General features: G+C 63.7%; 47 protein-coding genes, 1 tRNA gene, 4 pseudogenes and 1 riboswitch (1 of these 53 running past the window's edge). Of the genes and pseudogenes, 16 read left to right on the top strand and 36 right to left on the bottom strand.

Going from position 1 to position 57,671, the window contains the following annotated elements:
* The first annotated feature begins 114 nt into the window (after positions 1-114).
* The 5 genes and pseudogenes from AC3WLC_RS02675 to AC3WLC_RS02655 all read left to right on the top strand — a co-directional run bounded on the left by AC3WLC_RS02675 (position 115) and on the right by AC3WLC_RS02655 (position 3,663).
* Positions 115-669, top strand: a complete 555-nt coding sequence (locus AC3WLC_RS02675; RefSeq protein ID WP_493682385.1) for a hypothetical protein — start codon at positions 115-117, stop codon at positions 667-669.
* Positions 609-908, top strand: coding sequence for an HNH endonuclease (locus AC3WLC_RS02670; RefSeq protein WP_493682384.1), 300 nt, complete (start codon positions 609-611; stop codon positions 906-908). The genes AC3WLC_RS02675 and AC3WLC_RS02670 overlap by 61 nt, the downstream gene beginning before the upstream one ends.
* A gap of 174 nt (positions 909-1,082) precedes the next feature.
* A complete protein-coding gene (dctP, locus tag AC3WLC_RS02665; protein WP_493682383.1) occupies positions 1,083-3,176 on the top strand; it encodes a TRAP transporter substrate-binding protein DctP in 2,094 nt (697 codons plus the stop codon).
* A gap of 105 nt (positions 3,177-3,281) precedes the next feature.
* Positions 3,282-3,407, top strand: a pseudogene (locus tag AC3WLC_RS02660) (hypothetical protein); the annotation flags it as partial.
* A 58-nt stretch (positions 3,408-3,465) separates the two neighbouring features.
* Complete coding sequence (locus AC3WLC_RS02655; protein ID WP_493682382.1) at positions 3,466-3,663, top strand: DUF2513 domain-containing protein; 198 nt, start codon at positions 3,466-3,468, stop codon at positions 3,661-3,663.
* A 51-nt stretch (positions 3,664-3,714) separates the two neighbouring features.
* Here AC3WLC_RS02655 and AC3WLC_RS02650 read toward each other — a convergent pair whose 3' ends face one another.
* From AC3WLC_RS02650 to AC3WLC_RS02625, 6 genes are all read right to left on the bottom strand, one after another.
* Entirely contained in the window at positions 3,715-4,263 is a 549-nt protein-coding gene (locus AC3WLC_RS02650) for a recombinase family protein (protein WP_493682381.1), read from the bottom strand.
* A 435-nt stretch (positions 4,264-4,698) separates the two neighbouring features.
* Complete coding sequence (locus AC3WLC_RS02645) at positions 4,699-5,214, bottom strand: hypothetical protein (protein WP_493682380.1); 516 nt, start codon at positions 5,212-5,214, stop codon at positions 4,699-4,701.
* Positions 5,214-6,476 carry a DNA methyltransferase gene (locus AC3WLC_RS02640; RefSeq protein ID WP_493682379.1) on the bottom strand — a complete coding sequence of 421 codons (1,263 nt, stop codon included), beginning with the start codon at positions 6,474-6,476 and terminating at the stop codon, positions 5,214-5,216. The genes AC3WLC_RS02645 and AC3WLC_RS02640 overlap by 1 nt, the downstream gene beginning before the upstream one ends.
* Positions 6,473-7,759 (bottom strand): HD domain-containing protein, encoded by a 1,287-nt coding sequence (locus AC3WLC_RS02635; protein WP_493682378.1) that lies wholly within the window; start codon positions 7,757-7,759, stop codon positions 6,473-6,475. The genes AC3WLC_RS02640 and AC3WLC_RS02635 overlap by 4 nt, the downstream gene beginning before the upstream one ends.
* Positions 7,746-8,654 carry a hypothetical protein gene (locus AC3WLC_RS02630; protein WP_493682377.1) on the bottom strand — a complete coding sequence of 303 codons (909 nt, stop codon included), beginning with the start codon at positions 8,652-8,654 and terminating at the stop codon, positions 7,746-7,748. The genes AC3WLC_RS02635 and AC3WLC_RS02630 overlap by 14 nt, the downstream gene beginning before the upstream one ends.
* Positions 8,655-8,948: 294 nt before the next feature.
* Entirely contained in the window at positions 8,949-10,634 is a 1,686-nt protein-coding gene (locus tag AC3WLC_RS02625; RefSeq protein ID WP_493682376.1) for a 5'-methylthioadenosine/S-adenosylhomocysteine nucleosidase family protein, read from the bottom strand.
* 771 nt (positions 10,635-11,405) lie between these two features.
* Between AC3WLC_RS02625 and AC3WLC_RS02620 the strand changes: the two genes are divergently transcribed.
* Positions 11,406-11,482, top strand: a tRNA-Arg gene (locus AC3WLC_RS02620).
* A gap of 371 nt (positions 11,483-11,853) precedes the next feature.
* Here AC3WLC_RS02620 and AC3WLC_RS02615 read toward each other — a convergent pair.
* From AC3WLC_RS02615 to AC3WLC_RS02600, 4 genes and pseudogenes are all read right to left on the bottom strand, one after another.
* A pseudogene (locus AC3WLC_RS02615) lies at positions 11,854-12,063 on the bottom strand (transposase); the annotation flags it as partial.
* A 171-nt stretch (positions 12,064-12,234) separates the two neighbouring features.
* The gene (locus AC3WLC_RS02610; RefSeq protein WP_493682375.1) at positions 12,235-13,755 is read right to left on the bottom strand and encodes a hypothetical protein; all 1,521 of its coding nucleotides are present in this window, start codon (positions 13,753-13,755) and stop codon (positions 12,235-12,237) included.
* A 13-nt stretch (positions 13,756-13,768) separates the two neighbouring features.
* The gene (locus tag AC3WLC_RS02605) at positions 13,769-14,518 is read right to left on the bottom strand and encodes an ABC transporter ATP-binding protein (protein WP_493682374.1); all 750 of its coding nucleotides are present in this window, start codon (positions 14,516-14,518) and stop codon (positions 13,769-13,771) included.
* A 305-nt stretch (positions 14,519-14,823) separates the two neighbouring features.
* Entirely contained in the window at positions 14,824-15,069 is a 246-nt protein-coding gene (locus AC3WLC_RS02600; protein WP_493682373.1) for a hypothetical protein, read from the bottom strand.
* Between the two features lie 108 nt (positions 15,070-15,177).
* Here AC3WLC_RS02600 and AC3WLC_RS02595 point away from each other — a divergent pair, with 108 nt between their 5' ends.
* The 4 genes from AC3WLC_RS02595 (at position 15,178) to AC3WLC_RS02580 (ending at position 19,496) form a co-directional block, all read left to right on the top strand.
* Positions 15,178-15,543 (top strand): DUF1127 domain-containing protein, encoded by a 366-nt coding sequence (locus AC3WLC_RS02595; protein ID WP_493682372.1) that lies wholly within the window; start codon positions 15,178-15,180, stop codon positions 15,541-15,543.
* 93 nt (positions 15,544-15,636) lie between these two features.
* Positions 15,637-16,479, top strand: a complete 843-nt coding sequence (locus AC3WLC_RS02590; RefSeq protein WP_493682371.1) for a class I SAM-dependent methyltransferase — start codon at positions 15,637-15,639, stop codon at positions 16,477-16,479.
* Between the two features lie 247 nt (positions 16,480-16,726).
* Entirely contained in the window at positions 16,727-17,737 is a 1,011-nt protein-coding gene (locus tag AC3WLC_RS02585; protein ID WP_493683120.1) for an ABC transporter substrate-binding protein, read from the top strand.
* Between the two features lie 34 nt (positions 17,738-17,771).
* Complete coding sequence (locus tag AC3WLC_RS02580) at positions 17,772-19,496, top strand: cache domain-containing protein (protein ID WP_493682370.1); 1,725 nt, start codon at positions 17,772-17,774, stop codon at positions 19,494-19,496.
* A 46-nt stretch (positions 19,497-19,542) separates the two neighbouring features.
* On the opposite strand, the gene AC3WLC_RS02575 is transcribed toward AC3WLC_RS02580, so the two are convergent.
* The 13 genes and pseudogenes from AC3WLC_RS02575 to AC3WLC_RS02515 form a co-directional block, all read right to left on the bottom strand.
* On the bottom strand, positions 19,543-20,226 hold the full coding sequence (locus AC3WLC_RS02575; protein ID WP_493682369.1) for a Crp/Fnr family transcriptional regulator: 684 nt from the start codon (positions 20,224-20,226) through the stop codon (positions 19,543-19,545).
* Between the two features lie 585 nt (positions 20,227-20,811).
* A complete protein-coding gene (locus tag AC3WLC_RS02570) occupies positions 20,812-21,294 on the bottom strand; it encodes an Hcp family type VI secretion system effector (RefSeq protein ID WP_493682368.1) in 483 nt (160 codons plus the stop codon).
* 155 nt (positions 21,295-21,449) lie between these two features.
* On the bottom strand, positions 21,450-22,469 hold the full coding sequence (locus AC3WLC_RS02565; protein WP_493682367.1) for an OmpA family protein: 1,020 nt from the start codon (positions 22,467-22,469) through the stop codon (positions 21,450-21,452).
* Between the two features lie 184 nt (positions 22,470-22,653).
* Complete coding sequence (locus tag AC3WLC_RS02560) at positions 22,654-23,076, bottom strand: GFA family protein (RefSeq protein WP_493682366.1); 423 nt, start codon at positions 23,074-23,076, stop codon at positions 22,654-22,656.
* 372 nt (positions 23,077-23,448) lie between these two features.
* A complete protein-coding gene (locus AC3WLC_RS02555) occupies positions 23,449-26,067 on the bottom strand; it encodes an ATP-binding protein (protein ID WP_493682365.1) in 2,619 nt (872 codons plus the stop codon).
* A 641-nt stretch (positions 26,068-26,708) separates the two neighbouring features.
* Positions 26,709-27,452, bottom strand: a complete 744-nt coding sequence (locus AC3WLC_RS02550; RefSeq protein WP_493682364.1) for an ABC transporter ATP-binding protein — start codon at positions 27,450-27,452, stop codon at positions 26,709-26,711.
* The gene (locus tag AC3WLC_RS02545) at positions 27,449-28,429 is read right to left on the bottom strand and encodes a FecCD family ABC transporter permease (protein WP_493682363.1); all 981 of its coding nucleotides are present in this window, start codon (positions 28,427-28,429) and stop codon (positions 27,449-27,451) included. Before AC3WLC_RS02545 ends, AC3WLC_RS02550 begins: the two co-directional genes overlap by 4 nt.
* Positions 28,426-29,313: an ABC transporter substrate-binding protein gene (locus AC3WLC_RS02540; RefSeq protein ID WP_493682362.1), complete on the bottom strand. Its 888-nt coding sequence runs from the start codon at positions 29,311-29,313 to the stop codon at positions 28,426-28,428. The genes AC3WLC_RS02545 and AC3WLC_RS02540 overlap by 4 nt, the downstream gene beginning before the upstream one ends.
* A gap of 7 nt (positions 29,314-29,320) precedes the next feature.
* Positions 29,321-31,486, bottom strand: coding sequence for a TonB-dependent receptor (locus AC3WLC_RS02535; protein WP_493682361.1), 2,166 nt, complete (start codon positions 31,484-31,486; stop codon positions 29,321-29,323).
* Positions 31,483-32,229, bottom strand: a complete 747-nt coding sequence (locus AC3WLC_RS02530; protein ID WP_493682360.1) for a hypothetical protein — start codon at positions 32,227-32,229, stop codon at positions 31,483-31,485. The genes AC3WLC_RS02535 and AC3WLC_RS02530 overlap by 4 nt, the downstream gene beginning before the upstream one ends.
* Before the next feature lie 232 nt (positions 32,230-32,461).
* Positions 32,462-32,664, bottom strand: a riboswitch (cobalamin riboswitch).
* 17 nt (positions 32,665-32,681) lie between these two features.
* Positions 32,682-33,494 (bottom strand): cobalamin-binding protein, encoded by an 813-nt coding sequence (locus tag AC3WLC_RS02525; protein WP_493682359.1) that lies wholly within the window; start codon positions 33,492-33,494, stop codon positions 32,682-32,684.
* Between the two features lie 24 nt (positions 33,495-33,518).
* Positions 33,519-34,301 carry a (2Fe-2S) ferredoxin domain-containing protein gene (locus AC3WLC_RS02520; protein ID WP_493682358.1) on the bottom strand — a complete coding sequence of 261 codons (783 nt, stop codon included), beginning with the start codon at positions 34,299-34,301 and terminating at the stop codon, positions 33,519-33,521.
* A 5-nt stretch (positions 34,302-34,306) separates the two neighbouring features.
* Positions 34,307-34,672 (bottom strand): annotated as a pseudogene (locus AC3WLC_RS02515) (ribonucleotide-diphosphate reductase subunit beta); the annotation flags it as partial.
* A gap of 2 nt (positions 34,673-34,674) precedes the next feature.
* Between AC3WLC_RS02515 and AC3WLC_RS02510 the strand changes: the two are divergent.
* Positions 34,675-35,385: pseudogene (locus AC3WLC_RS02510) on the top strand (5-methyltetrahydropteroyltriglutamate--homocysteine S-methyltransferase); the annotation flags it as partial.
* Positions 35,386-35,770: 385 nt separating this feature from the next.
* Here the strand turns inward: AC3WLC_RS02510 and AC3WLC_RS02505 are convergent.
* From AC3WLC_RS02505 to AC3WLC_RS02450, 12 genes are all read right to left on the bottom strand, one after another.
* The gene (locus AC3WLC_RS02505) at positions 35,771-36,334 is read right to left on the bottom strand and encodes a cysteine hydrolase family protein (protein WP_493682357.1); all 564 of its coding nucleotides are present in this window, start codon (positions 36,332-36,334) and stop codon (positions 35,771-35,773) included.
* A 64-nt stretch (positions 36,335-36,398) separates the two neighbouring features.
* The gene (locus AC3WLC_RS02500) at positions 36,399-37,349 is read right to left on the bottom strand and encodes a pyridoxal-phosphate dependent enzyme (protein WP_493682356.1); all 951 of its coding nucleotides are present in this window, start codon (positions 37,347-37,349) and stop codon (positions 36,399-36,401) included.
* A 12-nt stretch (positions 37,350-37,361) separates the two neighbouring features.
* Entirely contained in the window at positions 37,362-38,438 is a 1,077-nt protein-coding gene (locus tag AC3WLC_RS02495) for a LacI family DNA-binding transcriptional regulator (RefSeq protein ID WP_493682355.1), read from the bottom strand.
* Positions 38,431-39,642 carry an alanine racemase gene (gene alr, locus AC3WLC_RS02490; RefSeq protein ID WP_493682354.1) on the bottom strand — a complete coding sequence of 404 codons (1,212 nt, stop codon included), beginning with the start codon at positions 39,640-39,642 and terminating at the stop codon, positions 38,431-38,433. The genes AC3WLC_RS02495 and alr overlap by 8 nt, the downstream gene beginning before the upstream one ends.
* On the bottom strand, positions 39,639-41,483 hold the full coding sequence (locus AC3WLC_RS02485) for a hydantoinase B/oxoprolinase family protein (protein WP_493682353.1): 1,845 nt from the start codon (positions 41,481-41,483) through the stop codon (positions 39,639-39,641). The genes alr and AC3WLC_RS02485 overlap by 4 nt, the downstream gene beginning before the upstream one ends.
* 4 nt (positions 41,484-41,487) lie before the next feature.
* Entirely contained in the window at positions 41,488-43,596 is a 2,109-nt protein-coding gene (locus AC3WLC_RS02480) for a hydantoinase/oxoprolinase family protein (protein WP_493682352.1), read from the bottom strand.
* Positions 43,593-44,582, bottom strand: a complete 990-nt coding sequence (locus AC3WLC_RS02475; protein WP_493682351.1) for an ABC transporter ATP-binding protein — start codon at positions 44,580-44,582, stop codon at positions 43,593-43,595. Before AC3WLC_RS02475 ends, AC3WLC_RS02480 begins: the two co-directional genes overlap by 4 nt.
* A gap of 1 nt (position 44,583) precedes the next feature.
* Positions 44,584-45,534 carry an ABC transporter ATP-binding protein gene (locus AC3WLC_RS02470; RefSeq protein ID WP_493682350.1) on the bottom strand — a complete coding sequence of 317 codons (951 nt, stop codon included), beginning with the start codon at positions 45,532-45,534 and terminating at the stop codon, positions 44,584-44,586.
* Positions 45,531-46,496: an ABC transporter permease gene (locus tag AC3WLC_RS02465; protein ID WP_493682349.1), complete on the bottom strand. Its 966-nt coding sequence runs from the start codon at positions 46,494-46,496 to the stop codon at positions 45,531-45,533. The genes AC3WLC_RS02470 and AC3WLC_RS02465 overlap by 4 nt, the downstream gene beginning before the upstream one ends.
* Positions 46,489-47,424 carry an ABC transporter permease gene (locus AC3WLC_RS02460; RefSeq protein ID WP_493682348.1) on the bottom strand — a complete coding sequence of 312 codons (936 nt, stop codon included), beginning with the start codon at positions 47,422-47,424 and terminating at the stop codon, positions 46,489-46,491. Before AC3WLC_RS02460 ends, AC3WLC_RS02465 begins: the two co-directional genes overlap by 8 nt.
* 10 nt (positions 47,425-47,434) lie before the next feature.
* Complete coding sequence (locus tag AC3WLC_RS02455; RefSeq protein WP_493682347.1) at positions 47,435-49,003, bottom strand: ABC transporter substrate-binding protein; 1,569 nt, start codon at positions 49,001-49,003, stop codon at positions 47,435-47,437.
* A 273-nt stretch (positions 49,004-49,276) separates the two neighbouring features.
* The gene (locus AC3WLC_RS02450) at positions 49,277-49,510 is read right to left on the bottom strand and encodes a helix-turn-helix domain-containing protein (protein ID WP_493682346.1); all 234 of its coding nucleotides are present in this window, start codon (positions 49,508-49,510) and stop codon (positions 49,277-49,279) included.
* Positions 49,511-50,421: 911 nt separating this feature from the next.
* On the opposite strand from AC3WLC_RS02450, the gene AC3WLC_RS02445 reads away from it, so the two are divergent.
* From AC3WLC_RS02445 to AC3WLC_RS02435, 3 genes are all read left to right on the top strand, one after another.
* Positions 50,422-51,699, top strand: a complete 1,278-nt coding sequence (locus tag AC3WLC_RS02445) for an MFS transporter (RefSeq protein WP_493682345.1) — start codon at positions 50,422-50,424, stop codon at positions 51,697-51,699.
* 75 nt (positions 51,700-51,774) lie between these two features.
* The gene (locus tag AC3WLC_RS02440; RefSeq protein WP_493682344.1) at positions 51,775-52,899 is read left to right on the top strand and encodes a metallophosphoesterase family protein; all 1,125 of its coding nucleotides are present in this window, start codon (positions 51,775-51,777) and stop codon (positions 52,897-52,899) included.
* A complete protein-coding gene (locus AC3WLC_RS02435) occupies positions 52,896-55,526 on the top strand; it encodes an AAA family ATPase (RefSeq protein WP_493682343.1) in 2,631 nt (876 codons plus the stop codon). The genes AC3WLC_RS02440 and AC3WLC_RS02435 overlap by 4 nt, the downstream gene beginning before the upstream one ends.
* Positions 55,527-55,558: 32 nt before the next feature.
* On the opposite strand, the gene AC3WLC_RS02430 is transcribed toward AC3WLC_RS02435, so the two are convergent.
* Positions 55,559-56,155 (bottom strand): sterol desaturase family protein, encoded by a 597-nt coding sequence (locus AC3WLC_RS02430; RefSeq protein WP_493682342.1) that lies wholly within the window; start codon positions 56,153-56,155, stop codon positions 55,559-55,561.
* 185 nt (positions 56,156-56,340) lie between these two features.
* On the opposite strand from AC3WLC_RS02430, the gene AC3WLC_RS02425 reads away from it, so the two are divergent.
* Both AC3WLC_RS02425 and AC3WLC_RS02420 read left to right on the top strand, forming a co-directional pair.
* Positions 56,341-57,486, top strand: a complete 1,146-nt coding sequence (locus AC3WLC_RS02425) for an ABC transporter permease (protein ID WP_493682341.1) — start codon at positions 56,341-56,343, stop codon at positions 57,484-57,486.
* On the top strand, positions 57,483-57,671 hold the 5' end (the start) of the coding sequence (locus AC3WLC_RS02420) for an ABC transporter ATP-binding protein (protein ID WP_493682340.1). It continues 513 nt past the right edge of the window; only the first 189 of its 702 coding nucleotides appear in the window; the start codon lies at positions 57,483-57,485; the stop codon falls past the right edge of the window. The genes AC3WLC_RS02425 and AC3WLC_RS02420 overlap by 4 nt, the downstream gene beginning before the upstream one ends.

Raw genomic sequence — 57,671 nt, 5'->3', positions numbered from 1 at the left:
AATCCGGGTTCCTCGTGAAGCTACCGAGATCGCTCGATGAAAACTCTAATCAGCTGGCTTCATGCGAGACCACAATCGTGCGCACTTTGGTGAGCTTGCTTCCGCGGCGCGCCCATGCACGAGTTTCTGGTGCCGCTTTTTGAATCGCTACTCAGGCGCGGCGGCAAGGTATTTCGCGCGCAAGACGGCATGCCGTACGCTGTGCTGGAGAACGTAGGAGGCCAGCTCAAGAATCCTCTTCGCGGCGCCCAAGCGCGCAGCGGTATTACCGACGTCAGCCCCTACCGATCCGGATGCGGCCGACAACCGTTGGCTGAGAGAGGCATTCGAAGCCCAGGTGCCGATCATCTATTTTCTTTGGGGGGAGCGCCCGGCCGGGCCCAGGCGATGCTGCCGGCGTTCATTGCCGGATGGGATGCCGAGGCGCTGAAAGCGCGCGTCGCGTTCAGTGTTCAAGGGCGCGATGACCTGACGCCGCCGGCAAGCGCGATCGAGCGCCGCTACGCCCTGAGAACGGTCCAGCAGAGACTTCACAGGCTTCCTTCCGAGAAGCCGTTATCACTGCTTACGACGGTCGCTGCGTCCTTTCCGGTCTCCCTGAGCCGCTCTTGCTTGATGCCGCGCACATTGTCGCGGATGGCGACGAGCGGTTCGGGCAAGCCATGGTGACAAACGGGATCCCGCTCTCCAAAATCCATCACGCGGCGTTCGACGCTCACCTCATAGGAATAAACCCGGATTTCCGGCTGCACGTGTCCGAAAAGCTGATGGTTCAGAAAGATGGCCCCATGCTCGAGGCGTTGAAAGCGCTGAACGGTGGAACGCTGCACGGCCCTAAACGCCAACAGGATCGGCCAGATAGGGATCGGCTTGCGTTCAGATTCGAGCGGTTCCGCTCTGCCGCCTAGTACACGCCCTCGGATGGCGGCTTTGACGGATTGGGCGCGGCTAGCCGCGCTAGAGCAGTTCGAAGATCGGCTGCACGAACCCTTGCAGACGACTTAGGAATGCGTTTCTCTGACGTAAGGTCGTGGAGACTGGCGCATGTCTCATATCACCACAGAAACCTAGGGCGGATGTCAATGCTCAGGAAGCTGTTCCATTCCGCGTTCACAGTCGTCATTGCCCTCGGTGCAGAGCATCAAGCTGCAGTCGGGCAGGAAGCACAGCCGAAACTGATAAGGATCATCTCGACCGCTCCTCCGGGGGCGCCAGCGTCAATCGCCATCGACCGGTTAATTGCCGGCCTCAACGAACGGTTTGGCCCGAATTATCGGGCGTCTGCAATCGAACGTCGTGGCTCTCCCCAAGCCATGCTGGCGGAGTATGCCGCTGAAATCGCAGTTGTTCCGACCACCGATCTAAGTGAATCCACACGCTACGCCTTTACGCTCTTCGACTTGCCATTCCTGTTTCAGACGACAAAAGAGGTCGACGCTGTTCAGAAGACGTCCGTCGGCATTGCAGGCATGGCCGCTCTACAGAGAGGTGGCTATGTCGGCTTGGGATATCTCAATAATGGTCTAAATTCTCTGTTCACCAAGACAGTTCCCGCTAACCTGGACACCTTTAAAGGTCAGAAGATCCGCGTTGCTACACAATCTGGGGGATCGTCGGTTTCACAACTCGGTGCCAGACCGGTTGTGTTACCTTTCGCAGAACTCTCAGCAGCGCTCGAAATGGGCGCCGTCGATGGATTGGAGGTGTCCAATGCTTTCGCAGTCCAGTCAGGCGGCGCAGCCGGCATCGTGGCCAGGTGGTCAACAAGCGTAGCGGCCGCGACCCCGCTGCGGCCGAGCGTATCTGCACTTTTGATGAATGATGCGATGTGGCGGAGCCTGCCTTACCGCATTCAGTCGATCATAGTAGAAGAAAGCCAAAAAGCGTCGCTGGTCGCAACGGAGGTTGCCTCGCGCCAGGAGGCGGATCTGTCGAGGACGATCGCCGAGGCTCGTACGGTCACACAGGTCTCCGCCGAATCTTTGGCGAAAGCAATCCAGCCGGCTTGGCTGCGGGCACAAGGTATTAGCCCCGACGATCTGAAGGACACGGTGCTGCCAATTGTCGAGAGTATCCGAAGAGCGAACGTTCAAAGCCCGCCTTCCCCGGACCGGCGTGGAGCAGTGACCGATCCGCCCGTCGTTCCGGCCTCAGCGGTGGGAGCGCGCGGGCTAGGTCCCGGCGAGGTATTGTTTGCCACGGATCGGGCGTTCCTGCCGGAGGCAGAACCGCGTTATCGGCTGCAGGGCGTGCGCGGTCAGCTGATATTTGGGATAGCCAGCTTCTCAATTAATCCAAGTCGCAAACTTGGCGCTACAGACGATGCGCAATCTCGTATGGCCGATCTCAAGATTATGACAGATGTAGATTTTGAGAAAAGGCTTTCTGATGCGCTGAGTGCCGCACCCAAGAAAGAAGTAGTGATTTTTGTTCATGGATTTAATAACGCGTTCGATTCCGCGTCGCGGGCCATGGCCCTGATAAGCTCTGACATCCATTTCGGCGGCATTCCTGTACTGTACAGCTGGCCGTCGGACGGAGCGGCACCCCGCTATGGTAGCGATGAGGAGGAGGTTCGGGCGAGTCGCGACAACTTCCTGCGGTTTGTCGAGAAAATCGGACGGACCGCCGGCGTTCAGCGGTTGCACATTGCCGCACACAGTATGGGAAATCGTCTTATGCTCGAGGCGATCGATAAATTCGATGGCATATCTGACAAAAGCGTCAAGCTGTTCCATCACGCGATCATGGCTGCACCGGATGTTTATGTCGGGATTTTCTCGCCAACAGTCGATGCGTTTCTACGCAGAACCGGTCGATTGACATTATATGCGTCTGATAAAGATACCGCGCTCCTTTGTTCGCGCAAACTGCATGGCGGCAATCGGCGATTAGGCGAGGCTGGAACGGGGATATTCGTTGCGCAGGGGGTGGAGACGATCGACGCGACGGAAGCCGAACCCCCTCCCTCCTTCCTGTCTGCGGAATACTGGCCAGTGCTGAGCTGGGCTGCCAAGACCTGCGATGTTGGCCACGCGTACATGATGCGCAGCGTACGCGTCCAGGCCGACCTGCAGAACCTGATCCTCAGTGACCTCCCGCCTGTATCGCGGCCCGGTCTGGAGACAAAGGCGAAAGCAGGCATAAATTACTGGGCCTTTAGGCCTTCCGAATAGTCGTCCATTGGAACTAACAAGTGAAGATTACGAAGCGAATTCATACAGCCATATCTATAATATTGCCTTTTATTATATACTTTGGAGCTGTTGGTGAAGCGTGATATGGAGCTCGTTCGCGAGTTGCTTCTGAAGCTTGAATTACCCCCCATCAGGCCAAGGGCGGTCGCTCATCTTCAGCCTGGAGGGGAAGAACTTGACCTCGCAGCCCACGATCCAGAGGCAGTTGCCTACCATTGTGACCTAATCCGCGAAGCCGGTCTGATCGACGATGGTGGGGCTGCGACCCATGCAAGGAATTGGCTTTCGTCGCCTCACCTGGGACGGTCACGATTTTCTCGATACGATACGAGATCCCGAGGTTTGGGCAAAGACGAAACAGGGAGCCAATGCCGTCAAGAGTTGGAGTTTCGACACGCTTAAGGAGATCGGCAAGGGCCTAATCAAAAAGCAGATCGAAGATTTTACCGGGGTCAAAGTCGGATGACGGCGCTGATTTGCAATCTCTCATCGGAGAACAACTCAGAACTGCTTTTGGTCAAGATGCCCCGGTAAGGATGCGGTGCACCTGCATCCGGCTCACGCCAAGCACCTTGGCAATCTCGGTCGGACCCTTGCCCTCCGACCGCAGGTTCTTGACCTTCTCGGCGTCAATTCTGCGCTTACCCCCTTTGTAAACGCCTGCCTCCTTGGCCTTCGCGATCCCATCGCGCTGACGCGCCTTGATGAAGCCGCGCTCCATTTCCGCAACCATCCCGAGGACCGTGAGCACGATGCGGCCGGTATCTCCTTTGGTGGAGACGAAGGGTTCCAGAACCGTCAGGGATGCGCCACGTTGGTCGCACTCGTGCACGATGTTGAGCACGTCTCGTGTCGAGCGCCCGAGGCGGTCTAGCCGCGTCACCATCAATTCGTCTCCAGGCCGGAGGAAGTCCAGCACCGTGTCCAGCTCCGTGCGCCCCTCTCGGCTCGCCCCGCTGACCTTCTCCTTGCGGACGACAGTGCAACCCTCTGCCTGTAGCCGCTCAACCTGACCCTCGTAGTCCTGTCCGGTGGTCGAGACTCGAGCGTATCCGATCTTGCTCATAGCGACGCGCCTTGTCACATCAGAATTTTGACTTGAGATACTGCGCGTAACATTTCACTGAAGTCAACCCTGAAGTGACGCCTTGCGCGTAACGTCTCGCCGTTGCATCAGGGTATACCGTAATGAGACACCTAGTTTCGTCACACCTGCCGAATGGCCCTGCACAACGCGGCAGCAAACACTCGGAGGATCAGGTGAAAAATAGCGCATCTCGTCACAAGCCGGCATTGAGATCCGGTGGTAAGCGGACATTGGCGCTTTGGCTAGCTCTGAGCGAAGGACAAATAAAGTGCCGAGATATCATACTGGAGGGAAGCATGATTGCCGCCAGCATTGCGCGCGTTTCCTCGCACCCCTCCTCAGATCTTCAGAAGCTCAGCTATTGGCGGTTCAACGCGCGCCACTCAATTAGCTCCGCTTCGCGACACAACTCAATCACCGCGAAGCATTGCCCCTGATGATTTCGCTCACCTTGGCTAGGATCTCACTAGCATCGCCTGATATGACCACGTCACACTCTCGTACCCTTCGCCTAGCAACGTCGAGTTGTTCCGAGTTCATTAAACGGCCTTCGGAGCCCGCCACTCTCACGTACTGCTCCCTCACGTCATTCACGGTATCTAGACCGATCGTAATGGAACGGAAATCCTCCTTCCGACGAAACTCGTAAAAGACTTCAATCGATGTTGGTTCGAACACAGTCGCAGCATCGACATTCAATGCGCGCTCGACTTCACTGCGGCGCATCCCGTAGACCGCGCTGCCGTAGCTGATTGACCATGCATACTTCTTAGGGTCCCACAACTTAACGAAATCGTATTCCCGCTCGCCCTCGAATCGGGGAGGTCTGGTCGTCGAAGGCTGAAGCACAGCGACGAGGCTCTCGCGGCTTAAGTTATCAATAAGTGTAGTCTTTCCTGCGCCCCTGACGCCAGTAATAACGTAGAGCATCAAATCTTACCTTTCGCGAATATCAAAATTGTCTCTTTGGTAATCGAAGTCCATGATTGGCGCGTTCGAGACTGTCGAACCGATCGATCGGCGGTGAACCATAGCTTCCAGCCGCTTTCTGCGAGGACCTCTTTAAGGAGTATTACTCCAGCATCACGCCCATGGTCCTTATGTGGCATAACGAACGAGGCATATCCATCTTCGTCAAGAGACATCATCTGAACCTTGACCGCGTCAACAAGCTGTTGGGCCCAATCTGACACATGATTTGGTTTAAAGCGCTTCCTCCTAGCCCCGATCTCCATCGACACCATCCGAGTTAGGGCATCGTCAGAAAACCCCAATAGATATAAGGAAAGACGTTGCGCTAGGCCGTAGTCGATTGCGCCGCCATATGGTGGGGACGTCAGGAGGAGCGCCATCCCGACATCCGCTCCCGCTTCTCGATCCGTCGTCCAATCCGTCAACCGGAACTCGAAACTCCCGACAGAAAGCGTCGAAGGCGCAGCACGCCTGGCGTCAACCAACCGCTTCTTCGTCCGCCTTAACCAAGCCAAAGCAGCCCGCGGGACCTCCTTGTAGACGAACTCTTTCGGTAGCACATTGTCCGCCACATGCCCCCAACTGCGGGTCTCGGAAGACAAGCTGCGCGCTATGGCCGAGATCATCGTGAGGCCGACGGTCTTGGAGAATCGTGAAATGTTAGCATCTTCGAGGATGCGTATCAGGTCGATTAATCGTGACAGTGTTTCTGAGTGGTACCAAAGAGAAAGACGCTCAATGTTCGGTGAGAAGCTAATCGCGGAGAATATTTCCTGCATGGAGGCGCCACTATAGCGCCTGATTATGTCATCCGTTCTCGCATTTGACTTAAGCGATCGCGAGATGAGAAGCTCTTGAGCGTCGACCGCTTGGGTCAAATATTCTAACTCTTCAAATATATCGAAGAATTGACTCGGCTCTGAAACCAGCAATGCCAATAAGCCTGTCGTGGCAAAGCCTGACATCACTCCGATAAGGCTCAAGTCGCAAGAAAGTGAGTTGCGGCCGCGCAATAACGACGAAGCAGCGGTCGTCCCAATCCCACAGAATGGATCAAAAATCGTATCTCCCGGCTTTGACAACAAGTCAATCAAAACACCTGGCAGACCAGGAGCGAAGCTCCCCGGATACCAATGCATCGCGGACAAATTAAGATCATGATGCTCTATAAAATCCCAATCGACAATCCCAAGTTGCCGAAGCGTGTCTCTGTTCGTCATATCAGCTTCAATTGATCAGAAGGGCTATTAAATGGGTCAGAGAACGGATCTCTGATCTCTGACAATTCGCCGACATAACCCATCATCTTTCTATTGAATTCAAATTTCGCCCGCGCAGCGATATATTCAGGAACAGGACGCGATGAGAATAGGCCAATCAATATTTCTTGTGTGTCGAATCCCAATTCGGCCACCCTATCTTGGTCGCGCAATAATATTCTCAACTTGCGATCTGTCTTCGATTTATCCAGTATCACGTGAAACACACAAGGACTTTTTGTTACAGAAGCCATTTGCCTCTCTATATCTCTCTTATTGATCGGGTTGGATAAATCTTGATATTTATCGAGCTGCCTTCCTCGGAATATGGCTATGGGCGTGTAAAGCTGAGCCAATAAAAGCCTCTTTACTAAATAGCCGATCTCTTGATTGTCGCCAATTGCGGAGCTTATTAGATGTTGAATCAATCCATCGTCCGTAAAAATCCAACTGTCCGTCCCAATTAGGTCTGCCTCGGCTGCCAACTCGATCGCCTTCGTAAGCATCCCTTTTGCGGAGAACTCTGCCCAGTCGTGCAGTAGATAAGTATAGAGAACATGGCGCAACGACTGCCATCTTTGGATCAACGGCACCGAAGAACTCGTCACTGATAAACTGCCAGACTCGACTCGAAGGTCGCGCGCCAGCCTTACTGCCATCTCGCTGTCGCCGGCAGATGTTATGCCCATGTGGTATGCAAGTCGCACCACGTTGTCGATGTTGTCCAGATCGATTGATCCGCTGATCAACGGTCCCAGCGGGCCGTCTCCGGCGATCGTCTGCGCGACGAGCGGCCACAGAGGGCCGAGTTTTTCTTGTGCTGAGAAACGTGCTCCGAGATAGGATACGTTCGCCGGCGTCTTCTGGTAAAAAAAAGTCTCCGAATCTTGTCCCAATTGCTGGTGCTCCAGATCCAGCAGTCGCGGGTTGTCCTTTAGTGTGTATTCCAAGGAGTGGCCGAAAGGGCCCGTCTTTACGTCGTGGAGAAGAGCAGCCGCTATCAGGATTTCCGCCTGCTCCTTGGACGCCCCTGACGAGTCAACCCACTCTTTCGCTAGTCGCACGACTCCAAGGCTATGCTCGAAACGCGAAACCTCTGATGCGCCAGTCACGAGCAATGAGTTGATGTTGCACATCCGGATGTTGCGCAGCCGCTGGATTTCCGGAGCATATAGAAGCTCTACCTCGCGGGCATCGAGGCTGGTGCGGCCGTAGAGGGGATCGAGGATCCTACTTGTCAGCATCCGAGAGCATCTCATGCGCGGCAAGCCATCCTGAAACGCCGGCTTGTAGCAGACCTCTAGCATGCCCCGCCGCATCACCCGCGACATACAGACCGGGACGATCCGTTCGGTGGGAGCCCCCCACAGCGAAGGTGTCCCAATGCCAATCCAGCAATGGGAAGTGAACCCTATGAGGGCTGTCCCAATCAACAAGCTTCGAGGCGCCGAGCATCGTCGCGAACGCCTGAAGCTCGTCAGCGATGGCTTCCCCATATGCCGCGCGGATTGTCGGCAGCTTATCTTGAAAGGGAGAGCCGCGTACCACAGGCGCAAGCTCGTACTCAGGGGCTCGAAGTCCTTCGAGCCGACGCAGCACATCCTCGATCGTAGCCTGCTTAGGGGTGACACGAGTAAGGAGGCCGACATTGGCGCACGTCTGATCGCTATGCGCTACGACGCCACCCGGGATCGAAATACCGCGAAAAGGGTACCTGTAGATCGTGCCTGGGTGGTTGAGACAAAAGGTCCGCGTCCGCGCCATAAGAATCTTCGCGTCGGGCCCCTGATCTCGCAAACGCTGCAGCGCCTGACGGTCGAGAAACTCGACGCGCACGCCTAAATCAACCCCTTTCCCCTCCTGAGGGGTAGCCCCGGCATCACGAAGCAGCGACCCGCCAGTCCGTCCAGCAGCGAAGAGCACCGATCGAGCTCGGGCGATCTCTCCGTTCCTACCGAACGCCACCCAATCATCACCGTCGGGACGGAGTGCCGTCGCCTCTGAAGTGATAACCTTGGCGGATTCTCTGACATGCTCGGAGATGACTTCGATAGTTCGTGCGATCTCCAGAGGCGTTAGCACGATGGATCGGTAACGCCGGATGGCTCCAGAACCAGAAAGAGGCTCATCGGCGGACATATCCCCAGCGCCGCTGTCGACCCTCGATCTTAGATCGAGAAACTCCAGCACCTCCTCGATGGCCGCCCGCAGCCTCTCCAGCGATCCCGCTGCAGGAACGAGCCCTTGGCCAGCGGGCAACAGAGAAAACTTTGCGCCCGAAAACCCTGTAAAACCACCGAGCGCTCCATTCCCGTCAGGAAGGCTTCTGTCAAGAAGGGTGACTTCGCCCCCCCGACAGGAAAGTACGTGAGCCGCAATTAGTCCACTCAACCCACCGCCGATGACAATAAACTTGGGCCGGGGCGTCCTCACCTAAATCGCCCCCCCCGCGCCGGTCTCAACCTGTAACGCGCTGAACATGAACGACACGGCATTCTTCGCCGCGAGTTCTTGACGCTCCTTCTTCCTGTGAGACTTATTTCCATCCGCCCAATCGCAGATCGCTTTAACAATGACCCATCGGGTCGACGTTTCCGCGCAGGCTTGAATCAAGCCGGTTCCCTCCATCTCGCCACCGATCGCTTCTCCTCCGGAGAACGCACGTATCTGCTCGCGGAAATCCCGATTGTCTACGAGCTTATCACCGCTCAGTAGCAGTCCAGCCGTGACGCTTGCATCAGACCAGACGGCTCCCGTGGCTTGGAAGAGGCTTACTAGCGTCGGATCCGCGCTCGTTTTATCCCCTCGGCTTTTCATTACAGGCTCTCCGTCCGCGCCAGTTCCTACCCGTTGCAGATCGTAGCAAAGAACCTGCTTGGAGATTAGGACTTCCCCAATCGATTGCTTATTTCTGTCCACCCCGAACGCGATCCCGACCATCACAATGAAATTGGGAGAAAGGTGATTGATCATCCGAAGTGCCGTCGACGACGAACCGCCGACCGATGAGCTCCCCATCTCGGTCTTCACTAGAGCGATCCGCCTTCTATTGAGATAACCTAGATCATAGAACGCGCGCCCACCATCAAAGTATAGCGTCGGCTGATTTCCGTTCAGTTTGAATTTTTCAATAACGGCATTTAACTCTACATCGGTAGCAACCATTATCATGGCATCATAAGAGCTAGACATTTTCTGACCCAATCTGGCATCTGTTACGGCATCTCTGAATTCTGTATTATTTTCTAAATGAGATATAATAATTTTTGTTCTTTGTAGAATATTCAAAAATATATCTTGGTTAATTGCAACAACATCATTTGGAAAATATACTTTCAATTGGTCGAGAGTTTGCTTAATCTTAGTACGGAACGAAGGTATGTTGCTTGGCGGGCCTGCCTTATACAAAACAGATAAAGCAGAAAATAATATATTCGCCTCGGCCAGATATGCTTGAAATGAAATATCGGCTCCACCGATGTATAGAAATCGCTCCCAAAACTCTTGATTTAATTCCCAATTAGATTCTATAATATTGTTTATACCAAGCAATCGCGAGAAATTATGCAGTATCTGAATATCGTATCGTGGATATTCGCGCGACATATGATCAAAATGATCTAATCCATGCATGCCAGTAGCGATGTCGGAACTGAGAACGCTCATAAAATGGTCGGTGTAGTCGGTCGAAATACGTCTTCGTACAATGCTAATGGCGCGCGTCGGCTGAGCTGATGCGGCGCTTGCAGCAGCGAATATCGCGGCGGTAACAGCGCGATCCTCGCGTCGCAAGAGACTCTCAATCACAACTTTCTTGGCATCGCGTTCGCGATCGTTAGATTCTTCAATGTCGTGTCCCCATGCAGAAAGACTTCTTACGAGAGAACGCGTCGCACTTGAATTTTTTGATATAATGTTCGCGCGGCTTGGAATTTGCGGTATACTATCGAAGTACATTGGGTAGCGAGACTGATCATGCTCGTATAGTTGGGCTCGCGACTCCAAAAATTCGGCGATAGTAGGATGGCTGCTGAGTAGATCCAGCCAGCCGGACGACAGCAAAACTTGACAGAACCGAAAAAGACTAGGGGACGAATTGATCGCGGGACTTTCAAACAACAGTGAGGTCCCACAGTTCAATGACGCTCCTGCCACCAGGGTCAGAAGCTGCAGACTCCTCTGGACCTCCGCAGCGGTCGCCTGGTAACCGACGGACTCGCCCAGCTCTCGATCTAAGAAGTGCAGATAGGCTGACCGACCGTTGGCTGGCATTTCCGCTTTCTGACGTGCTGCGAGGAGGACCGAACGGCAGGCGTTTCGCTTAGTAGGCCGACCGGGCGAAGTAGCTAGTGTCTAGTGCGCGAGACCGATACGTGTTCGTCCTAAGTTCCTTGCTCGGGTGTGGTCCGTAAGCCTGCGTAGCTTGCAAGCTATCCGTGCACGTCACCTTCCATGCAATGTCCAATCTCGAATTTACAAGCCTTCTCCCACAAGATTTTCCGGGAGAGTTCCGGCAATGTTGCGCGCCCTGCCGTACCGAAATGGTGGACAACCATTGCCGTTTCCGCTTGGGGCTTGCTTCGGCAGCTCGATTGCCGACCTTGTGACACCGCTCGAATAGACGTTCCAAATGGTGGCTAAGAGCCAAATCTGGCTTCGGCTCCCCTCGTTAGTGCGCATCAGCAGCTTCCAAAAGGATGACCGCCAAAGCGAGCGGTCTATCCGTGTCACAATAGCTGTCACAGTCAGCACCAGATTCCGCCTACCCGCTCGTGAGAATTTGGGCTTGATTGCGCCACACGCACCGCTACGATGTATATCGTGATCAGCAAGGTTATGATCGGATTTTCAAGAGCTTAGGCCCTCTATCGACGGCTAGATCCACGGAAAGCGCCCGTAGCTCAGCTGGATAGAGCGTTGCCCTCCGAAGGCAAAGGTCACACGTTCGAATCGTGTCGGGCGCGCCATTTAACCTCCTACGATCATTGACGTTTCTCCAACCTTGGCACTTTGCGGCTGTTCCGCCTACTTTGTTAGTAGCACCGGATAGCCACAGCATAGCGTCCGGGCGTTCTGCTTTTAGCGAGCATGACCAAAGCGCATGTTCCTGCAGTCGGCCTTCACGAACTCGGTCGGCACTCGCTTCGGCGCATTGGGCCGCTGCTTAGGCGCGGGTGATAGAAGCCAGACAGAACCGTGGCTGGCGAAAAGAGCATGCGTCTTATCTCCCCCCGATTCGGTCAGAGCGTTTAAGCGAATGTTCAAGACAGCATTGCGCCAATAGCTGACATTGGGGCCTCACCTAGAAGCGGACATTCGCGACTTTGGCCAGCCAGGCAAGGTCTCCAACGACCAGCTTGATCTCCGCCCGCAGCTTCTCGCGCTTGCGGTTCTCGTCATCGAGCGCCCTCAGCCAACGAGTGTCCGATACCTCCATCCCGCCATAGCAATTGCGCCAGTTGTAGAAGGTCGCGTCGCTGATCCCGTGCTTCCGGCAGAGATCCACCACCGCAATCCCGGTTTGGTCCTTCTTCAGCACCGCAATAATCTGCTCCTCCCCGCCTTGAACCGCTCCGAGAGGGAGTGGAAGATGGCGCCCGGTGAGTGGGCCATGGCCAAGCCCCAAGTTCGCCGTCATCCTCGGCGAGCGCTTCACTAGGGTCATGGGGCCTGATGTTCACCCCGCCGCCCGCACACGGAAATCCTGACAGTCCCCTGCTCAGGCTGCTGCGCGTGGGCGCGCCGCATATAGCAGGCCCATCGTTGCCGCGGCCAGGAGCGCGCCCAGCATTGCCGCCAGGTAGTTGCCAGCCAGCAAGGGCCAGAGTCCGACCGCAACCATCGTCAAGGCCAGAAGCTCTATGAGCGTCACGGAGATGGGACTCTTCATGCGCCGCCTGATCATGCCGGTCCTCGCCAGTCTCGGTTGATGCCAGATGTTAACGAGGATGCCGCAGGCGATGGCGCATGCAACACCGAGCAGACTGACCAGACCGGCCCAGGCATCGAACATCAGTAAAAGCATCAACGGCGGTGCGGCGATCGTGACTGCAAGCCAGGATATGGCGCCAAAACGGGCGCGCTCGCGTAAGCTGGGGTCCATGGGGGCGGTCAAGGCAAGTTCGGCTGCTTCGTCTGCCGACATTGCGATCCAGGTCAGACCACCGGCAATCTGGCCACACAGAACGATCAGGACCGGCACGAGCGCCGAGGCGTCGTTAGCTCCACTCGCGACCCGATAGACTGTCACGACGGCGATCGGGATCAGAAAAATGCATTGCATCAGGATCTGCGACAACAGCCACGGATCACGTAGAATGATGCGCCGTTCCTTGAGCATCAGCACCCCCAATGGTGACGCTCCGAAGGATGCGCGACTACGCCTGGCGCGGGGTGGAACAGCAGACGCGGATCCTGCTGCCAGGACCGCATTGCGCACAAAGCTCTCGGCAAGGCCGGTGAACATCAGCACGGCCATCAGCGCCGCGCAGGCAACCACGGCTAAGAGGGCCACAGCATCGCCCGTCATGGCGCGGGCAGGCAGCATCGCCAATTGCCAAACAAGAGACCGAGGGTTGGCCAGATAGCCCGCGACAAGGGCGTCCTTTGGACCCGCCCCAAAAATCGCGTCCCACTGCACCATCACAAGCACCAGCAGACCGGCCAGCGCTGCCGCAATCTGCGCCGCGACGCGCGTGCTCCGGATACCGATAAGGCGAACCAGGCCCATTGCCAGTCCGATCGCGATGACCGTTGCGCTGAGTGCAAGGGCCAGGATCAGGGGCAGGCCAGCCAACCAATGAGGTCCGCGTTGCACCGCCAGCAGGATCAGCATCGGCGCGCCATAAAGACCGGCTTTTGCCAGCGTGAAACCAAGGACGTTGAGAGCCCTGACCAGCAGCACCGTTTGCGGAGGCAGGGGCGCGGAGAACATCAGATCATAGTCGCCGCGCGCGTAAAGCGCATAGGCGGCGGAATCGAGCGCGGCTGAGATCATGAGGACGAACAGGAAGGCAAGATTGATCGTCAATGTGATCTGAAGGCGCGGATCGGCAGGGTCCAGTTCGCCGGCCGTCATCAGCAGAAGCTGCGACACGCCGAAAATGATCGTGCAGACCACAGCCAACGCGCCCGCGATCCGCCAGGGACGCATTGCCGTTTTCGGGCCTGCCATGTCGGCAATGCCGCGTAATGCCAGGCGGGCTTCGAGGGCCAGCACGGCGCGGGTTGCACCGGACATAAGGGCCTGCATCTCAGGCTGCCTCTTCGCGCGCGACGACATCGAGGAAAACATCTTCGAGCGTAGAATCCTGGGAGGCGCCACCATTGAGCAGCTCGGCCATCGTGCCTTCGCGGACCAGCTTGCCACTGCGGATGATGCCGATGCGGTCACTGAGCCGTTCAGCGACTTCGAGGATATGCGTGGTGAGGATCACCGCCACGCCGGTTGCGACACGTTGCTGAAGCAGTTCCTTCACGTGGCGCGCCATCGACGCATCAAGGCCGGTCAGCGGCTCGTCAAGGATCAGCAACTCGGGTTCGTGAATCAACGCGCCAGCAAGGGCAACCTTTTGGCGCATACCTTTGGAAAAGCCCTCGCAGCGTTGGTCTGCCACGCGGGTCAGGTCGAGGGTCTCGAGCAGGGCGTCGCGGCGCAGCTTTGCCACCGGTGGCTCGACTTGCCAAAGGCCGGCGACAAAATCGAGATACTCGACAGGCGTGAGCTTGTCGTAAACCATCGGTTCATCTGGGAGCCACGCCACCACACGTTTTGCCGCAACCGGATCGCGCAGGCGGTTGATTCCGCAAATGCTGATCTCGCCCACGTCCGGAGAGAGCAGCCCCGCGACGATCCTGAGCGAAGTGGTCTTGCCCGCCCCGTTCGGACCCAGCAATGCGTAGAGCTCGCCGCGCCGTACATTGAGATCAAGGCCGTTGACAGCCGTGAAGCCGCCGAAGCGCTTCACCAAGCCGCGGACAACCAGCGCATCATGGTCACTCATTCGACCGCTCCCATCATACTGGGGTGCTATGCGGCAGCGCTGGTGACGTTCAGGTTAAACTGACATTTCCAGATAGAGTTGGCTCGGCTTGTCCGAACAGTTCGCGGGCTTGGCCTGCTGCCGGTCGCGGACACCGAGATCAGGAGCCTCACGAAGCCGGAGGTGCCTTCAGCCAAAGTCCGCGGCGGCGTAGCGCCATAAGCCGACGCTGGCATGCTGCCCGGAAGCGGACACCGGAACTCTGCTGATTGGAGTTCGCTCCAAGCTCAAAACTGCGCGGTGCTCGCAAAGGCCAGCGCGGCCGCTTAGCCCTCTGCCGTAGCTGCCCGGGCAAGTCGTAGCAGAGCCAGAGCGCCCACACCGGACAGCGCGACTAATACCGCCGCACTGACCGAAAGTCCGACACGTTCCATCATCACGGCGAATGCCAGCAGCGCTGGGGCACGAATGGCCAGCCCCGGCGCGAACAATTTGCCAAGCATGGCGCCATAGCCGGCCGGGCCGGAGAACTGAAGCGGTACCGTGCCGCAGACGATCGAGCTCAAGCCCATGCGTCGAATCGATTGTGTGCGGCACCTCACGGACGAGATGCCCCCCGAACCGCCACAACGCTGCAACACCGCCCGAGGAGGCGGCGGACAAAGCAATGGAGCGGTACAATGTATGCGCTGAGAAGCGACTTTCTTCACGACATCAACGACCTGGCCGACATGCTGCGGCCTCGCACCAAGTCGGTGCTCGATCGACTGGTCGGGCGCATGGCGGTCGGGCAGATCTTCGGCGATCAGTTCCTCTATGAGGTCCACGGCCCTTTCGTCCCGCCGCATCAAAAGCCTGCCCGGCGCCCGCTGACGACCAGGCTGATCGAGGCGCTGTCGGGACGGCTGCGCAGGATTGCCCTTGGGGTGCAGCTACGCCACGCGGCAAACGCATTGTCGGGGCTCGACGACAGGATGCTGAAGGATATCGGCATCAGCCGTTCGGAGATCGAGTTCAGCGTTCGGCGCGCCGATCCGCGGCCATGACCACTCACTGTACGGCGCGAGGCCCCCCGAAGCGCCATGCCCCCCACCCGTTTATCGAGCCTACCGAGCAAAACTCACCGGGAGACACATCCAATGTCCACTATGCTTCAAGCTGCCGCCCCGCAGAAGATCGACCACGAGGCGATCAAGCTCCGCCAGCATGGCGCCTGGTCGTCCGGCGACTACGCCATCGTCGGAACGACCCTGCAGATCGTCGGCGAACGTCTGTGCGAGGCGCTCGACTTGCGCAGCGGCCAGGCTGTGCTCGATGTCGCCGCCGGGAACGGCAATGCCAGTCTCGCCGCGGCTCGCCGCTGGTGCGACGTCACCAGCACGGACTATGTCGCGGCCTTGCTCGATCGTGGCCGCGAGCGCGCTGCGGCCGAGCGGCTAGACATCTCCTTCCGCGAAGCCGATGCCGAAGCCTTGCCGTTCGCGAATGGCCATTTCGACGCGGTCATGTCGACCTTCGGGGTGATGTTCACGCCCGATCAGGAGCGCGCGGCCGTAGAGCTTCTGCGCGTCTGCAGACATGGCGGCAAGATCGGCCTGGCCAACTGGACGCCGGACGGCTTCATCGGCCAGCTCTTCAAAACGATCGGGAAACATGTCCCACCGGCTCCTGGGCTGCGTTCTCCCGCGCTCTGGGGCACAGAGGAGCGCCTGGCCGAGCTGTTCGGGTCGCCCGGCGTGTCCATCCGGACGACGCGGCGCGACTTCGTCTTTCGCTATCGCTCGCCGGAGCACTGGCTCCAGGTCTTCAGCAGCTACTATGGACCAGTGCTCAAGGTCTTCGCGGCGCTGGACCAGCCTGCCAAGGCGGCGTTGGCGCTGGATCTGACGGCGCTTGTCGAACAGTTCAACCGATCGGGCGATGCAAGCGTGGTGGTGCCGAGCAGTTATCTCGAGGTCGTCGTCACGCGAGGGCTGAAATGAGTTCGGCCGCCTCGGTCCGCGCCTGCGCCCAGGCGGCTGCTCCAACCACACGCTAACGCGTCTTTCGCATCGACTAGGCCAGGCCGCTCGAACCGAGGATCCACGACCTTCGTGGCTCCTCGGATCGGCCCCCTGCGGACTGGTCCAACGACACGGCTCATCCGGCATGATATAAGGGCATCCGTGCAGGTTCGGCGCTTTCCGGCCTGCACAGATCTCGGTCGGAAGGGGAACGGCCGTGCGTTCTATGCCATGCACCTTGCGCCAGGCTGTTCCAGCGACGCGGCGCGAGACCATCGCGCTGCTCGGCGCGATGGCGGCATCCACGATCTCGACCCAGGCACAGCAGAAAACCACGCCGGTCATCGGCTATCTCGGCTCGGAATCGCCCGAGCCTTACGCCAGCCGCCTCGCCGCCTTTGCCGAGGGGCTGGCCGAAGCCGGATATGTCGACGGCCGCAATGTCGCGATCGATTTTCGCTGGGCTGAAGGCCAGTATGGCCGATTACCGGCACTCGCGGTGGATCTTGCCGATCGCCAGGTCAGCGTCATGGTCGCGCCGGGCGGTGCGGAGGTCGCGCTCGCCGCACGGTCGGCGACCAAGACGATCCCGATCGTCTTCGAGCTGGGGGGCGATCCTGTCGCGCTGGGGCTGGTCGCCAGCCTGTCCCGGCCGGGCGGCAATCTCACCGGCGTAAGCAGCCTCAGCGTGGAAGTCTCGCTGAAACGGCTGGAGTTCATGAGCGAGCTGTTTCCGGCCGCCAAGACCTTTGCCGTCGCCGTCAATCCGACGAGCCCGACCTCGGCTTCGCAATCGCGAAACCTGCAGGCCGCTGCGGGCAGCCTCGGATTGGGACTGCGCCTCCTCAATGCCAGCAGCGAGCCGGAACTGGAGGCTCTGTTCGCGGCCGTACCCCAGATGCAGCTGCCTGGGCTGGTCTTCACCTCCGATCCCTATTTCGCCTACCGAAGCCGGCGCCTCGCCGAGCTTGCCATGCGTTACAAAGTACCCGCCATTACCCAGGCGCGGGATTTCCCGAACGCCGGCGGCCTGATGAGCTATGGCGGCGACTTCAGGCAGTCACACCGCCATACCGGAATCTATGCCGGCCGGATCATCAAGGGTGAGAAACCCTCAGATCTGCCGGTCCAGCGCGTGACGAAGCTCGAGCTATTCGTCAATCTGAAGGCGGCCGAGCAGCTTGGACTGACCATGCCGCCTTCAATTTTGAGCAGCGCGGACGTAGTGATCGAATAGACTTGGCCGGAAAGCCGGCGCATGAGCTGTCACGGTGACTCAATCGCCATCCGCTCCACGGAGCTCGCTCTTCGCGAAGTATTTCATCGCGCTGTTCGCGGCAGTCGTCGTGCCCCTTCTCGTTGCCGGCGGTAGCGAAGCCTGGTTTGGTCATCGCGACCAGAAGGCAAGGCTGAACGACCTTCTCGAAGCAGAAGCCCGATCCGCTGCTGCGAAAATTCAGGATTTCCTGGACGGGATCCGCGATCAACTGGCGTGGACGGTCCAGCTGCCATGGTCCGACAGCGCTGACGAGAGACGCAGGCTCGACGCTTTTCGTCTGTTGCGTCAGGTCCCTGCCGTCGTCAGCCTGGCCCTTGTCGACGCCACCGGGCGAGAGCGCATATTTGTCTCGCGCTTGGGGCTCAACAAGGTCGAGGGCGGTGCAGACCACTCGGTCAGCCCTGCGCTCCAGAATGTCCGCCCGGGCGGTGTTTGGTACGGCCCCGTGACCTTCCATGGCGGCTCCGAGCCCTTCTTGACCATTGCCGTAGCCGGCACCCGTTCGGCCGTCGGCGTGGCGGTCGCCGAGGTCAATCTCAAGCTGATCTGGGACGTCATCTCGGCGATCCGGGTCGGCCGAACCGGAGCAGCATTCGTTCTCGACCAGCCGGGGCGCCTCATCGCTCATCCCGATATCAGCCTGGTTCTGCGCGCAGACCAGACCGCTATACAGCCGCTCCAGACTCTTCGAGCGAGCATTACGTCGCAACGTGGCGAGGCGACATCAGGACGCGACATCGGCGGACATACGGTGCTGGCCGCGATGGCGCCGATACCCGGCGTCGACTGGAGCGTCGTCGTCAAGCAACCAGTCGCCGAGGCCTTCGAGCCGATCTATGCCGCTCTGTGGCGTACCGGAGCAGTCCTCATTGTTGGTTCCGGCCTCGCGGCGGCGCTCGCCTACTGGCTCACCCAGCGCATGATCAAGCCGATCCGCATTCTGGAAGACGGCGTGGCGCAGATCGGCGCCGGGCAATTCAACCATCGGATCGACATCGCCACAGGCGACGAATTTGAGCGGCTGGCGACACGCTTCAACGAGATGGCGGGCGATCTGGCAGTGTCGCAGGAGCGCTCGGAGCGGATCGGCCGGCTGAAGCGATTTCTCGCGCCGCAGGTGGCCGAACTGGTCGACCGGTCTGGCGACGACAGCGTGCTCGACGGTCGGCGCATCGAGGTGGTCGTCGTTTTCGGCGATCTGCGCGGTTTCACGGCCTTCTCGGCGCGTGCCGAGCCTGAAATCGTCATGAGCTTCCTAAGCGAATACTACGATGCTCTGGACAGGGTGGTGATCGACCACGGGGCCACGCTGACGCATTTTTCCGGTGACGGGATGATGGTCCTGATCAATGCCCCGGTGTCCCGTGCGGACCCGGCCTTGTGCGCCGTCAATATGGCGCGGGACATGCAGAAGACCGTCCAGTCCCTTTTGTTCGATCGACGGAGCCTCGACCACCAACTTGGCTTCGGGATCGGGCTCGCGATGGGGCCTGCGACGGTGGGGCGTATCGGCTCCGAAGGCCGGCTCGAATACACTGCGATTGGAACCGTCGTGAATCTCGCCTCGCGCCTATGCGCAAGCGCTGGTAATGCCGAAGTCCTGATCGATGTGGTCGCCGCGGAGGCCATCGATGGGCGGGCGCCTCTGGTTGAACTGAATGCGCACATTCTGAAGGGGTTCGACCAACCCGTTCGGGTTTTTGCCGCTGACATATAGCGGCAGCTGGATAAGCGCTCGAGCTGCCGCAGTGTTGACGCCGCTGCTAGGCGGCATCGACTTTTGCCAGACGCCGCAAATCGTCGATATCCTTGATCACCAGTCGCCCTCGTCCCAAGGAAATGACGCCGGTGCGCTTCCAGGACTGGAGGTGGCGGTTGACTGTTTCGCGCGTCACGCCGGTGAGCGATGCCAGTTCCTCCTGAGACGCACGGACATCCGTGCCGTAATCGGCAGCGAGCACCAGAATGCGTCGTGCAAGCCGAATTGAGGAAGGCAGGAATCTCGTCTCCTCCATGCGGTCTATGACATCCCGCAGCCGGGCGCAGAGAAGGCCGATGACCTGCTGCGCGATAGAAGGCTCGCGAGCAAGCAGGCTCAAGAATTCGCGCCGCGGCAGAAAAAACATGTCGGTGTCATCCATCGCCACGGCATCGGCGGTCCGGGACTGGCCGTCGAGAAGCGCGATTTCACCGAAGACGTCGCCGCCGCCGAGGACGTTCATCGTCATCTGCTGGCCGAGATCATCCGTCGTTCCGATGCGGATCAGGCCGCGCCTGATGGCATAGAGTCCGTCGCTCGGGTCGCCCTTCAGAAACAGTATCTCCCGCGAAGCGAGGTGCCGCGGCCTGCAGGCCGCCGCGATCTTCTCGAGGGCGTCCTGTTCGAAGCCCGCAAAGAATGGGTTCGCGGACAAGATATTCACGACGCGATGAACGGCGTCGCTCATCGGTGGCCTCCAGAATTGGACCGCGACGGGGCCCTCCGCAGCCTCTGTGATCCGGCGCACAGAACGCTTGGTCGGAATTGTGCTGGAACCCAAGACAATCGGCTGCCGCGGCTGCGTTGAGGTCATATGCGGTCGATCCTGAGGAGAGTATCACACTGCCTAACGGCCCGAACCGTCATGCGTTCGCGCAACGATCAGGCCTTCGACCATTGCACGAGGCGCCCCCGCGGCACGCGGACTGGAATGCCCATTTCTGGCGAGAATCGCCAATATCTCGCCCAGCCCGGAAACTGCGTCTGAGGCTTGCCCAGGCTCTCCGAAGCCGATGCTCCCGATACGGTGCAGCGCCCCTCGACGACATGGCTCCGAATGACATCGTCTCGTCGCGCAAGGAGATCCGCTGCTTGGGGCCGCTATCATCCCGGAAGTGCCGCCCTGTCCTGCCAGGATCGTTTCGGTCCGGCTGCTGACGTGGCAACGACGGGGCTGCGCAAACGCCCAATGACGATGGTCCTCAAAAAACGGGAGGATGAACACCGGCGGCCCGGCCGAAATCCGCCCGCGCGGCGCCGGCCGGGGGGCATGTTACTCCTTGTTTGCCTTCAGGTCGTAGGTGCCGGTCACGGTCGAGCCGAGCGAGCCGTCCTTGTTCTGTGGCTTGTACTCGTACTTGATCTTGGCGAAGTTCAGCGAGAACTGATCGGTCGGCACCGGGTTGCCACCGGTGCTGTCGCCCGATCGATAGCTCGACACGAGCAGATCCTCGAGGGTGATCGTGTAGAACTCCTGCTGGCCCTTGCCCTGCTTGCGGACGTGCAGCACGGCCTTCTTGATGTGCTCGCCGGTGGCGCATTTCAGCATCAGCGTGGGCGACGCATTGCTGACATTGGCCGTGAATTGCAGATCCTGGAAACTGGCCTTGCCAGCGCCGCCGCCGCCGCCCGAGGCGTGGCTTCCGGAATTGCCGACGCCCCAGGAAAAGGACTCGATCTCGATCGTGTCCTTGTGCTTGGAATCCTGGCTCTCGCCTTTGATTCCATCGATCTCGAGCAGAAAGTCGCTGGACATTTTCATCTCCGGTGTTTGATCGTCGTGAAACGAGGTTCGGTGGTGGAAGCGCGTCGCTTGCCAGGTCGCGTCGGCATGCGCGAGGCAGACGGCTTTGATGGTCAGCTAGAGCACCGGCGGCACGCGGGAGCGCCGCCATCGGGCATCGGCAAGCCTCAAGGCCCGCTTTGCACGGCCTTGATCGCCTCCGCGCGATCGAGCTTGATGTCGACTCGCCTCTCGGCCGGCACCGCGCCCTTCTGCTCCGCTTCGCGGTTGCCTTTGGCCTGCCGAACGAAGCGAATGGCCCGGCTCTCGAATTTTCGCCTGATCTCGATTTCCAGCGAGGTGACGCGATCCAGGCTGATCTTGTCGTTGACCTTGATGGAGCCGGTCGTGCTCGCATAGCCGGAGAGCGAGATCGGCACCTTGCCGCCTTTGATCGCGCCCGTCAGGCTCGGGGCGTCCCGCTTCAAGCGGCTGATCCAATCGTCCAGCCGGGACAAGTGCGCATCGCTGATAACCCGCTCGTTCTCCACGAATCGAACGGAGAACGACAGAAGATCCTCGGGGATCGTGACCGGCTTTTCCTTGCTTGGACGATTGACCGCGTAAAGGAAGATCTTGAGCGGCACATCGAGCGAATAGGACGACTTCGAGGCGCCGATCCCGCTCACGCCGACGCCGTATAATCCGAAACTGAGCCCATCGCTCGAATCGCCCGCCTTCATCTTGATGAGAAGGGACACGAACGCGGCATCGGCCTCGTGCGAATTCTGGTTCTGAGTCAGTTCGACGGCTACGGCGACGCCCGACGATCCACCGTTCGAGCCCAAATCGACTGTGCCCTGCGGATCGAACGTCAGTCCGTCGTCGCCATAGTGCACAAGCCATGACGTCGAAAACTTGTAGTGCCCGGTTCCCGGTGCGTTGGGGTAATTTTGCTGAACTCGGGGATTTTGCATAATTTGCCCGATCGCAGCATTCGCCATATTGTCTTCATATAGAGCATAATCTATATTAATATTTAATTTTATTTCTGTTACTTTCTGCCATTTGATATGCCAGTATTTTGCCAAGAAAATTGCACTGAACCCAGTGAAATCCAATTCATGGGTGACATTCCCGATAATAGATACCTTTGCGTCGATATTTATGTTCCCTTTATATTTATGTGGATTGTAGATCTTCATCATCTTGCTTCCATGTTCAGGATGCGATTCTACGACGCAAGGTATGCGCCCTCGCGTGTCCCATTCATGTCGTTCGAGCTGGGGGCGCCAGCGCCCTGCTTTCGTCCGCTCGGCCTGCGCAAGCCAGCTGAACCGCCGGCGCACCCGGACCCACCGCCGGCCCGGATGCCTTCGACGATGTCGTGGACTACTCGGCGATTTCCTCACCGGACCCGCCGAACGCCGCCGGGAAGTCCTTCAACTTGGGCAGGCCGTCCCGCATCGGCAGCACGGTCTCGGCGTAGTTGACGTGGACGCCAGGGGCAAAGGGCAGCGTCGGGATCGTCGCGGCGAAGACGTCGACGAGCCCCAGGGGCGGATGGTTGGTCATCAGATGCCCGCCGCATTTCGAACAGTACTGACGCTGGCTCAGCGCGGTCTTCTGGAAGGTCGCGACATGCTCGACCCCGGATGTGACCCGCACCGCCTCCGGCTTCCACAGGGTAAACGCGTTCACCGGACCACCGGACCACGAGCGGCAGGAGCTGCAATGGCAATAGCCCATCGCCTCCGCTTCGCCGCTGACCTCAAGTTCGACTGCGCCGCAAAAGCATTTTCCAAAGTGCGTCATGGCGTCCCGTTTTCAGCTGATTGAACCCTGTCAACCTGATCAAGCTAGGCTCCGTGACGGGCGGCGGCATCGGGAAGGGCTCCCTATTTTGCGGCTTGGCCCTCCCTATTTTGTCGCCGCCACGATGAGGTCGATGCCCTGCCTCACCGGGCCGCTGAGTGGCTGCTCTTCGCATCGCGGTCTGGGCAGATGCGTCGGCCAACGGAAGCCGCTATGATCCTGAGGTGCCGGACACAGTCCGCGCAGCCGGGTACGACGGCCCGGCAAGAGCGTCTTCGATAGGCACAATCGCTTCCCGCCTCGATCCCGTTGGACTGCCCGACTCGATCAAGCCATGTGGCGTGGCGGGCGGGAGCAGCGGGAGCGCTTTTCCTATTTTGCGGCGCGCTCTCTGTTCTGCGGCAGCAATTTCTGCTCGCCGGCAATCCGGGCCGCCTCGGCACGCGTCCCGACCTCGAGCTTTCCGAGCACCGAGGAAACATGGTGATCGACGGTTTTCGGAGAGATGTGCAGCTGCGCGCCGATCCTGCCATTGCTCAAACCATCGGCGAGGCAGCCGAGAATCTCCATCTCGCGCCTGGTCAATGCGAACGGATTCTGGCGCGTGGACGCTCTTTGGCCGCGCGGAATCTTGAGCATTCCGTTGCCGCGCATCTTCTGCCGCAGGATCGCGGCTGCGGGCGCGGCACCGAGCCTGTCGAATATCTCGAGAGCGGCCAGCTGTGCCGGCGCGTCGCCATCCGTCAAAGCGCGAGCTTCCTCATAGGGACAGCCGAGGCGTCGCCATGCTTCGGCCGCGCCCTGCCAATTCCCCTCGATCTGCAAGAGGAAGGGTGGCGCGCTGTACTCCGGCGCGACGACAGGGTCGCCGGCCTTCCAGCGCCAGAACGTGAGCTCGCCGGCGTACCAGTTGTGCCGGCACCGGGTGGCAAGATCGTAGACCGCGATTGCCTCTGCCCTCGCGGTCTCATGGTCGCCAGCAAGCCAGGCGATCTCGGCGCGTGCCGCACGAACCGGCGCGAGGCGCTGCAGGGTGTTTGTCTGCAACGATAGCTCGAGCGCTTCGTCGAGAGCCGCGGTTGCGCCGGGATCGCCGCGTCTTGCGCGCACGCGGCCCAATGCAACCAAGGCCACGATCCGGCTTATGGCCGCGATGTTGCGGCATTCGACAACCGAGGTTGCGATGTCGAAGGCCTCATTCCAGCGTCCCTGATGGAGCCGCGTGATCGCAAGCCAGGCGCCCATGTAATGACTGGCACGATCCAGGTCGCGATCGGCTGCGTAGGCAATGCCCTCGACGAGATGTCGTTCAGCTTCGAAAAACTGATGCTGCTCACCATAGCACGACCCCAGATTGGTGTAGGCGTGGCCGATCAGGTCTTCGAGCCCGGCCTGGCGGGCGAAAGCGAGGCTTCTGTCCATATACGGACGGCCTCTCTCGTCTCCGGATACAAGCATCGCCGACCCCACGGTATTCTCCGCCGCGGCGATGATGGCCTTATCGTCGAAGCGGGAAGCGAGCTCGATCGCCTTCTTCCCCCAGCGCATGGCGATCAGGCATTCTCGATTCAGCATCCGCAGATGGGCCTGGACCTGGTAGGCAGCTGCCAGCTCGCGCGTGGGAGGCATCACCTCCAGTACCTCGATGGCGCGCCGGCTCGCCTCTTCTGCGGCGGCGTTCTGGCCGCTCCGGACGAGGGGCAAGGCGAGGGCCGCGAGACACTCGCCCTCCTTCAGGCGATCGCCCGCCTGCCGCCAGCATTCGGCTGCCTTGCGATGCGCCCCGCTGGCCTCGATCAGCTCATCGACGATGGCGCATTCCCTGGCGTAGGCCTCCAGGAGCCCCGCTCGTTCGGCGGGCGCTTGAGCGCCGGCGAAGTCGAGGACGCGGAGATACTGCGCGGCCGCGGCGCGATGAGCACCGGCAGCTGCGGCAGCGTGGGCCGCAGCGGGCCCGAATTCCAGGACGGCCTCGGTGTCGCCGGCACCCTCGGCGAAATGGGCCAACAGCGCCAGGTCGCCGCGCCCGCCTCCAAAGGCTTTCAATCCTTCGAGCGCCAACCGGTTGAGCTCACGACGCCGTCTTGGGTCGAGGTGGGTCAGGATCGCGTCGCGGACCAATTCGTGCCGGAACGCGATGCCAGATCCTGCGGCCTCGATCATTCCGTGCCTGACGCAATCCGCCAGGCCTTCAGCCGCGCCGCCAAGGACGTCTTCAAGCAGGCTGTACTCGACCCGGCTGCCAATCACGGCGGCGGCTTCCAGGACATTGCGGCCGGCCGCGCTCAGCTTCGCGGCCCGCGCCAGGACGGCGTCGCGTACCGTCGTCGGTATGCCGCGCCCGGCATTGGCCAGAACCTCAGTGATGAAGAAGGGATTGCCCGACGTCAGCCGGTGCAACGCGGCGGGATCGAGCAGCCGATCTGCCGCCAGGATGCGCACTGCCTCGATCGTCAACCGCCTCAACTCGATGCGGATGGCCGCTCTAGACGATGCCAGTTCACCTAGAAGGATCTGCAGCGGATGCTGTGCGCCAATCTCGTCGTCGCGATAGGTCACGACGATGAGAACGCTGGTTTGCGCGAGGCGACGGGTGAGAAATCGGATGAGATCGAGCGTCGCCTCATCGGCCCAGTGAATGTCCTCGATGAAGAGGAGCGTAGGCTGCGCGGGATCGCGGATCTGATCGAGCACGTTGGAGAAAAGGGCGGCACGCGGCGTATCGCTCTCCAGCTGCGCTAGCAGCCGCCCCCCCAACTGCGGAGCTATGTCGTAGAGCGGACCGAGCGGCGAAGGCGTAAAAAGCGCATCGCAATTGCCCTTCAGGACCCGCATCGCATGACCGCTTGTCGCGAGGAAGCGATCGACGAGGGACGTCTTCCCGATCCCTGCCTCGCCGCTGATCAACGCAATCCGCCCCTGACCGGCGATCGCCTCGCGGCGTGCGGCTTCCAGCGCTTCCAGGTCTGCCTCTCGTTCGAGCAGCTCCAATGGCGATCCCGGTGGGTAGCGGTGGATGCGTTGAATGTTCAATTGGCACCCAGATCCAGGCTCAACGCCCGGCCTTCCATGGGCAGGCCGCTCCAGGCGACGGATGATGCGGCTGCTTCGCTGAGAATCCGCCTTGTCCGAGAGAAGGCCATGGCTTCGCGGGCGACGCGCCTTGAGCGCCCGCCGCGGCCGCAATCTGTTCGGGGGCCCTTGATCGCATGGGCCACCATGTGATCGGCATCACGCACCTGTATGTGATCTACATCACACTTCTGCGGCTTTCGCCGCTTTGGCGATCGGCAGCCGCAGGTTGGAAGAATTGCCAATGCCGAAGCCGAAGCCGAGATGCGCCACGCCAAGAATAGGTCGTGGCGAGCAACCATGCTTGACAGCTCCGACTTTGGATAACCGGCCGAACCTCGACGTGGCCGGCTTGGACAATCGGCTTGGCCGGCTCTGAAGCTGTTTCGGCGTCGCCGAACATGAGTTCAGGGCTGCAAAGCGGATAAGCTGAACGTTAGCCAAGGGCCAGAACCGACGTTCCCCAAAAGCGGCCGATCTGCCCGGATCGCGCCATTTGCGGACATTGGATGGTCGCCCGCAAGCGGACCAAGCGCAATCGAAGAATCGAGCTAAGACCGCTACGCCTCCAGCCCGATCAGCCAATCGCTGTTGCGGTTGAGTGCCTGCCGCTGAAGCCGAATACCGAGGACACGTTCGAGCTCGGAATCATGGACTACCGTCGCCGCATCTGCATCGGCCATCACGCGCCCGGCATCGAGCAGCACGATGCGGTCGCAGAAGCGGGCCGCGAGGTCGAGGTCATGCATGATCACCACGACCACCGCCGTCTCGGCCAGCAACCGCAGCCGATGGGCCAGATCGAGCCTGTGACGGATGTCCAGGCTCGCGCCGGGCTCGTCGGCGAGGATGATGCCCGGGCGCGGCGCGACCGTCGCGGCAAGCATGGTGCGCGCCCTCTCTCCACCAGACAGCGCGTTCCAGCGGCGCCCCGCGAGATCCTTCAACCCATGCTCGCCGATGAGATCGGCAACTGGACGTGACCCGGCAGCGCGGCTCGCTCCCAGCGCCACGATCTCTTCGACCGAATAGTTCCAGGCGGGTTCGAGCTGCTGTGGGAGATAGCCGGCCGTCGCTCCGCGTTCGGCTGCCGACCATTCCGCCAGCTCCCGGCCCTGCCAGAGCACCTGCCCGGCATCCGGCCGGCGATAGCCGGCGAGCACGCGCAGTAGTGTCGACTTGCCGGCGCCGTTGGGGCCGACGAGGCCCGTCAGCGTGCCGCTCGCGAAACTCAGCGAGACGTCGTCGAGCAATCGCTTGCCACCAGCCTCGACACGGATCGAGCGGCATTCGATCCCTGTCATGCCCTGAGCCTCCGTGCCAGCAGCAAGAGGAAGAAGGGCCCGCCGAACAGCGCCGTGATCAGCCCGAGGGGGACTTCGGCCGGCGGAAGTACGGCGCGCGCGATCCCGTCGCACGCGCAGACGAGCGCGGCTCCGATCAGTGCACTCGCCGGCAGCATCGCAGCATGGCGCGGTCCGGCCCACCAGCGCGCCAGATGCGGCGCGATCAGGCCGACGAAGGCGACGAGCCCACCATAGGCGACAGCGGCAGCGACGATCCCTGCCCCGAACAATACTGCGATCCGGACGAAGCGGGCGGGATCGAGCCCGAAGGCGAAGGCCTGCTCTTCGCCGAGGCCAAGCAGATCGAGCCCACGTGCCAGCCGCAGTGATAGGGCGAGTGCGACAATGACCAAGCCGGTGAGCAACAGCAGCCCGGACTGATCCGGCGTCTGGATACCGCCCAGAGTCCAGCTCAGCACGACCTGAAGATTCACGGTGTCATCGGAGAGGGCCAGCATCAGGAAAGACCGTAGCGCCCCCAGCATCGCGGCGATCGCGACGCCGGCAAGCAACAGCCCCGCAGTGTCGGGTCGCCCGTGCAGGCCGGCGATGGCGAGGACCAGCCAGGTCGCGCCCCAGGCGCCGAGGAAGGACAGTCCGGCGAGGGCCGGCCCGGCCGGCAGGCCGAGCGGCACGAGGAGCGCGATGGTCGCGCCGATAGCAGCGCCACCGGCGGAGCCGAGCAGATAAGGCTCGGCCAGAGGGTTGCGGAACACGCCCTGGAAGATCGCGCCGCCAAGCCCCAGCAGCGCGCCGACCAGCGCCGCCGCCAAGACGCGTGGCAGCCGCCAGACCACCAGGAGCTGGCTTTGCAGCGAAGTATCGCCCGACAGGGCCGCGGCCAGTCTCGCAGGGCTTGCCCAGTCATGGCCCGCCATGGCGCCGAAGGCGAGTGCCAGCAGGACGGCGAGCATGAGAAGAGTGAGGCGTTTCATGGCTGGGCCGTCCGCCTCAGCAGCGCTGCAAGCTTCTCGATGCCGTCGACCGTGCGCGGCCCCGGGATCAAGAATTCGGCGCGCGCGACCAGATGGGCGTTGCCGCTGCGGACGGCGCGCAGCAGACGCCAACCGGGCTGGGCGACCAATGCGTCGAGCTCGTCCTTGCGGCCGGCCAAGAGCAGGATGTCGGGATCGGCAGCGATCACCGCCTCGGGCGAGACCTGCGCGACGATGGTCCGCTCCAGCGCATGGCGCCCACCGGCCTTGACCATGGCATCACCGGTATAGCTATCGGCGCGCGCGACCAGCACCAGCCCGTTGCCGAGGCGACCTGTGATCATCACCATGCTGGGGCGCTTCATAGGGGCGGCGGCTTCGACGATCGCGAGGCGCTGCTCAAGTGCCTTGGCGACGGCATCGCCCTGATCAGGTTGCCCTGTCGCCCGGCCGACCAGGCGCAGATTGGCCATCACCTCGGCGACGCTGCGGCTGAGCAGCACGATCACCGGAATGCCGAGCCGTCGCATCGGCTCGATCAGGAGGTGCATGGCCTGGCGCGAGGGTGTGACGATCAGCAATTCCGGCCGCTGCGCGACGATGGCATCGACCGAGAAGCCGAGCCGCCCGCCGACCTGAGGCCGGTCGAGCACCTCCGGCGGATAGCGCGTATAGGCCTCGATACCGACGACCCTGCCTGACAGGCCGAGCGCTGCCACAAGCTCGGTATTCGAGGCGAAGATCGGCACGATCCGCTGCGGTGCGCGGGCGATCTCCACCGCCCGCCCGAGCGCATCGGTCAGCCGAATGGGCTCGGCTGCCGCCGCAGAGCAGATTGCGGGGATCAGTGCCAGGACCAGGCCGAGCCAGCGCAAGCGCGTCATCCGACCGTCAGAACCTCGCCTGCAGGCCCGCCTGGACCTCCAGCCCCGGCATCGAGGTTCCGTAGCCGCCATTGGCGAAGCGGGAATCGAGTTTGTAGGGCCTCTTGTCGAGGCCGATGAAGATCGGATGCTCGTTCTTGTTGAAGAGGTTGTTGACCAGCGCGAACAGCTTCACGCCCTTGGCGATCTCGACCTCGCCACGCACGTTCCAGATCCAGAACGGGTTCTTGCGATGGATCCAGTCGCGGTACGGCTCCGCCGTGGCAACCAGATTTTCCTCGGTGTTGTACCACATCGGCCCGTAGAGCGTGCCCGAGACCTGAACCGACCAGGGATACTGCACGCCACTCTGGCCGAAGCGCGTGCCGATCGCCGCCTGGTATTGATACATCCGCTCCGGCTTGCGGCTGTTCGCGGTGACGGCGGCGCCCTTGTCCTCCATGTCGAAGTTCCAGGCACCGTTGCCGAACACGGACCAGCGCCAGGGCGTGTCGCCGTATCCCGCCAGTTTCAGGATGTCGGCATCGGCCTGCAATTCGACGCCGCGCACGACGACGTCGCCGGAGTTGTTCGCATAGTCGGAGGTGTTGGCCACGCCCGGCCGGGCGCGTGTGATGATGCGATCGGAAATGACGTTCTGGAAGATCGCCAGGTCCAGGCGCCAGCCTTCCCCCGCATAGGCGGCGCCGGCCTCGACCTGCTCGCTCGTTTCAGGCTTCACCGACGGGTTGCCGAAGATGCGCCCGCCGCCCAGCGTATTGAAGTCCGCGGCGAGCTCCGTCGCGGTCGGGGCGCGGAAGCCGGTGGCATAGCCGACGCGGAAGGTCAGCCGGTCGGTCGCCTTGAAGGTCGCGCCGGTCGAATAGGTCGTCGCCTGGTAGTCGACCTCGCGCGGGCGCTGGTCGGCGAGGTTCGGCGTGTATTCGAAGCTGGTCGTGCCGAAGGTGCGGCGCACGCCGGCGCGCAATGTGACGCGGTCGTCGAAGAGCTTCTGCGAATCCTCGACATAGAGCGCGTTGACCGTCTCGGACTGGTTATTGTCCTGCGGCGAGACTGGCGCCAGCGGGTTGCCGGGAACGCCGATGCGGTCCCGGATCGAACGCAGGGTACTGCGCTCCCAGTCCCAGCCGGCCAGCAGATCGTTGCCGGCCCAGAGCGTCATGCTCGGCTGGAAGCGCGTGCCGACGATGTTGAGTTCGCGCCTATTGTAGTCGGCCGAAGTGCCGGGCGCCGGCAAGCCGGTGCCGCCGCGGATGATCGGCGAAGCCCAGCGGAAATTATCGACGTCCTGCACGGCATAGCCCTGCAGCATCCAGCGATACTGTCCGCCGGGAAGCTGTCCCCGATAGGTGACGTCGAAGGAGTTGTTGTAGCGATCCTCCTGGCTGATCGTGTTGGCGCCGGAGCCGCGGAAGCCGACATCGTAGATGCCGTCGGTGCGCAGCGTCGTCTCGATGCGGTGGTCGGGATTGATCTGTAGGCCGAGCGCGCCGGCGACGCCCAAGCGCTTCCAGCCGGTGTTCTCCATCTTCGAACCGCCGCGGCCGGAGCGGTAATCGTCGCGGGAGCCGCCGGAGATGCCGGCGTAATAATCGATGCTGTCATAGAGCCCGCCGGTCTGGGCCTTGCCTTGCAAGAGCCCCCAGGAGCCCCCTGCCCCTTCGATCATCGTGCCCGGCGCGGTGCGGCCGGTCTTCAGGAGGATGTTGATGACGCCGCCGATGTTCTGGCTGCCATAGACGACCGAGGACGGGCCGCGGATGATCTCGATGCGTTCGACATCGGCCGTCGACAGCTTGGACAGGTTTGCCGTGCCGGCGCGCCGGCCGTTCATCAGCACCAGCACCTGGCTGCGGAAGTCCTTGCCCTGCCCGTCGGTGGTGCCGCCGCGGATGTTGATCGAGGTCTGACCGGGCGTCCACTGGCTGAAAAAGCCGACGGCATTCTCGGCCAGCAGGTCAGTCAGCGACTGCGACCGGCTGCGCTCGATCTGCGCGGAATCGATGACCTGGACAGTGCCGGGAATGCTGCTGCGCGGTTCGGGGCGTCCGGTCGCCGTCACGACGAGTTCGTCGAGCTTGATCTCGGTCTGGGCGAAGGCAGGGGCACTCGCTGCTGCCGTCAGGCAGGTCGCGGCAAGCAGGCAGGCTTTGCGGGCATTCGGGCGGATCATGTCAGGTCCCAGACGAGGATGGCCGAGCGGCGATGGCAGGAGAGGCGGAAGCCGGCCGGCGTCGGCGCGGCCTGCTTGTAGAGGTGGTCGAAAAGCTGGGGCCGGCGCGGGTCGTCAGGCGCCCAGCCCAACCGGTCGGCCTGGAACGCCGCGAAGGCGGCGAGGTCCGGCAGCTCGAGCGAAAAGGTCCAGTCCGTCACGTCGGAGCGGTCGGGCAGGTCTGAGCCGAGCCGCGGCAGCACCAGATCGATGCCCGGCGTCTCGTCCTCGCGATGCCATTCGCGCGGCAGGCAGGCGGCAAGGATGAGCCCTTTCGGAGCAGCCTGTGCTGGCACGACCCAGACGATCTGACGGCGTGCCCAGCGCCGGCAGCGCCCGAGGAAGGCGAGCGGATCATGGAAATAGCCCGGCATCGTCGCCGCGAGGACCGTGTCGGCGGGCTCGCAGACAATGCGCTCATCATCCCAGCCGAGCGGGATGATCTGGGGCCGCTCGGCTCGGAGCGCGAGACGCCCCTGCATCACCGGTGACGGCTCGATCACCGTCCAATGGCTCGCGCGACCGAGCAAGGCTGCACCGAGCTGGCCGCCGCCCGCACCGACATCGACGAGATCGCCGATATCCGAGGTCAAGCGGCGGATGAGCGGCGCCACGCGCGACGCATAATCGGAACTGTCGATCGCGCTGGCATAAAGCGCGAGAGGGTCGAGCGAACCGGCATTCACCCACGTGGAAAGAGGCATAGCAGCATGCATGTCGCGGCTATGAATGATATGTTATATCATTACAAGTCATCTTGTCGGCCACAAGCGTCGCCGGCTTCGCCTGGCGCCAATGGCGGCAGCGCAGTCCCAGGTGCATGGTCATCGTCGTCAGCCCCTCGCTGTGCGGAACAGGGCTGCTCGGAAGCGCGGCAGATACGGCGGCAATCGCGGCCGGACATGCTGCGATCCGCCGGACACCCCGCCCGCGCGACATCAATACGCCGTCGGGGCAGGTCTCCTGGCTCGCGGATCAACGCTTTCGACCGTCTTCCCAGCGCTTGGCGCCAGTGACATCAGGGACGAAAACTCACCGCTTACAGTTGCGGGGGCAGCTCCGGATTGGGCGATCAATGCCGCACCGGATTCCCTCTTAGCTTCGGATCGCTCCGAAGACCTCGACGCGCGTCAACCTATATGGCGGGATTGTGGCGTCAACCCGCTACGTCGGCAGCGCCACCTAGGCTGTGGATGGCGCGGACGATCGCATCGAGCCCATCGGTCAGCGCGGCCGGGCCGGGCTGGAGGATGAGCGGCGATTTGATCTCGACGATCCGGCCATCGGCGACAGCAGGAATCGCCGACCAGCCGGGACGATCCATGATGCGCTGCGGCACGACCTTCTTGCCGCACCAGGAGGCAAGGATGAGATCCGGCGCAGCGGCGATTACCTCCTCGGAGCCGACGATCCTGTCGCGTGCCGCCTGCCCACGCGCCCTGTCCGCGAAGACATCGATCCCGCCGGCGATCCTGATCAGTTCGGAGACCCAGCCGATGCCCGATATCAGCGGCTCGTCCCATTCCTCGAAGTAGACCTTCGGCCGCCAGTCCAATGCTGGCGCGCGGGCCGCGATGTCCGCGAGCCGGCGCTCATAGGAACGCACGAGCGCCTCGGCCTTGTCCGGTACGCCGACCAGTGCCCCGCATGTACGGATCATCGCCAGGATGCCGGCAATGTCGCGGTGGTTGAAAGCGTGCACGGCAAGACCGGCCCGGATGAGATCGGCGACGATCCCGGCCTGAAGATCGGAGAAAGTCAGGACCAGATCCGGTTCAAGGGCCAGGATCTTCGGAACGTCAGCCGAGGTGAAGGCGGAGACCCGCGGCTTCTCGCGCCTGACCTCAGGCGGGCGGACGGCATAGCCGGAGACGCCGACGATCCGCTCCTGCTCGCCGAGAAGATAGAGCGTCTCGACCGTTTCCTCGGTCAGGCAGACGATGCGGCGAGGTGGAAAGCAGGCGGTCAAAGGTCCCCTCCCCGCATGACGGCTTCAGGATTCACGAGCTCGCAGGAACTGCTTCTTACCGATCGGTTCATAAGCGTGCTCGTCCACCGGTAGACCACCGAGGATGTGCTCCGCGATGATCCTGTCGACAGCGGCCTCGTCGACACCGCCATAATAGGTGCCTTCGGGCCAGACCTGCACGACCGGCGCCAGATTGCAGGGTCCAAGGCAACTCGTCTTGGCGCTCATGCAGCCATCGCCGGAGGTCCGCAGCGACAGGCGATCCTGCTCGTTGCGGAAATGGCCCCAGATCACTTCGGCTCCCGCGACATTGCAGGGGCCGCCCATGCAGACCAGAACGCGCCGCTTCTGCGCCGGTACGAGCGAGCCCTCCGGAGAAGTCTTGGCCGAGCCGAGAGGCAGCTCGGTCCGCTCGGCCGCAAGCGCCGCGTCGAGCAGCGAGACAAGGCTCGCTTCGTTCGGCAGCAAGGTCGCGATCTCGATGGCGGGCCAGGGTCGTTCGTCGCGCGAGCGCCAGCGGGTCAGGGTACGCGTGAGCCAGGCCTGGAAATTCGGCTCGGCCGGGATCAGCATGGGCAGGATGACCAGCCGCCCACAACCGGCTGCGACCAGCTTGCCGAGCGCGTGCCGCAGCGATGGCGAGCCCTGTTCGGAAAAAGCGAACAGGGCTTCCTGCACGCCGAGGCGCGTCGCGAGCGCGGCACGCAGCCGTTCCATCTCCTTGAGCGGCGGCGCCGTGATCGCCGAGCGCGCGAGCAGTAGCACCGTGACCGGCGGTGGCGGCGCCGTTTCGTCAGTCTGGCTCACCTGCCTCACTCCCAGCTCAAGGCGCCGCCGTTCTGATATTCGATGACGCGGGTCTCGAAGAAGTTCTTTTCCTTCTTCAGGTCCATCGCCTCGCTCATCCAGGGGAACGGGTTTTCGGTTTCGGCGAAGACGGGAGTGAGCCCGAGCTGGCCGCAGCGGCGGTTGGCGATGAAGTGCATGTATTGCTCACACAGCGCCGCATTCAGCCCGAGGAAGCCCCTCGGCATGGTGTCGCGACCGTAGGCCGCTTCGAGTTCGGCCGCCTCGCGGATCATGCCGCGGACCTCGTCCTGGAAGGCCCTGGTCCAGAGATGCGGATTCTCGATCTTGATCTGGTTGATGACGTCGATGCCGAAGTTAAGGTGGATGCTCGCCGATCCTCTATGGCGATGTCTCGCGGCCGAAGCCGATGACGGTCGAATGGTGGCGCTATTCCCAGTCGCTGACCAGGAAGCCGATGAAGGCGATGCTGACCGGCCCGGTTACCATCCTGAACTGGTCCTTCGTCCGCGACGACATTCCGCGCAGCGAAGCCTCCAAGCAGATCGCGCTGGCGATCCGCGACCAGGTGCTCGACCTGGAGCAGGCCGGTGCAGCGATGATCCAGATCGACGAGGCGGCGCTGCGCGAGGGCCTGCCGCTGCGCCGCGGCGACTGGAAGCACTATCTCGACTGGGCGGTCGAGAGCTTCCGCATCTGCGCCTCCGGTGTCGCCGACGAGACGCAGGTCCACACCCATATGTGCTATTCGGAGTTCAACCAGATCATCGACGCGATCGCGGCGATGGACGCCGACGTCATCTCGATCGAGACCTCGCGCTCGAAGATGGAGCTGCTGGAAGCTTTCCGCAGCTACCAGTACCCGAACGAGATCGGCCCTGGCGTCTACGACATCCATTCGCCGCGCGTGCCTGAGGTCCGCGAGATGAAGGAGCTGCTTCATCTTGCGCGCCAGCGACTCAGCGACGACCAGCTCTGGATCAACCCTGATTGCGGTCTGAAGACGCGGAAATGGGAAGAGGTCAGGCCGGCGCTAATCAATATGGTCGAAGCGGCCCGGGCTCTTCGCTTGGCGCGATACTGAGGAAGCTGCGGCGGCACTCGCCAAGGTCCAATCGGGTTCCGCTGTGAGCCGCGTCCAAATAGGTCAAAAACCAGGCGCATAATTGCGCCTGGTGTTTCCGGCATCGCGCGCAAATGCACATGACAATCGAGCCTTATTCCAGCCAGACAGTCGCTCGCGATGACGTTGCGCCAATAGCCGATTCTAGGCGATCGCCCGGAAGCAGACATTCAGGGGCACGCACTGACAGTACGGTGCAGCCCCTGAAGCGGCACCAGGGCTTGGCCCGGCAAACGCCGGACCAACTTACTTCAACGCGCTGCTGCCAATCGCCGCTGCGGCATGACCAAGGCCGAAAGCCACTTAGCAAGAGCTCCGAAACTGTTCAGTTAAACCGGGTCAGCTCTCAACGCACCCCGCTCACCACCTGCACGCGCCCTCCAAAGCCTGAGCGAAACAGGGCTTGGTGCGCGTCCTGATCAGGATCGTAGCAGCAGTCCTCGACCAGGCGCAGATCGTAATCGGCATCGCTGGCCCAGGCGACACTCGAGAGAACGACGCCGGTCGTGCTGATCCCGGCCATGACGAGGGTGCTTACTCCGCGCGTCCTGAGATCGGCGTCGAGTGACGTGCCATGAAAGACGCTGGCGCGCGGACATGCGTAGAAGAGATCTCCTGTCTCCACGGCTAACCCTGTGACAGGCAGCGCGGTCCGAAATCGCCCGCTCGGGAGATAAGGCGTGATCTGGCGGTTGCTCGCCGGCGGTGCATTCTCATAGCCTTCGCCCAACGAGAAATTCGGGAAGAGCACCGGCCGGCCGGTGGAGCGCCAACGCCGGATCAAGGCGTTGCAACGATCCAGCAGGGGCGATGGCTGCTTGCCGAACAGGATGTCGAACACATCGACCTGGTAGTGCATGACGACGAGGGCCGCCCTCTCGATGAAGCTGCCTTCGAAATCGACCGTCATCGGAATCACCTCGCGTCAGATAGGGACCAGGCCTTGTGGTTCGTACGCGAACTTCGGCCTGAGTTCAGGAAGCGCTCGCTGATGCGAGGCTGCAACGCCATGCGGTCAGCTGCTCGACGGTCGCTATCGCCCCTCCGCAGACGATGACCAGGATGTTCTGGACATCGGCAAAGTCCGTCATCTGTTCGTAGATCGTGGCGATGCTCGCCCCGCAGGCCGGCTCGACGAGAATGCGATGGTCGTCGAGGAAGCGCAGGCAGGCGTCGACTGCCTGAAGATCCGACACCACGGCGCAGCCGATGCGATGCTTCGACAACAGAGCGAAGGCATGCTCCGCCACTTGGCGGGCGCCGAGCGAAGTGGCGATGCTGTCGATCGCCGACAGGACGATGCGTTCGTTCCGCGCAGCCGATTGGGCAAGGCAGGAGGCGCCCGTTGTCCCTACAGCAAGAACAGGCGTCGTCAGCTTGTGACGCTGCAGGCCTTCGACGACGCCGCTGAGCAATCCCCCGCCGCCGACGGACAGGACGACGAGGTCGGGCCGCACGCCATCTTCGACCACCTCGTCGATGATCGTCGCATGCCCGTTCAAGACTACTGGATCGTCGAAAGGGTGGATGAACGCATCGTTGGCCGTCAGGAGCGCCAGCGCACGCTCGTTCGCCTCTTGCCAGGAGGCGCCGTGGATCAGGATGTCGGCATCCATGCCGGAGATGAGGCGCCGCGCCCTTGCCGGTGTCGTCTCGGGGACGACCACCGTCACCGGGATGCCAAGCTCGCGCCCGGCATAGGCGGCGGCGATCCCGGCATTGCCCCCGGAGGAGCTGACGAAGCGTCTGGCTCCGCTCCGTGCACGGTGCTGACACGCAAGGCCGATGCCGCGGAGCTTGAACGATCCCGTGGGCTGGAGAGATTCAAGCTTCAGCCAGATCTTGCGGCCGCTCGCGCGGGAGAGAGCCGGTGAGTAATAGGCAGGCGTTCTGACATGGAGGGGCACCACGGTCTTCTCCATCATGAGCGATTGGGCTCAGACACGCCCCTGGCGGCCCGAGCCATTCTCGCCACCCGTGCCCAAAGGAGCGGTGGAACGCCGGACCTTGAGCTGCATCCCGACGGTGAGGCGCTCCGGCGCCGTCTCGGGCTGCTTGTCGGACATTTTCTTCAGCAGGAGATTGGCTGCGAGCTGCGCCACTTTCGTGCCGTTGCCGCGTACCGCCGTGATCGAGGGCGTCATGACTTCCAGGATGCTGGCGTCACCGATCGAGACGATCGACAGGTCGCCCGGCAGCATCAGGCCGCGCTTCGCGCAGAAGCGCAGGATACCGGGGATCTCGTCGATATTGGCGATGATGGCCGTGATCGGCCGCTCGCGACGGAATAGCGCTTCCAGCTCGCGCATCTTGAACAGACCGACCTCGAAAACGAGCCCCGCCGCAGGCTCCAGCCCGTTGTCTGCGAACGCGGCATCGAAGCCCGCCTTTTGCTCCCGGCCGACCCATGTGTCGAGATGACCGGCGACGAGCGCGATCTCGTGGTGTCCCAGTTCGAGGAGATGAGCGGTCGCGCTGCGGGCACCGTCCCGATGCTTGGTCAGGACAGTATCGAAGCCGCCGCTCGGGCTGCGCTCCCACAGCACCATCGGGATGTTGATCGCGGCGAGCCGCTGCGTGACATCCGGGTCGTTGTCGCGATTGACCAATAAGAGCATGCCATCGACGACGCGGTTCTGCATCAACGACAGGATTTCGGCTTCTCGACTGTCGTCGAAATGGGTGCTCGCGACGATCAGCGTGTAGCCGGCCCGGCCGAGCGTCGTCTCCGCCGCCGCGATCATTTCGGCCGCGATCGGCTGCCGGATGTCGGTGACGAGGCAGCCGACGGCGTAGCTCTTGCCGAGCCGCATGGAGCGGGCGACGGAGTTGGGACGATAGCCGAGCTCCTGAACGGCCCGGAAGACCTGGTCGCGCAACTGGGGCGCGACATTCTCGTTTCCGTTGAGGACGCGCGAGACGGTGCCGAGGCCGACCCCGGCCCGGGTGGCGACATCCTTGATCGTGACGGTCCTGGGCTCGCTCGTCGCTTGCCCCGCCCTTTCCTCACTCACCCGAACCGCCCCTCTCCTGCGCCTCATCGACATACACATGTGGCAAGCACCGTGCGAGCCGGGGCACCAGCTCGATAACGGGAATGCCGACCGCCCTGGCGAGATCGTGGATCGAGATCTCCTCGTTTCCCTGCCGGCCGAGGACGACCACCTCGTCGCCGAGTGCGACATCGCCGAGCGCAGTCACATCGAGGACCGAATGCTGGAAGGTCCGGCGGCCCAGCACAGGACAGCGCCGGCCGCGGATCAGGACTTCGCCCAGTGGCGGGATATGGTTCAGCCCGTCCCAGAAGCCGATGGGCGCGACTGCGGTGCGCATGCCGTGCGCGATGGCGATCGGCGCGCCATAGCCTATGCCGAGCACGGTGCCGGGAGGGTGCTCCTGGATCTGGATGATCCGGGATTTCACGGCCTTGAGCAAAGGCGCGAGAGCGCCGATCTCCATCCAGTTCTCGTCGAGCCCTCCGCCATAGATCAGCCGCCCGGGATCGACCGCATTGAAGTGCATGTCGGGATAGGCCAGCACCACACGGCTCGATGCGAGCATGAGGGTGAGATCGTCATGCCCGGCTGCGGCGGCATCGGCCGCCGCCTGCCGGAAGAGCTCCGCCTGGCGCCGGCTCACATCCGGATCGTCGGGCGTGCTCAGGTGCGAGTACAGGCCCCGAACCGTGACGTGACCAGCGGCGCGAAGGCGCTGCAGCACGCCCGGCCATTGCTCGCGGCGCAAACCATAGCGGCCGAGACCGCAATCGACTTCGACGAAGACCTCGATCGCTTCGCCTGAGGCGATTACAGCCTGCGCATCGGCGATGCTCTGCACCGTCACCGTGGCACCGAGCCGCGCCGCTGCCGGCAAGTCGGCGGGAAGAGTGGAGGCGAACAGCAGGACCGGCAGCGTCGTGCCGGTGCTGCGGATCGAAACGACCTCATCCGGGCTGCCGGCACAGAAGCCATCGACGCCCGCCTGTTCCGCAGCCTTTGCGACCGCGGCAGCTCCAAAGCCGAAGCCATCGCCCTTGCAGACGAAATAGATGCGGACATTCGGGCCGACCCTTTGGCGCGTCGCCGCGACATTCCGGGTCAAGGCGCCAAAATCGAGCTCCGCCCAGCTCGGGCGCAGCAAGCGAGCGCGATCATGCCGGAGGCAGTCCGTCCGTGTCTGGCTCGGATCGAGATCCGGAACCGCTGTGTGCACGGTCATGCCGCCTCTCCTTCGTATTCGCCGGTCAGAGCCCAGCCGCGATTGCGCGCCATGAACAGACGAAGCTGGGCGGCAGCCGGCCCAGAGGGGTCGGTCGCCAGGCGCTCGCGGCGGGCCTTCGTTGCGGTGGGATCCGCACCGCCATCCGCGTCGATCACCACCCCATAGACGTCGCGCGCAAACGCCTCGGTGAAGCGCCCGTCACGCACATCGGCCGCCACCTGCGCCGGATCGCGCTCCAGCGGATCGCCATTGCCGCCGCCGCCGGGAGCGACATGCGTGAAGAGATCGCCCTCGTGCAGCGCGAGCGTCCGCATCGGCATCACCGGCAGGAGATCGGCCTTGCCGTTGTGATCGAGAATATTGAGGGACGGCGATCCCGGGCACCCGCCGAACAGCCCCGGTGGCAGATGCGCGCGGCGGTCCGAGCGGACGGTGAGGGCCGCAGTCTTCCCAAGGATGCGATAGGACCGCGTGATCGCCATGCCGCCGCGGCGTCGCCCAGCACCACCCGAATTGGCAACCAGGCCATAGCTCTCGATCCGCAGGGGATAGCGCGCCTCGATCAGCTCGACGGGCATATTCGACAGGTTGGCACCGGGGTTGGCGATCCCATCGACGCCATCCTTGGTGGCACGGCCGCCCCAGCTTCCGAGGATTCCGTCCGTGATCAGCCAGGCCTTGCCGTCATGGACGCCGCTCAGCGAGATCGCCGAAGGGCCGCCTTCGCCGGCGGCCGGCATCCGGTCGGGCACGATCTGGGCGAAGGCATTGAACAGCACGTCGAGCATCCGATAGGCCATGACGCCGCGCGCAGCGCAGGCGGCTGGCGGACGCGGATTGACGATGGTGCCGAGCGGCGCCACGACCCGAACCGGGCGGGCATAGCCCTCGCAGTTCGGCACCGCCGCCTGGACGGCGCAGCGCAATGCGGCATAGGCGACCGAATAGGTGATCGCGACCGGGCCGTTGATGGCGCCAGGCACCTCCCCGCTCGTCCCGGTCCAGTCGATCTCGATCTCGTCGCCGGCGACAGTGACCGCGACCTTGAACCGGATCGGGCCACCGACTTCGCCGAGGCCATCGATGAAATCCTCGGCCTCGTAGACGCCGTCCGGCATGGCGCGAATCTCGTCGCGGACGAGCCGCTCGGCATAGTCGTGCAGTTCGGCTAACATGTTGCGCATCGGCAGCGCGCCATATTTCGCGAGCACCTTGCCGAAGCCGCGTTCCGCCGCTGCGCAAGCGGCGATCTGGGCCCGCAGGTCGCCGAGAACCTGCTCCGGCATGCGCGAATTCACCTCCAGGAAGGCGAGCAGGTTCTCGTCCATCCGGTCGTCACGCATCGCCCTGATCAGCGGGATGCGGAGGCCCTCCTGGTAGATCTCTGTCGCATGGAGCGCCATGCTGCCTGGCGCCATGCCACCGAGGTCGGTGTGGTGGACGAGGCTGGCGACGAAGCCCTCGACCTCTCCGTCATGGAAGACCGGCTTGACCAGGTAGACATCCGGCAGATGCATGCCGCCGGCGCCATAGGGATCATTGGTGATGTAGCCGTCGCCCGGTTGCATCTTTCCGCCGAAGCGCTTGAGGATATTCGCCATCACGCTCGGGAACGAGCCGAGATGCACGGGATTGGTCAGCCCCTGCGCGATGATCAGCCCGTCCCGATCGCAGAGCGCCGTCGAATAATCCATCGAGTCCCGGACGATCGGCGAATAGGCGCTGCGCAAGATGACGAGCGCCATCTCGTCGGCGATCGAGGCAAGGGCGTTCTTGACGATCTCCAACGTCACCGGATCGGAGCGCGTCCGATCGGGAACAGAATTCGTGGCAAGCATGGCGTTACCTTTCGGAGGCTGTGAGCACGAGGTTGCCCAATTCATCCAGACCCGCGGTCCAGCCGGGTGGCACGACGCAGGTGGCGTCGTATTCCTCGACGATCAGCGGGCTCTGGCGATCACCGGCGGCGAGGTCCCGGCGGGTGATGACCGGTGTCAACATCTGGCCCCATTCCGCGCCGAACCAGCAGGTCCGCTCCAGCTGGACAGCGGGCGGTGCCGCGGACGCTTGAGGAGCTGACGGCCGGTAGGCCGTGGCACTCTCGCCATGAGGGCGACCGGTGACGCGGATATTGACGATTTCGAGCGGATCGCCCGCCGAGGCATGGCCGTAGGTCAGCTCATGCTCGCGATGGAAGGCCTCGCTCGTAGCCGCGATGTCGATCGCGCCGTCAGGATGGCGGGCGACCGCGATCGTCAGCTCATAGGCCTGCCCGGCGTAGCGCAGGTCTGCGAGCCGGTCGATCTCGATGTCGTCCTTCGCGAACCCGTCCGTCTCCAGGCCGGCGGCCATGCTCGTCTCGAGCTTGCGGTAGGCAATGTCGAGCTCGTCGGTGTCAACCGCTTCCAGGGCACAGAAATAGGTTTGCATCAGGTCGTGCTCGGTCGTCGAATAGAGCAGCCCGAGCGCGCTGAAGACGCCGGGATGGGACGGGACGACGACGCGTTTCATGTCGAGGAGACGGGCGATCTCGGCCGCCACGGCCGGGCCGTTGCCGCCGAATGCGAACAGGGTGAAGTCGCGCGGATCGCGTCCGCGATAGGTCGAAACGGCCTTGACGGCGCGCATCATCGTCGATGCCGCGATGGCGTAGACGCCATGTGCCGCGGACTGGAGATCGAGGCCGGTCGGCGCGCAAACCTGCTCGCTGAGCGCCTGCCGGGAGCGCTCGGCGTCGAGGCGCACGGCGCCGCCGGCGATGTATTCCGGATTGATGTAGCCGAGCATGACGAGTGCGTCGGTCAGCGTCGGCCGGGTTCCGCCCGCGCCGTAGCAGGCCGGGCCCGGAACAGCGCCGGCGCTGTCGGGGCCGACCTGGATCAGGCCGCCGGCATCGACCCGGATGATGCTGCCGCCGCCGGCACCGATTTCCGAAACGTCGATGAAGGGCAGCTTCACCGCATGTCCGCCGCCCTTGATCAGCTTGCTCGAAATGTTGATCCCGGCCCCGACTTCGTACTCCGTGGTGCGTGCGGGCTGGCCCTGCTCGATGATCGCGGCCTTGGCGGTGGTGCCGCCCATGTCGATGGTGATGATGTCGCTGGCGCTGCCGGCCGCGCCGATGCGAGCCGCCGCGATGACCCCGGCCGCGGGGCCGGACTCGATGATACAGGCCGGCTTCTCACTCGCCGCCAACGCGCTCATCACACCGCCGCTCGACTGCATCACCTGCAGCGGGGCGTGGATGCCGGCCTCGCGCAGCCGGGTCGTCAGCGCCCGCAGATAGGAGCGCACGACCGGCCCGAGATAGGCGTTGACCACCACCGTGCTGGTTCGCTCGTATTCGCGGATCTCCGGCAGGACATCGCTGGAGCAGCAGACGAAGACATCCGGGCCGAGGATCTCGGTCAGAATCTCGCAGGTCCGCCGCTCATGCTGCGGATTGGCATAGGCGTGCAGGAAGCTCACCGCGACAGCGCGCGTGCCCTCGGCGGCAATGCAGCGCGCCACCTCGGCCACGGCCTTCTCGTCGAGCGGCAGGACGACCTCGCCATGAGCGCCGATGCGCTCCGGGATTTCGTAGCGCCTGTGGCGCGGCACCAGCGGCGTCGGCTTCTCGTAGTTGAGGTTGTAGAGCTCGGGCATGCGCAGCCGGCCGAGTTCGAGGACGTCCCGGAACCCGCGCGTCGTCAGCAGCGCGGTCGTGGCGCCCTTGCCTTCCAGGATGGCGTTGGTCGCCACGGTCGTGGCGTGCACAACCTCCTCGATCTCGCCCACCTTGCCGCCGATGCGTTCGAGCAGCGCCAGGATGCCGTCGACGATTCCGCGGCTGTAGTCGTCCGGGGTCGACGGGTGCTTGAAGGAATGAACCGTCTCCCCGTTTTCGAGGAATGTGATGTCGGTGAAGGTGCCGCCGATATCGGCGCCGACGCGAAACGAGCGCGTTGTCATGGGTTGGTCTCCGCGATGATGGGCCAAGCTGGCGCGAGGTGGCAGGCGACGAGCCGGTCGCCAAGGCGGACCTCCGGCGGTTCGCTTTCCGCGCAGATCGGCATCCGGTTGCTGCAACGAGGTTCGAAGGGGCAGCCGCCGTGGCGGGCGGCTTCGGAAAGCGGCGGTTCGGCCGGGCGATTGCGCCCGGCGAGCCCGCGCGGAATGGCGGCCACCAAGCGCTGCGTATAGGGATGCGCCGGTTCCGCCAGGATCTGCGCGGCCGGGCCCGTCTCGACGATGCGCCCGGCATACATCACCAGCACGCGGTCGCAGAATGCTCCGACGAGCCCGAGATCGTGGCTGATGATCACCAGCGTCAGCCGCCGTTCGCGATGCAGCTGCTGCAGCAGCGCGACGATCTCGCTCTGCACGGAAACGTCGAGCGCCGATGTCGGCTCGTCGGCGATCAGCACCTCCGGCTGGCGTGCCAGGGCGCGGGCGATGCCGATGCGTTGTTTCTGTCCACCGGACAATTGATGCGGCAACCTATCCAGCAGCTCCGGCCCGAGGCTGACCTGCGCCAGCAAGGCGTTGAGCTCGCCAGGCGTGGGCTGCTCCGGAAAGGCCTCGCTCAAGCTGCGCGCAACGGTCTTGCGCGGGTTCAGCGCCGTGTGCGCCCCCTGAAACACGAACTGGACGCGGTTTCGGAAACGCTGCCAGTCCGCGGCTGTGAACGAGGACAGATCGCGCCCCTCGAACAGGACCCGGCCGCTGCTGGGGCGGTCGAGGCCGACGAGGAGCCGCGCGAGCGTCGACTTGCCACTGCCGCTCTCGCCGACGATCCCGAGGACATCGCCAGCCCGGACCTCCAAGCTCGCCCCCAGCAAGGCAGGCGTCGTGCGTCTGTCGAACAGGCGCGCCAACGGCGAATGCGCGAGCGGGTAGCGTCGGCCGGCGCTCGCGGCGGCCAGAAGCGGTACTGCGGTTTCCTGTGCGCGGATCATCTCAGGCGCTCCGCCAGCAGGCGCTCAAATGCGTCCCCGCGCCCCGCAGGGCCGGCCGCATATGGCAATCCGCCTCCGCCAGAGGGCAGCGGGAGAAGTAGTCGCAAGCGCCCTCGCCGGGGCTCTCAGCCAGTGGGGCCGGGGCAGCCGCTCGCAACGGGCGGCCCGGTCGCGGCACGGCATCGAGCAGGAGGCGCGTATAGGGATGGCGCGGCGCGCTGAAGATCGCTTCGGCGCTGCCGGATTCCACGATCCGGCCGCGATACATCACCGCGATCCGGTCGCAGAACTCTGCGACGAGATCGAGATTGTGCGAGATGAACAGCAGGGCGATCCCGGAGCTGGCGCAGATGTCGCGCAGCAGCGCGACCACCTGCGCCTGAACGGTGACGTCGAGCGCCGTCGTGGGCTCGTCCGCGATCAGCAGGCGCGGCCGGCAGGCGATGGCCATGGCAATCAGGACGCGCTGGCGCATGCCGCCGCTGAGTTCGTGGGGATATTGGCCGCTGCGCCGGCGCGGATCGTCGATGCCGACCTTGGCGAGGAGTTCCTCGGCTTGCTGTTGTACCGCCTTGCGGCCGGGGTCGTCATGGCTGCGGATGGCGTCCACGAGTTGCCGGCCGATCGTGAAGGCGGGATTGAGGGCGGTCATCGGGTCCTGGAAGATCATCGCCACCTTGCGGCCGCGCAGCTCGCGGCAGGCGCTTTCAGGCAGGCTGGTGATGTCCTCGCCGTCGAGGCGCATCGCGCCGCCCACGACGCGGCCGGCGCGTCCGAGCTGGTGCATGACGGCAAGCGCCGTGACGCTCTTGCCCGAACCGGACTCGCCGACGATCGCCAGCTTCTCGCCGGGCATGAGCTGAAGAGTCACTCCGTGGACGACCTTCCGGGCCGCCGTCTCGGGACCGAAGGCGATCGAGAGGTCGGTGAGGGACAGTGCAGGAGCGGTCATAGCGCCGGCCCTCCGTCGCGCCGCCGGGGATCGAGCACGGTGCGGAGCGCATCGCCGACCAGATTGAAGCCGATCACGGCAAGGAAGATGGCCAGGCCCGGCCAGGTCGCTACCCACCACTCGTCCGAGAAGGCGAGCGAGCGCGCATCGGCCAGCATGCCGCCCCAGCTCGGTGTCGGCGGCTGCACGCCGAGGCCGATGAAGCTCAGCGACGCCTCGATGATGATGCCTATGCCGATCAGCACGCTGGCCTGCACGAAGATCGGCGAGAGGATGTTGGGCAGGATGTCGCTGGTCATGATCGACCATGCCCCCGCGCCCTGCAGGCGCCGCGCCGCGACATAGTCCGCCTTGGCCTCGGCCAGGGCCAGGCCATGGGCGACACGCGCCAGCCCGGGAATGAAGAGCAGCCCGACGAGCAGGATGATCTTGGCTTCGTTCGGTAAGAGGAGCGGGCCCAGTTGCACCGGCCCGGTGCCGAAGATGCCGACGATTGCAATGGCCCAGACGAGCAGCGGTATCGCCGCGAAGATGTCCATCAGGCCGAGCAGGACGCTCTCGACCAGCGTTCCACTATAATAGCCGGACAGGATCCCGACCAGGAGGCCGCCCGAGAGTCCGATGGCGACGGTCAGCACGCCGATCATCAGCGAACTCCGCGCGCCCCATACGAGCCTGGCGAAGATGTCGCGCCCCATCTCGTCCGTGCCGAGGAGGAACGACGCGCCTGGAGGCTCCAGCCGATGCTCCATCATCAGGTCGAGCGGATCGTGCAGCGGGAGCCAGGGCGCCGACAGTGCGGCGAGGCCGAGCAGGCCGACGATCACCAGGCCCACCAGGCCGATCCGGGTTCCGGCAAGGCGGCGCATGAGGCCGGCAAGCCCGGAGAGCGGATGCGGGCGCCTGGCTCTGGTGGCCTCTGCCGCAGGCGCAGCGTCCGTGGAGTGCACGACGTCAAGCATGTCGCAGCCTCGGGTTGATCAGCCTCTGGATGAGATCGGCCACAAGGTTCGAGACGATGAACATCGCCGTGACGACCAGGACGGTGGCCTGGATCATCGGGTAGTCGCGCTGCGTGATCGCAGTCAGCAAGGCCCGCGACAGGCCGGGGATGTTGAAGACCAGCTCGATGATGATCGCCCAGCCGAACATGTAGCCGAACGACATGCCGGCGACGCTGACGAAGGGCGGCAGTGCGTTCTTGACCACATAGCGGGCGACCAGCCCTCGGCTCAAGCCGAGCGAATGCGCGGTGCGGACATAGTCCTGGCCGAGGACCTCGATGACGGCAGCACGCATCAGGCGGCTCAGCGCGCCGATATAATAGAGCGCGATCGACAGAGCCGGCAGCACCAGAGAGGCGAGATGGGCGTGCCAGCCCTCGGCGAGCGGCGTGATCCCGATCGGCGGCACCCAGCCGAGCTTGACGGCGAAGACGCGGACCAGGATCAGGGCAAGCCAGAATCCCGGCACCGACACGGCCATCAGGGACAGCATGCGGATCAGATGGTCCGGCCAGCGATCTTCGGTCAGCGCAGCGATAAGGCCGAGCGGAATCGCACCGGCGAGGGTCAGCAGGAAGGTGACCACCACCAGCTCGACAGTCACCGGCAGGCTCTCCAGGAGCTCCACGTCGATCGAGCGGCCGGTGATGTAGGACTGCCCGAACCCTGACCGGGGAAGCTGCGCAACCCAGGCCGAATACTGCGCCGGCAGGCTGCGATCGAGACCGCGATCATGCTCGAATGCCTGGATCTGCTCGGCGGTCGCATCGGCGCCGAGCACGATCCGCGCCGGCGACAACGGGGTCAGCCGCGTCAGCGCGAACAGCACCGCGCTGACCACGATGAGCACCCCAAGGCTGCTGGCTATCCGACCTGCAAACCACATGGTCCTTGCCTCAGCGCGCGTCGGTCGGGGCGACGTCGGTCAGGCGAAGCGTGATCCCGGTATTGGGCTCGAACCCCTGCACATTGGTCCGCCAGAGGTTGAAGCTGTGGATCGCGCCGATCCAGGTCGAGGGCGAATCCTCTGCCAGAATCGCCTGCATCTCGGCGAGGATCGGCCCGAGCGATGTCTCGTCGTCGACGCGGAAGCTGTCGGCCAGGAGGGTGTTGAGCCGCTCGCTGCTGTAGCCGGAGCTGCGCGTCATCACCTGGTTCGGCGTATAGATGCCCTGGATGATGAAGGTCGGGTCGGACGGGCCGATCACGGCCATCAGCACCGAGGTCTGGTTCCCGGCGAAGACCTGTTCGATCAGCTGGCCGGTCTCGAGCGGCTGGAGCTTCACCTTGATCCCGAGCCGCGCGAGCGAGGCCTGGATGAACAGGGCCGCATCGCCGACATCCAGCAGGTAGCCCTGCGAGGAATAGAGCAGCTCGAACTCGGCGCCAGAGGCGTAGCGAGATTTGGCGAGATAGGCCTTCGCCTTGTCGAGATTGAAAGCCAGCGCCTCGGCCGCCTTGGCGTTGTACCACCAGGCCGAGGCCGGTGCCGGCACCGCCGACGGCTCGACCAGGCCATTGAATATCTTCTCGGCGATGGTCTTGCGATCGGTCGCCAGCGAGACCGCCTTGCGGAAATTGGGGTCGTCGAACGGCGCCTTGCGCGTGTTGTGGATCATCAGCATCATGCTGCCGAGCGCCGGGCGGCTGCCGCCAGTGATGCCCTGCCCCTTGGCCTGCCGCAGGCGAACATAGTCGCGGACGGGGGGCGCGCCGATGATATGCACCGACTTCGACAGCAGCGCAGCGATCCGGGCCGCCTCCTCCGAGACAATCCGCACGCGCAGCCGGTCCCAGGCGATGCTGTCCTTGCGCCAGTAATTCGGATTGCGGCGGAACTCGACGTAGTCGTTGGACCGCGCCGAGACGAAGATGCCGGGCCCCGTTCCAAGCCCCTCGGGCTTCTGCTGGAAAACCTCGTTGCCGTATTTCTCGCGGCTTCCGGCCGGAAAGATCCCCATATACTTGGTCATGTAGTCGAGGAAGGGCCGGAAAGGCGTCTTCAGCTTGAAGCGCACCTTGTAACGATCCAGGACATCGACGGATTCGATATTCGTCCAGACCGAGCGCCGCAGCGCCTTGTGAGCCGGATCGAGCATATAGTCGTAGCTGTACTTCACGTCCTCCGCCGTGAACGGCTGGCCGCTCTGGAAGGTGACGTCGTCGCGTAGCTCGAAAACATATTCGGTCCGGTCGGCGGAGATCGCCGGCATTGCCTTGGCGAGCATGGGGCGCCGGCGACCTTCGCCATCGATCTCGATCAGGTTCTCGAAAATGAGCTGATTGACCACCATGGCATCGTGATTGCCCTGGTTGATCGGGTCGAAGGTCGAAGGGTTCGACGGGATCGCGACGACTAGGGAGCGCTCATCGGCTGCTCGTGCCGTGACCGAATGACCGAGCCCCCCGATGGTGACTGCTCCACCCTGGAGAAAAACACGACGATTGAGAGAAGCTGAAGCCACGGCGATCCCCCTTGTGGAAACGTTTCCTTTGTTGATGGAAACGTTTCATCAAGCAAATCCATTGTCAAGAGGGCTGGGGTTCGATCGGCATCGGCAGTGATCCGTGATGCGCGGAAATTCTCAATCCCGATTGCGGGACGTTCGGGAAACCGACCGCCGGGGACCAGCATATTTCGAGTCTGGAAAGTGCTACCTTCGGCTTTTTGCTGACGCGCCGATCAGTTTGCCCGAAAGCGGACCTCCACCGCGTCGGCTAAGGGCCAGGAGCTGCCCCTAAGAGGCCTCCTGACGATCGCTCTTATCGGGGGCAACCAATTCCATGTGACTCACGCCCAACGCACGGGCGAGTTCAAATAATGTGATCACGGTCGGGTTTCGCCGCCCGCGCTCCAGATCGCTGATGTACTGCTGGCTGAACCCGGACCGCTGCTCAACCTGCTCCTGAGTGAGGCCCTTCTCACTACGAAGCCGTGCGAAATTCCTGCCAACGAGCCTGCGCATATCCATGCGCCAAGCCGTGCCGATTTACACACTTTGAGTTTATCAACTATAGTATGTAAAATGCACTGCGCAACCTATCACTCGCGCCCGTCACTCTCATGGCCGAGCCCATCTCGCCAGGACGGAAGAGAACTATCTGGAGGAAAATGTGACTTTAAATGGCTGGCATCGGCTCTTGATTGTGATCGCAGCCGCCTGGGCGTTGGCGGTCAGCGGATTCGCAGTGTTGGAGTATCACGGCAGCCAGGGCGAGCTCAGCGATGGCTTGTTCACATGTGACGAATCTGCTCAGCCACCGACACCACCGACGACGCGATACTGGAGCCGCGACTGTGGCCTTTTCCCGAGGACATGGGTAGCCTAGGGGCCGTTCGACGATCTCCCTTCCTATCGGCGATACCTCAGTTTCTCGCGGTTCCTGTCGATCTTGCTCGGCCCCGGAGTTCTCATCGGGCTCTGTATCGCCGCGATTTCCTGGATCGTGGGTGGCTTCCGCCAAGAAATACCCAGAGAAAGCAATTCCGAGCGCAACGCCCTACGACGGGCGTCACTGCCAGACCAGTCGGGGCTTCTCGCTCGTAGTCACGCCGAGACATGGCTCTACCGCATGCCGCAGCGGTGGGCACGAAATGCGACAATGTCTCTCGGCCGCATCCTTGCTCTTCTCAGTCATGCGGCGCGCACGGCGCGAGACCCATGGCCGGTTCCGCGCCCGCGGAAAAGGATGACTTCGCCCGTCATTAGACAAAGCCACCTTTGGGCCCTTGTGCAAACGCCGGGAGCCCGGCCGGCGCAAATGACGAGCTGCCATGCCATAGCTGACCTGCCGGCGCCGCGGCGGCGCGTTCATATTGGCCGCCTCGAGGAAACGGACCAGGCGTGACATTCGTGCAGAGCCTCAGCGCATCGAGGGCGTCGTGACGTCCATCGCCGACACCCGCGAAAAGCCGGGCGGAAGCGCTGTCCGCAACGCATTCCTGTTCGGCACGCCGCTGCTCGTCCTGGCGTTGGGGCACATGCTGTCCAACCTGCTGCGGACGCTGCCCGGGGTCGCTGCCGATGTCATCGCGGCCGATCTGGCGGTTTCGCCCGATACGCTGGCCAGCCTGACGGGCGCCTACCACTTCGCCTTCGCCGCCGGGCAGATCCCCGTCGGTGTCGCCCTCGACCGTTACGGCGTCCGCTCGGTGTCGCTGACGCTGTTCGCGATCGTGACCGTCGGCGCCGTGCTGGCGGCCTGCATCGGGGGAGCGGCCGGCTTCCTGACAGCCCAGATCGTTCTCGGCATCGGCTGCTGCGGCATGCTGCTCTGCCCGATGACGCTGGCCGCGAAGACGCTGACGGCCGAGAAATTCGGCTTGTGGTCAGGCCTGATCCAGGGCGTCGGCAATTCGGGGATGCTGCTCTCGGCGAGCCCGATGGCCTGGCTTGTCGAGCACCATGGCTGGCGCACCGGCTTCGGCCTGTCCGCGGGCCTGGCCGTGGCCGTCGCCTGCCTGGTCTGGCTCACCGTGCCGAAGGTCGGGCGAGGCACGCACGAGCGCAAGGCCACGCTGCGCTCCGAGGCGAGCCAGGTGGTCAGGATCGGCGTCTCGCCGGCGGTGCGCGGCGTCGTCATCCTCGCTTTCGCGTCCTTCGCCGCGGGCATCGCGATCCGCGGGCTTTGGGGCGGCGTCTGGCTGATGGAGATCAAGCACGTCTCCCGCCTGGAGGCCGGCAATGCCCTGCTGCCGCTGACGCTCGCGCTCGTCGCCGGCCCGATGCTCTACGGTATCGCGGACCGGCGTTTCGGCTATCGCCGGCTCGTGCTGACAAGCACCCATTTCCTCGCAGCCGCCGTGCTGCTCGCGGTCGCGGCCGGAGGACCGGGCGGCTTTCTGTCGACGGCGTTGGGGCTGACGCAGCTCCCGCCGGGCTTCGATGTCGCCGCCTTCCTCGTGCTCGGTGCAGCCCTGGCCTCGCAGCCGCTGCTGTTCGCGATGGCGCGCGTCGTCGTTGCCCCGGAGAACGTCGGCAAGGCGCTCGCGGCCGTCAACCTCGCCTTCTTCGCTGGAGCAGCCATCCTGCAATCCTGCACGGGGCCGATCGCCGCGCATTTCGGTATCGGCGCGGTCATGGTCTTCCTGTCCGCCGTGCTGATCGCAACGGCGACCGCCTTTGCCCTCTTGACGAGGCCGTCCCAAATCGCGCGCTGACGAGGGGCAATCACCCTGCGGGACAGGCCGCCGACCATCTGGTCACGGCCGGAAGCGGCAGGTAGACCACGTCGGATGGTTCGTTTCCTTCACAGCGCCGATCTGCATCTCGGCAAGCCGTTCGGCTCGATGCCGGACGAGCTGCGCGGACGCCTGCGCGAAGCCCGCCATACCGTGCTCGACCGGCTGGCCGGCCAAGCCCGCGCGGCTGGTGCGGAAACGATCCTGCTCGCCGGCGACGTGTTCGATACGGAAACGCCGAGCCCCGCGGTGCTTCGCCAGGCGCTGGCCGCCATGGCCGGGCATGACGGCCTGCGCTGGATCCTGCTGCCCGGCAATCACGATTCGCTCGCCGCCGAGGCGCTCTGGACGGGCCTTGCGACCTCGCGGCCCGGCAATGTCGTCCTCGCGACCGAGTCGGCTCCGCTCCGGCTCGCCGACGGTGTCGTCCTGCTTCCGGCGCCCTGCACGACGCGCCGGCCCGGCCGCGACCTGACCGAATGGATGGATATGGCGGCGACCTCGCCGGGCACGATCCGGATCGGGCTCGCTCATGGCGCCGTGCAGAGCTTTTCGGAGGATGGCGGCGCCGGCGACGTCATCGCTCCCGACCGGGCTGGTCGCGCTGGCCTCGATTATCTCGCTCTCGGCGATTGGCATGGCCAGATGCGGATCGGACCACGCACCTGGTATAGCGGCGCGCCGGAGCCGGACCGGTTCAAGCACGACGCCTCCGGCCGCGCCTTGCTGGTCACGATTCCCGCGGCCGGGGCCGAGCCCACGGTCGAGCCCGTCGAGACCGGAGCCTTCGACTGGCGCACGCTCGCGCTCGATTGCCTGGCGGGTGACGACCCCAGCGCACATCTGGCGGCGCTACTGCCGGCAGGCCCATCGCGGCGCCAGACCCTCATCCGCATTCTCGCGACGGGCCGCACAAGGCCGCCGGCGCGGGCCCGGCTGGAAGCTGATCTCAAGGCGATCGCGCCCGAATTCGCCCTGCTGCAGCTTGAGGCGCAGGAGCTGGTCACCGAATGCGAGAACGAGGATCTCGATCAGATCGACCGGGCCGGCGCCTTGCGGGGCGCCGCCGAGATGCTGCTGGTCGAGAGCCGGGACGACGGCCGCTCCTCCAGTGAGCGCGAGGTGGCGCGCGAGGCGCTGATGCGCCTGTTCTCCTATTGCGCGGCGGCGTCGCGATGAAGCTGACCGCTCTACGCCTGCACAATGTCCGCCGCTTCGCCGGCAGCGGCGTGCGCATCGAGAACATCGGCGACGGCATCAACGTGCTCTGCGCCGCCAACGAGCATGGCAAGTCGACCTGCTTCGATGCCCTGCATGCGCTGTTCTTCCAGCCGCATACCGGCACGCCCGGCGCCGTCCAGGCGCTGCGGCCCTATAGCGGCGGCAACCCGCTGGTCGAGGCCGACCTCACCACCGCCGACGGCGCCTTCCGGTTGACCAAGCAGTTCTATGGCGGCCGCCGCGCCCAGGTCCGCGAGCGCGACAGCGGCCGCCTGATCGCGCAGGCGGACGAAGCCGAACGCTTCATCGCCGCGCTGGTGAAGGGCGGCATCAGCGGGCCGGCCGGCCTGCTCTGGGTCCGCCAGGGCGTAACCGGTATCGAGCGGCGCGCCAAGGCCGAGGACGAGACGGAACGGCGCGCCCGCGAAACCGTGCTGACCTCGGTCCAGGGCGAGGTCGAGGCGCTGACCGGCGGGCGGCGCATGACCGAAGCCCTCGCCATCTGCGAGGAAGAGCTGCTGCGGCTGGTGACAGCGACCGGCAGGCCCAGGACCGGCGGTCCCTATGCCATCGCCATCGATGAAAGCGAGCAACTGACGGAACAAGAGCGCCGGCTCGGCGCCGAGGTCGCCGATCTGCGCGCGGCACTCGACCGGCGCCGCACGATCCGGGGGCGGCTCGCCGAGATCGACACGCCCGAGACGGCGCGGGAGCGGCAGACCGCGCTGGCGGAGGCCGAGGCGGAGCTGTTGGCTGCCAAGGCACAGGCGGAATCCCTCAGGGCAGCTGAGAGCAAGGCGGCCCTCGCGCTGAACCGGCGCGTCTCTGCCGAGCAGGCCCTCGCCAGCTTCCGGCAGGCGCTCGCCCGTTTTGCCGACCTTCGCGAGGCCGAGGCCGGTGCCGCGCAGCAGCGCGACGCTGCCCGCGCCCGCCACCAGGGCGCCGCCAGCGTCGTGCGAGAGGCCGCGGCTGCAGTGGAACACGCCGAACGCGAGGAGCGCGAGCAGCGCGACCTGCTCGCCCGTCTAGAGCGGGCCTTGCGCGCGCAGGAGGCCGCGAACCGGCTCGCCACCGCCCGCGACAGCGAGCGCGAAGCGCAGGCGACCCGCGAGCAGATCGAGCGCATGGAAGCAACCCTCAAGAGCCTCATCCTGCCCGCCGGCAAGATCGCCGAGCTCGAGCAGGTCGACGGTCAGTTGCTGCAATTGCAGGCCAGGGCCGAGGCGCGGGCGCCGCACTTGCGCATCGATTACGCGGACGGCGCGGAAGGCGGAATCTCGATCGCAGGCGTGACGCTTGCCCAAACCGAGGAGCGGGCGCTCATCGGCACGACGCAGATCGAGATTGCCGCGATCGGCCGCCTCACCGTCACGGCCCCGCAGGCCGAGGAGGACAGCCGCAGCATCGCCAAGGCGCAGGCGAAGCGGCAGGCGCTGCTCGACGAGCTCCAGGTCGACGGCCTCGCCGCGGCGCGCCTGCGCGAGGGGCAGGCACGCGACCTCAGGGCCGATCTCGACCTGGCGCGCAGGCGCCTCCTCCTGCTTGCGCCAAGCGGGCTCGCGAGCCTGCGAGAGCAGATCGTACGGCTGGAGACCGAGGCGGCCAGCGCGAATGAAGCGCCCGCTGATCTGGATGCGGCCCGCCGGCAGCTCGGCACCGTCGAGGCGCGCGTCGGTTCCATGCGCGAGGCGGCTCGTGCGGCGCAGGCCCGGACCGAAACCTCCGCCTCCGCTTTGGTCGAGGCGGAGCGTCATGCCGCCGGGCTGTCCTCCGCGCTCGCCGCGCTAGCCGAGAGCCTGGGGCCCGAGGCGGAACGGCGCGGGCGCGAGGAGCGGCTGTCAACCGAGCATAATGAGACGGACCTCGCCTGGCGGGCCGCACAGCAGCAGGTCGAAGAGGTCGCGGCCCGCCGGATCGATCTCGCGGCGGCAGAAGCGCGCCATCAGCGCCTGCGGTCGGTCGTGGGCGCGGCGCGGGAGGAGATCACCCGCCTGCGCGAGGAGGCCGCCGGCCTCGATGGTCGCATCCAGACCCGCTCCGAAGCCGCGATCGAGGAGGCCTGGCAGGAAACCCGCGACAAGCTCGCGCTGGCGCAGCAGCGCACCGCGGTACTAGCCCGCGAGGTCGCCGTCCTGACCCGGCTGCGCGATGCGCTCGAAGCCGCGCGCTCGCAGGCGCGCGACCATTATTTCGCGCCGGTGTTGCAGGAGCTGCGCCCGCTGCTCGGCCTGCTGTTCGACGATGCCAGCGTCACCTTCGACGAGGACACGCTGCTGCCGCGCTCGGTGCGGCGCAATGGCCAGGACGAGCAGGTCGGCGTCCTCAGCGGCGGCATGCGCGAGCAACTGGCGATCCTGACGCGGCTGGCCTTCGCGCGGCTGCTCGCCAAGGGCGGCCAGCCCACCCCCGTTATCCTCGACGACGCATTGGTCTATTCCGACGACGATCGTATCGAGAAGATGTTCGACGCGCTGCATCGCCAGGCCAGCGCCCAGCAGGTCATCGTCTTCTCCTGCCGCCAGCGCGCCTTTGCCCGGCTCGGCGGCCATGTCCTGCGCACAGAGCCGTGGCAGCCCGACAGCTGAGCGCGGTAGCCGGCCGGCGTGGGGCCAGCCGTCTATTCCTCGGCGGCGTGACGCATCCGTGCCTGCGAAGGGACCGGGGTGCGGCCTCGCTCCCGCAGCTGGATCTCGGTGCCGAAGACCCGATCCCAGAAACCGGAGGTGACGCCGAAATTCCCCTCCGGCGTGACGTGGTGATGCAGCGCATGGCGACGCTTGAGCGCGAAGAACGCCGAACCCGGCCGCGCCGGCCGGTGGTGCATGAGGTGGTGGACGCTGACATAGCAGAGATAGCCGAGCAGGAAGCCGCCGATCAGGCTGAAGGCGAAAGCCGCCCCGCCGATCAGCCAGAGCGGCGGCAGTGTCACCGCAAGACAGCCCGGCGCGGTGACGAATGTCGAGGTCCCGATCAAAGCACGCTGGTCATGGTGATGCGCCTCATGCATCTCGCGGATTCCAGGGATCCGGTGAAACACGAAGCGATGCAGGCCGTATTCGGCGAGCGTCCAGGTGATGGCGCCTGCCAGGAACAGCAGGCCGCAGCGCCACCAGTCCGCGACCGGCGTGATGTGCAGGGCAAGACCTGAGAGAGCAAGGATGACAGCCGGATAAACCACGAAGTCACTATAGTAATTCCAGCGATTGAGCTGCATCGGCGCTCCCCTTGCTGGCGCGATCATGGACGGACGAAGGCCGCAGCTCTGCATGGCCGTCCTCGCGATGGCGATACGGCAAATGCCGTAGAAGCGCGGATTTCGGGGCCTCCCGCACCCCGTTGCTGTCGTTCTACGGCATCTGCCGTATTTCGAAGGCCGGCCGCCGGCGATAACAGCGCTGGATGATTCCGAGCCATCTGCGACTGCCACTGCGCTTCGTCCTGCGGATCTTCCTGCACCATCGCTGGCGCGTGGCCGCGACCGTCGCCGGGATCGCCACGGCGTCATTGCTCATCCTCGTCCAGGCGAGCTTCTTCTTCGGCTTCCGGGACGCGGTCACCGCCGTGCCGCTGCGCGCCAAGGCCGACCTCTGGGTCGCGGCCTCCGGCTTTCGCTATTTCGACCTGACGCGCCAGCTCTCAGACCGCGATTACTATCAGGTGATCCGGCACCCGGCGGTAGCCCAGGCGACACCGCTCGTCGCGCGTTTCGCGGAATGGCGGCGGCCGGATGGCGGCCAGGAGCTGGTCCAGGTGATCGGCTTTCCCCTGGAGGCCGATATCGGCCTGCCCTGGAATCTCCCGGACGAGCAGCATAGCGCGCTCGGCCTGCCGGACACAGCTGCGGTCGACGCGGTCTACCATGGCAAACTGGGCCTCACCGACGGCGAGCTCTCTGCCGAGATCCAGGGGCGACGCGTCCGCATCGCCGGGACCACGACGGACATAAGGTCCTTCTCGACCGCGCCGCTGCTCTTCACGGAGTATCGGGCCGCGCAATCCTATGGCTGGATCTTCGGCGATCAGTTTTCCTATCTCCTGGTCAGGCTGGTGCCGGGCTCCGACCGGGAAGCCGCCAGGGCCGGGCTGGTCGCGCTCGGCAATGGCGAGCTCGACGTCATGACGCCGACCGAACTCGCCGAGAAGACCACCGCCTACTGGATGCGGACGACGGGAGCCGGGCTCGGCCTGGCGACCGGGATTGCCGTTGCCCTGCTGATCGGCTCGTCGATCGCCGGCCTGTCGCTGCACACGATGATCCAGCACTACGCCGAGGAATATGTCTGCCTGCGGGTGATCGGTGCCTCCTTTCCGTTCGTCGCGACGATCCTGGTGGCCCAGGCCCTGCTCTTCATGCTGTCGGCATCCGGCGTCGCCGCGATCCTGGCCGGCGCCTTGTCGCGGCAGATGCGGGCGGCCGGCGGCACGACCTTGCTGCCGGGCTGGGTGAGCCTCGCCACCTGCGCCGTGCTCGTCGCGATCGGCATTGCCATGGCGCTGCTCTCCACTCGCCGGATCATCATCCGGGCGGAAGGGGCGGCGCGATGAGCCCTGCCGTCACCTGTCGCGGGATCAGCAAGCTCTATGCGGCCTCCGGCGCCAGCCCGTTGACGGTCCTGCGGGATGTCGACCTGACGCTTCATTTCGGGCGGCTGAGCGTCCTGATGGGGCCGTCGGGCAGTGGCAAGACCACGCTGATGCGCATTGCCAGCTGCATCGCGGCGCCCGATGCC

The sequence above is a fragment of the Allobosea sp. GW821-FHT03A12 genome (assembly GCF_058986765.1).
This window is presented reverse-complemented; position numbering and strand designations above follow the sequence as displayed.

What these genes read in the sequence shown, in the direction of transcription:
- AC3WLC_RS02465 (WP_493682349.1), bottom strand. Translation starts at nt 46,496, where the DNA reads ATGCTTGACGTCGTGCACTCCACGGACGCTGCGCCTGCGGCAGAGGCC.
- AC3WLC_RS02610 (WP_493682375.1), bottom strand. Translation starts at nt 13,755, where the DNA reads ATGTCCGGTGCAACCCGCGCCGTGCTGGCCCTCGAAGCCCGCCTGGCA.
- AC3WLC_RS02565 (WP_493682367.1), bottom strand. Translation starts at nt 22,469, where the DNA reads ATGATGAAGATCTACAATCCACATAAATATAAAGGGAACATAAATATC.
- AC3WLC_RS02655 (WP_493682382.1), top strand. Translation starts at nt 3,466, where the DNA reads ATGCAAGGAATTGGCTTTCGTCGCCTCACCTGGGACGGTCACGATTTT.
- AC3WLC_RS02425 (WP_493682341.1), top strand. Translation starts at nt 56,341, where the DNA reads ATGATTCCGAGCCATCTGCGACTGCCACTGCGCTTCGTCCTGCGGATC.
- alr (WP_493682354.1), bottom strand. Translation starts at nt 39,642, where the DNA reads ATGACCGTGCACACAGCGGTTCCGGATCTCGATCCGAGCCAGACACGG.
- AC3WLC_RS02500 (WP_493682356.1), bottom strand. Translation starts at nt 37,349, where the DNA reads ATGATGGAGAAGACCGTGGTGCCCCTCCATGTCAGAACGCCTGCCTAT.
- AC3WLC_RS02440 (WP_493682344.1), top strand. Translation starts at nt 51,775, where the DNA reads ATGGTTCGTTTCCTTCACAGCGCCGATCTGCATCTCGGCAAGCCGTTC.
- AC3WLC_RS02560 (WP_493682366.1), bottom strand. Translation starts at nt 23,076, where the DNA reads ATGACGCACTTTGGAAAATGCTTTTGCGGCGCAGTCGAACTTGAGGTC.
- AC3WLC_RS02450 (WP_493682346.1), bottom strand. Translation starts at nt 49,510, where the DNA reads ATGGATATGCGCAGGCTCGTTGGCAGGAATTTCGCACGGCTTCGTAGT.
- AC3WLC_RS02535 (WP_493682361.1), bottom strand. Translation starts at nt 31,486, where the DNA reads ATGATCCGCCCGAATGCCCGCAAAGCCTGCCTGCTTGCCGCGACCTGC.
- AC3WLC_RS02485 (WP_493682353.1), bottom strand. Translation starts at nt 41,483, where the DNA reads ATGCTTGCCACGAATTCTGTTCCCGATCGGACGCGCTCCGATCCGGTG.
- AC3WLC_RS02540 (WP_493682362.1), bottom strand. Translation starts at nt 29,313, where the DNA reads ATGACGCGCTTGCGCTGGCTCGGCCTGGTCCTGGCACTGATCCCCGCA.
- AC3WLC_RS02470 (WP_493682350.1), bottom strand. Translation starts at nt 45,534, where the DNA reads ATGACCGCTCCTGCACTGTCCCTCACCGACCTCTCGATCGCCTTCGGT.
- AC3WLC_RS02640 (WP_493682379.1), bottom strand. Translation starts at nt 6,476, where the DNA reads ATGACGAACAGAGACACGCTTCGGCAACTTGGGATTGTCGATTGGGAT.
- AC3WLC_RS02635 (WP_493682378.1), bottom strand. Translation starts at nt 7,759, where the DNA reads ATGCTGACAAGTAGGATCCTCGATCCCCTCTACGGCCGCACCAGCCTC.
- AC3WLC_RS02545 (WP_493682363.1), bottom strand. Translation starts at nt 28,429, where the DNA reads ATGAAACGCCTCACTCTTCTCATGCTCGCCGTCCTGCTGGCACTCGCC.
- dctP (WP_493682383.1), top strand. Translation starts at nt 1,083, where the DNA reads ATGCTCAGGAAGCTGTTCCATTCCGCGTTCACAGTCGTCATTGCCCTC.
- AC3WLC_RS02590 (WP_493682371.1), top strand. Translation starts at nt 15,637, where the DNA reads ATGTCCACTATGCTTCAAGCTGCCGCCCCGCAGAAGATCGACCACGAG.
- AC3WLC_RS02480 (WP_493682352.1), bottom strand. Translation starts at nt 43,596, where the DNA reads ATGACAACGCGCTCGTTTCGCGTCGGCGCCGATATCGGCGGCACCTTC.
- AC3WLC_RS02630 (WP_493682377.1), bottom strand. Translation starts at nt 8,654, where the DNA reads ATGTCCGCCGATGAGCCTCTTTCTGGTTCTGGAGCCATCCGGCGTTAC.
- AC3WLC_RS02570 (WP_493682368.1), bottom strand. Translation starts at nt 21,294, where the DNA reads ATGTCCAGCGACTTTCTGCTCGAGATCGATGGAATCAAAGGCGAGAGC.
- AC3WLC_RS02645 (WP_493682380.1), bottom strand. Translation starts at nt 5,214, where the DNA reads ATGCTCTACGTTATTACTGGCGTCAGGGGCGCAGGAAAGACTACACTT.
- AC3WLC_RS02530 (WP_493682360.1), bottom strand. Translation starts at nt 32,229, where the DNA reads ATGCCTCTTTCCACGTGGGTGAATGCCGGTTCGCTCGACCCTCTCGCG.
- AC3WLC_RS02435 (WP_493682343.1), top strand. Translation starts at nt 52,896, where the DNA reads ATGAAGCTGACCGCTCTACGCCTGCACAATGTCCGCCGCTTCGCCGGC.
- AC3WLC_RS02460 (WP_493682348.1), bottom strand. Translation starts at nt 47,424, where the DNA reads ATGTGGTTTGCAGGTCGGATAGCCAGCAGCCTTGGGGTGCTCATCGTG.
- AC3WLC_RS02475 (WP_493682351.1), bottom strand. Translation starts at nt 44,582, where the DNA reads ATGATCCGCGCACAGGAAACCGCAGTACCGCTTCTGGCCGCCGCGAGC.
- AC3WLC_RS02585 (WP_493683120.1), top strand. Translation starts at nt 16,727, where the DNA reads ATGCCATGCACCTTGCGCCAGGCTGTTCCAGCGACGCGGCGCGAGACC.
- AC3WLC_RS02675 (WP_493682385.1), top strand. Translation starts at nt 115, where the DNA reads ATGCACGAGTTTCTGGTGCCGCTTTTTGAATCGCTACTCAGGCGCGGC.
- AC3WLC_RS02605 (WP_493682374.1), bottom strand. Translation starts at nt 14,518, where the DNA reads ATGAGTGACCATGATGCGCTGGTTGTCCGCGGCTTGGTGAAGCGCTTC.
- AC3WLC_RS02595 (WP_493682372.1), top strand. Translation starts at nt 15,178, where the DNA reads ATGTATGCGCTGAGAAGCGACTTTCTTCACGACATCAACGACCTGGCC.
- AC3WLC_RS02550 (WP_493682364.1), bottom strand. Translation starts at nt 27,452, where the DNA reads ATGACAGGGATCGAATGCCGCTCGATCCGTGTCGAGGCTGGTGGCAAG.
- AC3WLC_RS02430 (WP_493682342.1), bottom strand. Translation starts at nt 56,155, where the DNA reads ATGCAGCTCAATCGCTGGAATTACTATAGTGACTTCGTGGTTTATCCG.
- AC3WLC_RS02505 (WP_493682357.1), bottom strand. Translation starts at nt 36,334, where the DNA reads ATGACGGTCGATTTCGAAGGCAGCTTCATCGAGAGGGCGGCCCTCGTC.
- AC3WLC_RS02600 (WP_493682373.1), bottom strand. Translation starts at nt 15,069, where the DNA reads ATGGGCTTGAGCTCGATCGTCTGCGGCACGGTACCGCTTCAGTTCTCC.
- AC3WLC_RS02575 (WP_493682369.1), bottom strand. Translation starts at nt 20,226, where the DNA reads ATGAGCGACGCCGTTCATCGCGTCGTGAATATCTTGTCCGCGAACCCA.
- AC3WLC_RS02650 (WP_493682381.1), bottom strand. Translation starts at nt 4,263, where the DNA reads ATGAGCAAGATCGGATACGCTCGAGTCTCGACCACCGGACAGGACTAC.